The 57,671-nt window shown below is 65.6% G+C and carries 56 protein-coding genes (2 of these 56 running past the window's edge); 39 read left to right on the forward strand and 17 right to left on the reverse strand.

Annotation, left to right across the window (positions count from 1 at the left end):
• From O1W71_RS14605 to O1W71_RS14655, 11 genes are all read right to left on the reverse strand, one after another.
• Positions 1-699: the 5' portion of a hypothetical protein gene (locus tag O1W71_RS14605; RefSeq protein ID WP_269268558.1), read on the reverse strand. 675 nt of this gene lie to the left of the window's left edge; 699 of the gene's 1,374 nt are visible here — the first part of the coding sequence; it begins with the start codon at positions 697-699; the stop codon falls past the left edge of the window.
• Between the two features lie 484 nt (positions 700-1,183).
• Complete coding sequence (locus O1W71_RS14610) at positions 1,184-1,444, reverse strand: hypothetical protein (protein WP_269268559.1); 261 nt, start codon at positions 1,442-1,444, stop codon at positions 1,184-1,186.
• An 87-nt stretch (positions 1,445-1,531) separates the two neighbouring features.
• Positions 1,532-3,649: an FtsK/SpoIIIE domain-containing protein gene (locus tag O1W71_RS14615; protein ID WP_269268560.1), complete on the reverse strand. Its 2,118-nt coding sequence runs from the start codon at positions 3,647-3,649 to the stop codon at positions 1,532-1,534.
• A complete protein-coding gene (locus O1W71_RS14620) occupies positions 3,649-3,936 on the reverse strand; it encodes a hypothetical protein (RefSeq protein WP_234058043.1) in 288 nt (95 codons plus the stop codon). Before O1W71_RS14620 ends, O1W71_RS14615 begins: the two co-directional genes overlap by 1 nt.
• Before the next feature lie 82 nt (positions 3,937-4,018).
• Positions 4,019-5,299, reverse strand: coding sequence for a M23 family metallopeptidase (locus O1W71_RS14625; protein WP_269268561.1), 1,281 nt, complete (start codon positions 5,297-5,299; stop codon positions 4,019-4,021).
• A complete protein-coding gene (locus O1W71_RS14630; RefSeq protein WP_269268562.1) occupies positions 5,296-7,278 on the reverse strand; it encodes a hypothetical protein in 1,983 nt (660 codons plus the stop codon). The genes O1W71_RS14625 and O1W71_RS14630 overlap by 4 nt, the downstream gene beginning before the upstream one ends.
• Positions 7,275-9,785 carry an ATP-binding protein gene (locus O1W71_RS14635; protein WP_269268563.1) on the reverse strand — a complete coding sequence of 837 codons (2,511 nt, stop codon included), beginning with the start codon at positions 9,783-9,785 and terminating at the stop codon, positions 7,275-7,277. The genes O1W71_RS14630 and O1W71_RS14635 overlap by 4 nt, the downstream gene beginning before the upstream one ends.
• 9 nt (positions 9,786-9,794) lie before the next feature.
• On the reverse strand, positions 9,795-10,313 hold the full coding sequence (locus O1W71_RS14640; protein ID WP_269268564.1) for a hypothetical protein: 519 nt from the start codon (positions 10,311-10,313) through the stop codon (positions 9,795-9,797).
• Positions 10,314-10,381: 68 nt separating this feature from the next.
• Positions 10,382-10,693: a hypothetical protein gene (locus tag O1W71_RS14645; protein WP_269268565.1), complete on the reverse strand. Its 312-nt coding sequence runs from the start codon at positions 10,691-10,693 to the stop codon at positions 10,382-10,384.
• Positions 10,694-10,720: 27 nt separating this feature from the next.
• Positions 10,721-11,722 carry a conjugal transfer protein gene (locus tag O1W71_RS14650; protein WP_269268566.1) on the reverse strand — a complete coding sequence of 334 codons (1,002 nt, stop codon included), beginning with the start codon at positions 11,720-11,722 and terminating at the stop codon, positions 10,721-10,723.
• Positions 11,719-11,964, reverse strand: a complete 246-nt coding sequence (locus tag O1W71_RS14655) for a hypothetical protein (RefSeq protein ID WP_269268567.1) — start codon at positions 11,962-11,964, stop codon at positions 11,719-11,721. The genes O1W71_RS14650 and O1W71_RS14655 overlap by 4 nt, the downstream gene beginning before the upstream one ends.
• 263 nt (positions 11,965-12,227) lie before the next feature.
• Between O1W71_RS14655 and O1W71_RS14660 the strand changes: the two genes are divergently transcribed.
• The 22 genes from O1W71_RS14660 (at position 12,228) to nrdH (ending at position 29,222) form a co-directional block, all read left to right on the forward strand.
• Positions 12,228-12,953, forward strand: a complete 726-nt coding sequence (locus tag O1W71_RS14660; protein ID WP_269268568.1) for a hypothetical protein — start codon at positions 12,228-12,230, stop codon at positions 12,951-12,953.
• Between the two features lie 70 nt (positions 12,954-13,023).
• Positions 13,024-13,149 (forward strand): hypothetical protein, encoded by a 126-nt coding sequence (locus O1W71_RS14665; protein ID WP_269268569.1) that lies wholly within the window; start codon positions 13,024-13,026, stop codon positions 13,147-13,149.
• A 47-nt stretch (positions 13,150-13,196) separates the two neighbouring features.
• Entirely contained in the window at positions 13,197-13,514 is a 318-nt protein-coding gene (locus O1W71_RS14670) for a winged helix-turn-helix domain-containing protein (protein WP_269268570.1), read from the forward strand.
• Positions 13,515-13,749: 235 nt separating this feature from the next.
• On the forward strand, positions 13,750-14,451 hold the full coding sequence (locus tag O1W71_RS14675; protein ID WP_269268571.1) for an SAF domain-containing protein: 702 nt from the start codon (positions 13,750-13,752) through the stop codon (positions 14,449-14,451).
• A gap of 3 nt (positions 14,452-14,454) precedes the next feature.
• A complete protein-coding gene (locus O1W71_RS14680) occupies positions 14,455-15,297 on the forward strand; it encodes a hypothetical protein (protein ID WP_269268572.1) in 843 nt (280 codons plus the stop codon).
• A 1-nt stretch (position 15,298) separates the two neighbouring features.
• Entirely contained in the window at positions 15,299-16,924 is a 1,626-nt protein-coding gene (locus tag O1W71_RS14685; RefSeq protein WP_269268574.1) for an ATPase, T2SS/T4P/T4SS family, read from the forward strand.
• The gene (locus O1W71_RS14690) at positions 16,924-17,799 is read left to right on the forward strand and encodes a type II secretion system F family protein (protein WP_269268575.1); all 876 of its coding nucleotides are present in this window, start codon (positions 16,924-16,926) and stop codon (positions 17,797-17,799) included. Before O1W71_RS14685 ends, O1W71_RS14690 begins: the two co-directional genes overlap by 1 nt.
• Entirely contained in the window at positions 17,796-18,680 is an 885-nt protein-coding gene (locus tag O1W71_RS14695; protein WP_269268576.1) for a hypothetical protein, read from the forward strand. Before O1W71_RS14690 ends, O1W71_RS14695 begins: the two co-directional genes overlap by 4 nt.
• A 27-nt stretch (positions 18,681-18,707) precedes the next feature.
• Positions 18,708-18,929 (forward strand): hypothetical protein, encoded by a 222-nt coding sequence (locus O1W71_RS14700; RefSeq protein WP_242085723.1) that lies wholly within the window; start codon positions 18,708-18,710, stop codon positions 18,927-18,929.
• Positions 18,930-18,987: 58 nt separating this feature from the next.
• Positions 18,988-19,335, forward strand: coding sequence for a hypothetical protein (locus O1W71_RS14705; RefSeq protein WP_269268577.1), 348 nt, complete (start codon positions 18,988-18,990; stop codon positions 19,333-19,335).
• On the forward strand, positions 19,332-19,772 hold the full coding sequence (locus tag O1W71_RS14710; RefSeq protein WP_269268578.1) for a hypothetical protein: 441 nt from the start codon (positions 19,332-19,334) through the stop codon (positions 19,770-19,772). The genes O1W71_RS14705 and O1W71_RS14710 overlap by 4 nt, the downstream gene beginning before the upstream one ends.
• 4 nt (positions 19,773-19,776) lie before the next feature.
• Complete coding sequence (locus O1W71_RS14715; protein ID WP_269268579.1) at positions 19,777-20,145, forward strand: DUF3060 domain-containing protein; 369 nt, start codon at positions 19,777-19,779, stop codon at positions 20,143-20,145.
• 9 nt (positions 20,146-20,154) lie between these two features.
• On the forward strand, positions 20,155-20,817 hold the full coding sequence (locus O1W71_RS14720) for a hypothetical protein (protein WP_269268580.1): 663 nt from the start codon (positions 20,155-20,157) through the stop codon (positions 20,815-20,817).
• Positions 20,811-21,851: a hypothetical protein gene (locus O1W71_RS14725; protein WP_269268581.1), complete on the forward strand. Its 1,041-nt coding sequence runs from the start codon at positions 20,811-20,813 to the stop codon at positions 21,849-21,851. The genes O1W71_RS14720 and O1W71_RS14725 overlap by 7 nt, the downstream gene beginning before the upstream one ends.
• 28 nt (positions 21,852-21,879) lie before the next feature.
• Positions 21,880-24,960 carry a LysM peptidoglycan-binding domain-containing protein gene (locus O1W71_RS14730; protein WP_269268583.1) on the forward strand — a complete coding sequence of 1,027 codons (3,081 nt, stop codon included), beginning with the start codon at positions 21,880-21,882 and terminating at the stop codon, positions 24,958-24,960.
• The gene (locus tag O1W71_RS14735) at positions 24,957-25,523 is read left to right on the forward strand and encodes a prepilin peptidase (protein WP_269268585.1); all 567 of its coding nucleotides are present in this window, start codon (positions 24,957-24,959) and stop codon (positions 25,521-25,523) included. Before O1W71_RS14730 ends, O1W71_RS14735 begins: the two co-directional genes overlap by 4 nt.
• Before the next feature lie 142 nt (positions 25,524-25,665).
• Positions 25,666-25,923 carry a hypothetical protein gene (locus O1W71_RS14740; protein ID WP_269268587.1) on the forward strand — a complete coding sequence of 86 codons (258 nt, stop codon included), beginning with the start codon at positions 25,666-25,668 and terminating at the stop codon, positions 25,921-25,923.
• Positions 25,907-27,016 carry a zeta toxin family protein gene (locus O1W71_RS14745; RefSeq protein WP_269268588.1) on the forward strand — a complete coding sequence of 370 codons (1,110 nt, stop codon included), beginning with the start codon at positions 25,907-25,909 and terminating at the stop codon, positions 27,014-27,016. Before O1W71_RS14740 ends, O1W71_RS14745 begins: the two co-directional genes overlap by 17 nt.
• A gap of 145 nt (positions 27,017-27,161) precedes the next feature.
• Positions 27,162-28,100, forward strand: a complete 939-nt coding sequence (locus tag O1W71_RS14750) for a helix-turn-helix domain-containing protein (RefSeq protein WP_269268589.1) — start codon at positions 27,162-27,164, stop codon at positions 28,098-28,100.
• Positions 28,100-28,381, forward strand: a complete 282-nt coding sequence (locus O1W71_RS14755) for a hypothetical protein (RefSeq protein WP_269268590.1) — start codon at positions 28,100-28,102, stop codon at positions 28,379-28,381. The genes O1W71_RS14750 and O1W71_RS14755 overlap by 1 nt, the downstream gene beginning before the upstream one ends.
• Positions 28,382-28,386: 5 nt before the next feature.
• Positions 28,387-28,707 carry a hypothetical protein gene (locus O1W71_RS14760; RefSeq protein WP_269268591.1) on the forward strand — a complete coding sequence of 107 codons (321 nt, stop codon included), beginning with the start codon at positions 28,387-28,389 and terminating at the stop codon, positions 28,705-28,707.
• A 281-nt stretch (positions 28,708-28,988) separates the two neighbouring features.
• On the forward strand, positions 28,989-29,222 hold the full coding sequence (gene nrdH, locus O1W71_RS14765; protein WP_269268592.1) for a glutaredoxin-like protein NrdH: 234 nt from the start codon (positions 28,989-28,991) through the stop codon (positions 29,220-29,222).
• A 37-nt stretch (positions 29,223-29,259) separates the two neighbouring features.
• Here nrdH and O1W71_RS14770 read toward each other — a convergent pair whose 3' ends face one another.
• From O1W71_RS14770 to O1W71_RS14780, 3 genes are read right to left on the reverse strand one after another with little or no spacing between them, the layout of a single operon-like run.
• Entirely contained in the window at positions 29,260-29,496 is a 237-nt protein-coding gene (locus O1W71_RS14770; RefSeq protein WP_269268593.1) for a hypothetical protein, read from the reverse strand.
• Positions 29,497-29,506: 10 nt separating this feature from the next.
• Positions 29,507-29,728 (reverse strand): hypothetical protein, encoded by a 222-nt coding sequence (locus tag O1W71_RS14775; RefSeq protein WP_269268594.1) that lies wholly within the window; start codon positions 29,726-29,728, stop codon positions 29,507-29,509.
• Entirely contained in the window at positions 29,725-30,225 is a 501-nt protein-coding gene (locus O1W71_RS14780) for a hypothetical protein (protein WP_269268595.1), read from the reverse strand. Before O1W71_RS14780 ends, O1W71_RS14775 begins: the two co-directional genes overlap by 4 nt.
• Before the next feature lie 119 nt (positions 30,226-30,344).
• On the opposite strand from O1W71_RS14780, the gene O1W71_RS14785 reads away from it, so the two are divergent.
• Entirely contained in the window at positions 30,345-31,370 is a 1,026-nt protein-coding gene (locus O1W71_RS14785; protein ID WP_269268596.1) for a PDDEXK nuclease domain-containing protein, read from the forward strand.
• A 16-nt stretch (positions 31,371-31,386) separates the two neighbouring features.
• On the opposite strand, the gene O1W71_RS14790 is transcribed toward O1W71_RS14785, so the two are convergent.
• Complete coding sequence (locus O1W71_RS14790) at positions 31,387-33,051, reverse strand: Eco57I restriction-modification methylase domain-containing protein (protein ID WP_269268597.1); 1,665 nt, start codon at positions 33,049-33,051, stop codon at positions 31,387-31,389.
• Between the two features lie 96 nt (positions 33,052-33,147).
• Between O1W71_RS14790 and O1W71_RS14795 the strand changes: the two genes are divergently transcribed.
• The 5 genes from O1W71_RS14795 to istB all read left to right on the forward strand — a co-directional run bounded on the left by O1W71_RS14795 (position 33,148) and on the right by istB (position 40,828).
• Positions 33,148-34,563: a tyrosine-type recombinase/integrase gene (locus O1W71_RS14795; protein WP_269268599.1), complete on the forward strand. Its 1,416-nt coding sequence runs from the start codon at positions 33,148-33,150 to the stop codon at positions 34,561-34,563.
• On the forward strand, positions 34,560-36,374 hold the full coding sequence (locus tag O1W71_RS14800) for a hypothetical protein (RefSeq protein WP_269268600.1): 1,815 nt from the start codon (positions 34,560-34,562) through the stop codon (positions 36,372-36,374). The genes O1W71_RS14795 and O1W71_RS14800 overlap by 4 nt, the downstream gene beginning before the upstream one ends.
• Entirely contained in the window at positions 36,371-38,233 is a 1,863-nt protein-coding gene (locus O1W71_RS14805) for a hypothetical protein (protein WP_269268601.1), read from the forward strand. Before O1W71_RS14800 ends, O1W71_RS14805 begins: the two co-directional genes overlap by 4 nt.
• Positions 38,234-38,375: 142 nt before the next feature.
• Positions 38,376-40,028 (forward strand): IS21 family transposase, encoded by a 1,653-nt coding sequence (istA, locus tag O1W71_RS14810; RefSeq protein ID WP_269268602.1) that lies wholly within the window; start codon positions 38,376-38,378, stop codon positions 40,026-40,028.
• Positions 40,025-40,828: an IS21-like element helper ATPase IstB gene (gene istB, locus O1W71_RS14815; RefSeq protein WP_269268603.1), complete on the forward strand. Its 804-nt coding sequence runs from the start codon at positions 40,025-40,027 to the stop codon at positions 40,826-40,828. The genes istA and istB overlap by 4 nt, the downstream gene beginning before the upstream one ends.
• A 23-nt stretch (positions 40,829-40,851) precedes the next feature.
• On the opposite strand, the gene chrA is transcribed toward istB, so the two are convergent.
• Positions 40,852-42,060, reverse strand: a complete 1,209-nt coding sequence (gene chrA / locus O1W71_RS14820; protein ID WP_269268604.1) for a chromate efflux transporter — start codon at positions 42,058-42,060, stop codon at positions 40,852-40,854.
• A gap of 201 nt (positions 42,061-42,261) precedes the next feature.
• Between chrA and O1W71_RS14825 the strand changes: the two genes are divergently transcribed.
• Positions 42,262-42,456: a hypothetical protein gene (locus tag O1W71_RS14825; RefSeq protein WP_269268605.1), complete on the forward strand. Its 195-nt coding sequence runs from the start codon at positions 42,262-42,264 to the stop codon at positions 42,454-42,456.
• Complete coding sequence (locus tag O1W71_RS14830; RefSeq protein ID WP_269268606.1) at positions 42,449-42,865, forward strand: hypothetical protein; 417 nt, start codon at positions 42,449-42,451, stop codon at positions 42,863-42,865. Before O1W71_RS14825 ends, O1W71_RS14830 begins: the two co-directional genes overlap by 8 nt.
• 21 nt (positions 42,866-42,886) lie before the next feature.
• Here the strand turns inward: O1W71_RS14830 and O1W71_RS14835 are convergent, their stop codons facing one another.
• Entirely contained in the window at positions 42,887-43,528 is a 642-nt protein-coding gene (locus tag O1W71_RS14835) for an NYN domain-containing protein (RefSeq protein ID WP_036295197.1), read from the reverse strand.
• A 213-nt stretch (positions 43,529-43,741) separates the two neighbouring features.
• Here O1W71_RS14835 and O1W71_RS14840 point away from each other — a divergent pair, with 213 nt between their 5' ends.
• The 9 genes from O1W71_RS14840 to O1W71_RS14880 form a co-directional block, all read left to right on the forward strand.
• Positions 43,742-44,023: a helix-turn-helix domain-containing protein gene (locus O1W71_RS14840; protein WP_269268607.1), complete on the forward strand. Its 282-nt coding sequence runs from the start codon at positions 43,742-43,744 to the stop codon at positions 44,021-44,023.
• A 72-nt stretch (positions 44,024-44,095) separates the two neighbouring features.
• Positions 44,096-44,476 (forward strand): hypothetical protein, encoded by a 381-nt coding sequence (locus O1W71_RS14845; protein ID WP_269268608.1) that lies wholly within the window; start codon positions 44,096-44,098, stop codon positions 44,474-44,476.
• A gap of 47 nt (positions 44,477-44,523) precedes the next feature.
• Positions 44,524-44,931, forward strand: coding sequence for a hypothetical protein (locus O1W71_RS14850; RefSeq protein WP_269268609.1), 408 nt, complete (start codon positions 44,524-44,526; stop codon positions 44,929-44,931).
• Positions 44,924-45,733, forward strand: a complete 810-nt coding sequence (locus tag O1W71_RS14855; RefSeq protein WP_269268610.1) for a hypothetical protein — start codon at positions 44,924-44,926, stop codon at positions 45,731-45,733. Before O1W71_RS14850 ends, O1W71_RS14855 begins: the two co-directional genes overlap by 8 nt.
• A 48-nt stretch (positions 45,734-45,781) precedes the next feature.
• Positions 45,782-45,964, forward strand: a complete 183-nt coding sequence (locus O1W71_RS14860) for a helix-turn-helix domain-containing protein (protein ID WP_269268611.1) — start codon at positions 45,782-45,784, stop codon at positions 45,962-45,964.
• A gap of 160 nt (positions 45,965-46,124) precedes the next feature.
• A complete protein-coding gene (locus tag O1W71_RS14865) occupies positions 46,125-49,634 on the forward strand; it encodes a helicase-related protein (protein WP_269268612.1) in 3,510 nt (1,169 codons plus the stop codon).
• A gap of 44 nt (positions 49,635-49,678) precedes the next feature.
• A complete protein-coding gene (locus O1W71_RS14870; RefSeq protein WP_269268613.1) occupies positions 49,679-52,456 on the forward strand; it encodes a DUF1156 domain-containing protein in 2,778 nt (925 codons plus the stop codon).
• A 5-nt stretch (positions 52,457-52,461) separates the two neighbouring features.
• On the forward strand, positions 52,462-55,851 hold the full coding sequence (locus tag O1W71_RS14875; RefSeq protein WP_269268614.1) for a DUF499 domain-containing protein: 3,390 nt from the start codon (positions 52,462-52,464) through the stop codon (positions 55,849-55,851).
• A gap of 68 nt (positions 55,852-55,919) precedes the next feature.
• On the forward strand, positions 55,920-57,671 hold the 5' portion of the coding sequence (locus tag O1W71_RS14880; protein WP_269268615.1) for an AAA family ATPase. It continues 267 nt past the right edge of the window; the window shows 1,752 of its 2,019 coding nt (coding positions 1-1,752); the start codon lies at positions 55,920-55,922; its stop codon lies off the right edge, out of view.

The raw sequence follows: 57,671 nt of genomic DNA on the forward strand, positions 1-57,671 counted from the left end.
GATGTGGCGGGCGCCGTAGAGAGCACCCGGCGTGGTGGCGGGCCCGGGGGTGTGCAGGCCGTAGTTGCGAGCGATTCTCCAAGCGAACTCCTGCAGCGCGATCGGGCGAGGCGACCTCGGGGGCTGGGGGCGAGATCGACTCTTTCGTCTCAGCTTCGGCCGCGGAGCGGCCGTCTCGCGCGCTGGGGCGCGCGTTGGTGACCATCTCTGATCGTGAGATTCCTCAAGAACTGAACCGCTGCGCGGTAGGTGGAAACTCTCCACAGGCCGGCTGGGTTCGGGGATGGTCATGGCGCGCACGGATGCTGCGGCCTCCTGGTATCCACCGTGCGCGCGCTTGGCCTGCCGACGCTCGGCGGGGGAGAGGTGCCGACCCATGACGACCGTCACGGCGAGGCCGAGCTTCTCCAGTAGCCGCCTGGCGGTGCCGACGGTGCGATCGGACATGCCCAGCTGCCGGGCGACGGACGCATGGGAGGTGGTGACGCCGCGGCCGGTGAGCCGGTCTGCGCACTGCGCTTCCATCTGCGCGACACGCAGCACCGTGTCGGCCGAGATCTTCACCTTCCCGCGCAGCTGTTCACCGCGCGTCGACGCGAGCATGCGACGGACCAGAGCAAGCCATGACGTCGGCGACTGCCAGGCCACAATCCGGCTGTAGGCACCGTCAGCGACGGGCAGAGACCAGGAACGGGACAAGGGAGGCTCCGGCGAAGCTGCCCCAGCCCCTGTGGCCGGCGTAGGCGAGGCAAGGGGGCGCCTCCACCTGTGCACACCAGCGCCACACGGCGACGGCGGGGCAGCCGTGCTAGAGCGATTGCGTGCGGGCCTGCTCAGGCAGGTGCAGATCCCCTCGGGTGCACTAGAAGAAGCCGTCTGAGGGGTCAGCCCAGCGAACGACGGGCTCTCAGGCGAAATCTGCTTGCATTTTTCTTGCAAACTGCTTGCAGATTTCGGCTGTGAATGCTGTGCATATATATGTGCTTGAGCTACGATGGGGTCACCTCCTCCAGCGCGGTTGAGGGCACAACAAAAGTCCGGGTTGCCTCCCGGCGAATACGACAAGAGCTGCGACCGGCAAGTCGCGAATCTTGAAGGACTAGTTCGAACTGGACGTCGGCAAACTGATCAGTTCGGAACCACAGAGACCTGGACCCCTCGCTTCGGCGGGGGGTCCACCTTTTTAAGCCGTGTCGATAGGCAACTCCCCGTCGCGTGAGAGCGGGGGCACCCATGGGGGGATGCCCTGGTCTGTGAGCTCGAGATGCTCCACCACCGATTCGAAGAAGAGAGCGGCGGAGAGACCAGAACGGGCGGCGATCGCCTCGAAACGATCCTTGCTGGCTTCTTCTACGGTGTAGGTGAGGGCGACCGGCTTGATCATCGTGCCGCGCTCTCGACGTCGAACCGCACGCCGCGGTCGGTCGGAAGAAACGTCGGTCATGCGTACAGTAAAGCCCAGTACTGGGATTAACTCCATAGGGCGACACCCGCGTGTCGCAATTCTCCTTGCCAGCGGTAGCCACGTAGGTCACGTCGTTTCCGGTGCACGGACGGTGATGGTGCCGTCGGTGGGGAGGGAGAGGGTCCCGGGTTCGCCGGTCTCGTAGTCGCGGTAGGTGAAGGCGATGTATCCCTCGTCGAGCTCGTCGTACTCGGCGGATTCGACGAGGCCCCAGCTGTTGGTGTCGGGGTCGATGAGGGCGAGGAGGCCTTGGCGGGCGAGGGTGCCTTCGTCGTCGAGTACTTCTTCCACGACGAGCTCGTCGGGTTGGGTGTAGCCCTGGAAGAGTTCCTCAGTGTCGTCGAGCTCAGGTTCGGCTTCTTCTCGTTGGATGCGCTCGAGCTCGGCAATGCGCTTCGCGACTGTGTCGTCGTCGAGGCCGGTGAAGACTCCGGCAGCCTTCCGCTGGATCTCGGCCGCGCGGCCGGCTTCGACGATCCGGGCCGCCATGTAGTCGTTGTAGTCCGGGACGCCCTCAACCCCGGTCCCGTCCAGGTCGGCCTGGTCTTCGGGATCGACGACGGCCATCAGCTGGTGGATGGTCTGCTTCGGCGTGATCTGCTCGACCAGTTTCAGGTCGTCAGGGAACACCCAGTTCTCGGGGTGCTCGGCTTCGGTCTGGTAAGGGTCGGGAGTCCAGTACGCCTGGATCTCGACGGGAGTGCCGTGGTCGTCGTACGCGATGCCTCGGCCCTTGGCGTTGACGGGTACGGTGACGCCGATGGAGTACGAGTTCCACATCATCTGAGCACCGTCGGGGGAGAGGCGTCCGAACGAGGCACGGAACCCGAAGTTGTCGCGCATGTCACCGGTCAGGAACTCCGCGTCAGGGCGCTGCAGGCCCAGGAGGGCGTGCATGCGCACCTTTCGGGCGAGGGACATGAAATCGCTGATCTCCTCGAGCACGGGAGGCTGTGTGCCGGGGCCCTTGGGCTTCACGGTGCGATACCAGCGGGTGACGGCGTTCTTGAACGTCTTGAACTCGTCGATGGGGAACAGCACGGGGGTGAAGTCCTCGAGGCGGACGCGCCCGCTCTCGTAGTCCTCGAAGCGCTGCTGCATGGTGCGGAACACCTCGTGGGCGACCCGAGCCTGGTGGTCGATGCGGCCGGCGATGAGGCGCACGTTGGGCCAGGAACGTAGGCCGAGCAGCTCGATGCGCTTGCCGTCGATGCCCCAGATCTCCCACCCCTGTGCGGCGAGGTACTGGATGATGCCGAGCATTGCGACGGTCTTGCCGGCGCCGGTCTTCCCGGTGATCAGGCCGTGTGGGTCGCGCTTGGGCCGCCAGTAGATGGTGTTTCCGTCTTCGTCGACGGCAAACGGCACTTTGAGGTCGTCGTATGTCGCGAGCGGGTCGACCGTGGCCGGTGCGATGTTGGGGTTGAAGATGACCCCGGACAGGTCCGGGCGCACTTCGAAGCGGACGGTGTCGTGTTGCAGGTCCCAGAAGGCCCTCCATCGGCCGTCGAGCACCGCGGAGATCTGCGACTCGATGCGCGCACGCAAGGCGCTCGAGGACAGGCGGGGGGTGACTTCGTAGCGGACGGTGATCTCGCGCAGCTTTTCGTCGACGAACTTGGGGTTCGCTTTCGCGTCGCCGCCGAACGTCTTCGCGATCACCGTGTTCACACGCTCGATCTGGGCGTCCTTGCTGGTGTCCTCGACCACGGGGTTCACGCTCAGCTGGAACCACCCTTTGCGGGGCTTGTGCTTGCCGAGCTTGTACCGGGTGTCGAACGCCCGCTCCACGACCCGTTTGGTCTCCCCGAGGATCTCGGGGAACGACTCGTCGGAGACAGGGTTGTAACGCACCAGGACGCGCGTAGGACGCCCGAACCATCCTCCCCGCCATCGAGAGGCCACTAGGTGCTCTCTGGCGGGCGCAGGCCACCCCAGAGCGCCGTAGATCCGCAGCAGGCACAGATCGACCGCCTCCTGTCGCCGAGTGGACCTTACATGCGTGGTGATGACGGCCGCGGCGATCAGTACTGCGGCTGTGCCTGCGAGCACGAGAAGGCCTGTGGGCACCTCGAGGATCACGCCAACACCGACGAGCACGAGCCCGGCGGCCAGCAGCGACCCGACTGCCAGGATGGGCGGGTTGGTGCGGGGGAGTGAGGTGATCGCGGTCCGGGAGGACATCAGCGGCCCCCGGACTTCTCTTCGCGGGCGGCGTGGTGTCTCTTGATAGCCCACGCGCCGAGGGTGAGCAGCCCCACCAGGAGCCCGGCCAGGATCACGACTCGGGCGAGATCCAGACCGATGCCGTCGGCGATCGGGATCAGCACGTTCTCGTCGACGAGCAGGTGAGCCTGCAGGAGCGCACCGCGCACGTCGGGGAGAAAGGAAGCGAGGATCCCCGGACCCAGCAGGAACAACAGGATGGGGAGGGTGAGGATCAGCATCGTGCGGTCATCGTCGGTGTTCATGTGGTGCTCCCTGCTGCGCGTATGCGCGTTCACTCCATAAGGGGTCTGGTCTGGGTCGAGGAGTCGACAAACCCGTTGGCGCTCATAGCCGTTTGCACCAGTCGTCCGGGCACACTTCGATTCCCCACAGGCGCATGAACTGCTCGGGGTCGACGAAGTTCTGATGCTCGGGTCGGGTCGCCGGAGCCATCCGTGTCTCGTTCTGGGAGAGGGTGAGCTGCGCGACCTGCGGGTTGGTGTTGTCGGCGACGTTGATGCGCAGGTCGAGGTGACACCCTCCGCTGGGAGGGACGTTCCCGACCTTTCCGATCTGCTGTCCCGCTACCACCTGGTCGCCGACGTCGACGAGCCGATCCGACTTGTACATGTGGAGGTAGGACACGACGAACCCATCGGCGTGCTTGATCGAGAGCCACAGGGCGCTGCTGAGCGTGACCGTGCCGGGAAGGATGGCGTAGACGGGTGCGCCACAGTTGCCCGGCCAGTTCTGCAGGTCGATCGCGGCATGCCAGGTCGAGGCCCCCTCGACGTCGATGTCGCGGGGCCCGTACCCGCTGGTCATCTGGTACGGCTGGTCGAGGGGGAGGGCCATTTCGCCGCTGATCGTCCCCGTGCCGCATCCGGAGGCGATCCCGCCGCCGAGGGCGCTGATCAGCTGCTCCGCCCCGGCTTCCCACTTGTCGTACGCGTCGGGGTAGGCGCTGACCTGGACGGTTTGCGCGGCAACCCCCGGTGCCATGCTCTCCCACCCGTCGATGTCGAGCAGGCCGCGCGGTGAGCCACCGTTCGGGCCGTCGGCGCCGCCGAAGAACGCGCGGATCGAGTAGTCGAGGTTCATCCGTTCCTCGACGGATCCCCATCCGGCGCGCTGCTGGAAGGGATTGAGGCTGTCATGGTCGCTGCCCACAGCGTCGTGGTCGTAGGTGAGCGACTCGGGGACGCTGCTGTTGGCGTACATCCGCAGCACCGACTCCTGCAGAGCCGTCATCAACGCGACCTTCACGCCCTTGTCGGAGATCCCCAGTTGACGGCCGACGGTGATGATCGCCGTGGCGATCGCCAACTGCTTGCTGCTCAGCGTCACGGTGCCGCTACCGCGAGGGATCTCCAGGGAGTCCGGGGCGGTCGTAGAGGATGATGCCGAGGCCGCCGTGCCCGTCCTCGCTGGCGCGGGTGCGGGGGAGTTCGTCGCGGAGATAGTCGGCCGGGTGGAGGCGATCTCCGCGGGAACGCACCCGCTCGCCCCGCTGCCGGCGGCCGCGGCTGAGGAGGACAGCGCGCCCATCGCGACGACGACGAACCCGCCGAGCCCCAGAACGAGGGCTACGACGAGCGTGGCGGCGATGAGAGCGAGCTTCTTCATCGTGATGCGAGCTCCTTCGGCCGGAATGCCTCGAGCTCACGACGCCGTGCTTCCGCACGCGGGGACACCGCAGCAGGCCGCGGAGGCAACGACGATACGTCGTGCACCGGAGCTGCGGGGCGTCGACGGGCGGTTGCGACGCCGTTGTTATCGACCTCGATCCGACTCGGCGACTCCTGGACCTTCACCACCTTCAGCTCGCCGAGATCTGCGCCACCCTTCGTAGCGCGGTCGGCTCCAGCTCGTGCTGCCTTCCCGGCAACACCCTTGGCCACCTCTACCCCTGCTGCCGTGGCGGCGCCGGCGACACCGCCGCTGGCGGCACCCTTGGCGACGTTGACGGTGACTCGTCCCGCCGAGATCGCCTTCTTGGCGGCAGAGCCCCCGTGAGGACGTCCGCCCGGGCTACCGGTAGGGACTGATCCCGACCCGGTCGAGGCGCCGCTGCCACTGGTGAGTGCGGGGCGTGACGGTGCTGTGCGCTGCGGGTCGGGGACCTGTCGCAGCACCATCGGGTCGGGTTCGGGGAGGGCGGCAGCCGGCTTTTCCGCGGGCAGCTTCTTCCCGTCCTTGTGGAACAAGTCGTATGCGTTCTTGGCCATGCTGGTGACCGCGCCCATCTTCAAGAGGGCGTTGGCGTCCTTGGGTCCGCTCTTCATTCCCAGACCAAGGCGGCTCAGCGGTCCGGCGGCCATCCGGCCGGCCTTGAGCGTCGCGCGTCGTGCCCGCCAGATCAGCACCACCATGATGATCAGCAGGATCGACAGCAGGAACATGCGGAAGTTGTGCGGGATCCCGCCACTTGCCGTCATGATCCAGGTAGTCAGCTTGAGGTAGAGCGAGAGCAAGCAGGTCATCACGATCAGGCTGATGAGCCCCATGATCGAGTCGCTGATTGATCGCCACAGCGGCTCGCGGTTGACCGGGAGGATCGCGAGGTAGACGAGGAACATCGACTTCACCGCGGCGACCAGGAAGAAGAACACCGACACCATCAGCAGGGCGGTGATTGCCAGAGCGAACAGCAGCAGCGTGGCCACGCCGCCGGCATTGACGAACGCGAACATGATGTTCAGCCCGCCAGGGTTGTCCGATACGGACTTCGCGAAGTCGGGCAGGCAGCTATCGAAGTTGGCGTACGCGCCGGAGAAGATTCCGGTGATCGGATCGGATGCGCTCATGGCCTGCGTGTAGGGCTCCTGGCAGTTGTCGGGGAGCACCATGCCGTAGGAGATCACCTGGTGAGGGATGCGGATGAACACGTCCACGAGCTGTGAGGTCACAGCTGCCGACATCGTGTCGACGTCGGCGGAGGTCTGCGTGTCGTCGACGACGATCGCGCCGGCCAGCGATCCACCCCACTCCTGCGCCTTGTCGAGCATCCCTCCGGTGGCCGTCAGCGTTGCGACCGGGTTGGCGAGGATGCCCACCGCGAGCACGGACATCACCAGCGCGATGACGATCTCCCAGATGCCCGCGGATGTCTTACCGAACAGGATCGCTGCGCCTCCCACGAGTGCCGCGATGGTCAGCGCGAACGGGATCCAACCAATGCCGGACAGCTCGCCCTGCATCCAAGTGGCGAGCGCGTTGAATGGCGTCGCCAGCCAGGAGACCCACTCGAAGGACAGCATGAAGCTGAACAGCCAGATGATCGCCGTGGTGATGTAGTACTGGATCATCCAGACCAGCTGCACGATGAAGTTGGCTATCACCTTCCCCGGCGACCAGATATCGCCGGCGTTGACGTTGATCGTCGCGAACCGTTCGATGGGCACGCCGTGGCTGTCGGTGAACTCCGTGCCCTCCGGGAGAAGCCAGGAGGCGTGCGCTGCCTGAGCTGCGACGACGTTGAAGTAGACCAGCAGCAGCACCGTGAGGAGGATCCGGGCTTTCCACGGGTGTAGATGCGCCCACACGCGCGCTCGGAGAGCCCACGACGAGAGCGTGTGGAACGAGGAGGCGTAGAAGGAGATCACCGGGACTCCACTGGGGTCGAGGGCGTGGACATGACCGCCTGGCGCCGCTCTGGTCTGGCCGGAAGGGTCTTGCGGAACTTGCCGTAGCGGCCGCGGATGTCACGCATGATTCCTTCGCCGCGACGTTCCGGTGCGACCTGACGGTCCGCCCCCATCGGGCTGAGGTTCTGGGTCACCTCGCGGACGGTGTCGACAGTTACCGGGAGGCCGAGCCATTCCAGGGCGCGTCGTGCGAGCTTCTCGTCGGTTTGGCGCATCACGAACCTGATCTTGATCAGGCCGCGGGTCACCTCGTCGCCGAAGTCGGCAGGATCATGAGAGCCCACGGCGGCGGCCGCGCCGTGCTTGCGGCCGTCGCGGAAGAACGTCTGCAGCTCGGCCTCACCGTCACGGCTCGCGGTGATGTGATGGGCCTCGTCGAACACCGCCAGGGCGAGACGGTAGATGTCCATGAAGCACGCCTCACGGGTCAGCTGGGTGAGCACCGCGTACATCGCGCGCCCGAACTTCTTCTCCAGCGGCAGCTGCTTGAACAGGTGCTCCTTCTCCACCTCCGCGCGATCCGGCAAGGGCAGCCCGCGGGTGGTGAAGACGATGGCGTCTGCACTCAGATCCAGCGCAGGGATGGTCTCGTCGAACAGGACCTTGCCGAAGTCTTTGGTCGCTACGACGCGGATCAGGTGGAGCAGCTCGGTGGCGATCGTGTTGTCGGTGAGCTCGGCGAGGTGAGTCATCAGCGAGCCAAGGCTGGTGATCCCGTTCTTGGCCATGTACTCGGCCTCCAACAGCCGGGACAGCTCGACTCCGCGAGGTTCGACGGGATCGACGTTCAGCATCAGCGCGAACAGGGACTGCACCATGCGCGCGCCCTTATCCGGGCCGAGGACACGAATCGGGTCCAAGGACCACTCTGGTTCGAGGATGTCGACGACTCGCGCCTGCGCGCCCGTCAGGGACTGGGCGAAAGTCGCATACTCGCGCGCGTTCGTGCGGTCGATGGCGACAATGCGGCCGCCGCGGTCCAGAACGTCGCCGGCGATCGTCTTCAGCAGGACGCTCTTTCCGCCGCCGAGCTCCGAAACGACGCCGAAGGATCCCGACGAGTCGGCGCGGATGTTGCCATGCAGATCGATCAGGATCGGCGTGTGGCGGCCGGTGGTGATGTTGTCCCCGAGGCGGATGCCACGGTCGTCACCGAGGAAGCAGCTCACGATGGGAAGACCGGAGGCGAACTCTCTGCCGGTGGTGATCTGTGCAAGATCCCGCACGATCCTCGAGGTGGGGGTCCCCGGCTGCATTGCCCACCACAGCTCCTCCTGACCGCCGAGCGGCGCCTCCAGGAGGAAGTCGCTGGCCTTGTAGTCCGCCGCAACGTAACGCGCCCGTGCCTGGGCGATGTCTGCCGTCTCCCCGCCGACGGCGAAGATGACCGTGGCCTCGACCTCGACCTCCTTGTCGGAGGCGTTCAAAGAGGCGTGGTAGGCGGCCAGCGTCTCCCCGATCTCGACGAGATCCGAGCCGCTGCCGGTGATCGCATTGGTGCCTGACTGCTGCTGCACCTGGTCGATGAGCTGCTCTTCGGCGCGCTTGTTGCGGCGCTTGACCGCCTCGGCCGGGGTCACCGTCAGACGAATCGCCCAATCGACGTCGACCTCGTACTGTTCGACTCGGCTGATCCACTCCACGCCGGGCATCAACCAGCCACCCTTGGGGCCGGCGACGACAGCCTGCATCACCTGGTAGCTGGGCTCCTCCGAGTAGGGGCTCTGCACCTTGAGGTAGCGCCGGTTGAACGGGAGGAACCTCTTGAGCTCGCTGGGGGAGAGGTCGGATTGGCCTCCCTCGTCCAGCCATGGCCGCGGCATCGCAGTTGGCAGCTGGGTGGCCGGGACCTCGTCGATCCCTGCTGCTTCATCGGGTGCGGCGCCGTCGGCGACCAGGCCGCGGTGCTGCGAGCGCAGCGCGATCCAAACCTGCTCGGCGACGGTGGCTGGGCGGGCGTGGAAGCCGGCAGGGATGCGGTGCTCGAGCTGTGTCGCAGCGGCCATCGCCGCAGTGACCTCAGCTTTGGTGGGGACGCTGCGGGGCAACGCCAACTGCTCGCGGAACTGGTCGAACCCGGCGCGCCATGCCGCGCGGGAGCGGGTGCGCCAGTTGCCTGCCGCGAGAGGGATCGACAGCCAGTAGACGCGCTCTCCGAGGGAGATCTCCTCGAGGGAGTCCAGTGTCAGGGCGCACTCCTCAGCCCATGCGGGAGCATCGCGGATGTCGACGCCGGCGAGCATCTTGTCAACGATGTCCACGGGATCCGTGGCGGCGCAGTACCCCAGAAGGAGAGCCTCGCCACGTAGCGACTGGAACAGGGCCTGATGCTGCGAGAGAACCAGCTGCAGCATCTCATCGGTGCCGAGGCCATGCGGGAGCCCTTGGAGTCGCCAAGTCGCCCAGATCGTCCCGGTGCGAGTCCAGGTGAGGTTGCCGGCGAATGCGGCGGCGGGGATCTGCATCACAGTCTCCTAGTTGCTGGTCGAGTGGATCTGAGCGAGCAGCCGCTCCACCCCGGTCTCGGGGCGGTGCGACGCGGCCGCCGCTGCGGCAGTGGGCGCCATGTCGCGGCGTTGACGGCGGGGCTGCGGGGCGGGCGCCGGGGTCGCCTTCCTCGCCGGTTCTGCGGCGAGCGGGGAGGGAACAGGTCGCCGCGCCGGCCGGGGGGAGAGCACCTGGGTGGCGCCACCTGCGGCGTGCGGTTGCGCGAGCCGGATGGTCTGCCCCTGGTACTTCCCCCCGAACGGCTTGAACATCGCCGCCGCTCCATCGAGGAACGCGAACAGCAGATTGCGTCGCGTCATCGGTATTCGCCCCACCAGCCAGGTGGCGGCGAAAGCGACCCCTGCGGTCACGAGGAGGTCAAGAAGGATCTCGCCAGTGCTCCACAGCAGCCCGCGGGTGACCAGCATCACCAGCAGCACCGCCCCGCCCACCCCGACCTGGGTGAGGGTGTACGGGCCGCCGGGAATGCGGCTGCCGTCGTTCATCCGGCCGATCATCTTGGGGAATCGGCGGGACCGCGTGTAGAAGCGGGCGATCTCCTCCTGCGGCACGGTCACACCGCCGGGGCGGTCAGCTCCGGAATCCCCCAGACGCCGGCAGCGTCAGCGGTGAGCTGCACCGCGGGCGATGCCGGGGCCGAGTTGACCTCGGTGTTGAGCCGGTCGGAGAAGAGCTGGATGCCGCCGTTGACGAGCATCACGACCACCGCGGCCGCCAGGCCGGTGACGATGATCTTGCCCCACTTGAGGTTGGTCATGATGGCGACACCGATCACGACGATGATGGCGAGGAAGATGACCGCGGCCTGCGCGACCGTCGTCCACGTGCCGAAGAGGCCGATGAGCCAGTCGGAGAGAGATTCCATGAGTGCTGTTCCTTTCGGGGTGCCCGCTCAGTGCGAGGGGGTCGGGGTGGGTGTGGCGGGTTTGGAGGTCGCTCCCTTCGAGCGCTCCTGTGGTGCGAGATCGACCGAGGTCGTCTCCCAGCGCCCATCCCTCGCGGTGAGGGTGAGGGCGTAGGTCGTGGTCAGCCGCTGACCGGTCGCGCTGGACACGTCCGCGGTGGCGAAGACGTGCACCACGTCACCGTTGGCGGGACTGTCCGATGGAGTGCGATCGCTGCGCACGTCGGTGACCTTGAGCTCCTGATACGGCGCCGGGTCGATCGCGGTGATGGTGGAGCCCGGCGAGATCACCCGGGTGATGTCACCGGAACCGGCGAGATACGCGCCCAGGAACGACTCCACTGTCGTGCGTGCAGAGGTGTTCGGCGACACCGTCTTCGTGTACGACAGCTGCACGGTCGATGCGTCATGAGCAGGCGCCGCCACCGGAGTGGGCAGAGCAAGGACCGTCATGCCGGCATCGCTGACTCGAACCGCGACCGAGAAGTACCTGCGCGGCCAGAACGTCGTGCCCTGGTCGGAGGTCATGTCGTACTCTTCGACGTTCGCGGCGACCACGACGGAGACGGTCCCCGCGTCCTCGATCGGGTCAATCGACACGACACTGAGATCTCGGTACGCCCACGCCTGCTCGCTGAGCAACGATGTCGCCGAGTCGTCGATGTAGTCCAACAGGGCACCCGGCTGCTGTCGGGTAGCCCCCAGCCACGCACCGACGAATGACGTCGCGTACGCGCCCGCCTCCTGTTGCTGCACCGTCAGCCCGGTCTGAGCGGCGACCACGGCCGCCGCAGGCTTGGAAGGAGGCAGCAGCAGCTGCATCCCCAGCGCCAGCACCCCACACGCGAGCCCCAAGTAGAGCAGCCCCGTCACGGCCTTCTGTGACAGCGAGCGCCCGTGCGACCAGCTGCTTCCCTGTGCAGCCGGCTGCGCGACCGGCGCGGCGGCGTCCGGGCCGGCGGACGCCGCCGCAGTCTTGCGGAACTTCATGATGCCTCCTCGGCGACGCCGCCATTGAGGCGGAGGAACTTGGATGCCGCGTCCTGGTAGCGGTCGGAGTTCAAAAACGCCAGTGCCCGCTGACGGGTGGTGGGGGAGAACAGCTCCTCATGCAGGTCCAGGGCGATGTCCTGCCCCTCGTCGAACACGCCCAGCACGGTCGCGTTGTCCTGGAGCTGCGCCAACAGATCGGCGCCGATGACCGCGTCGTCCTGGCCCTCACGTGAGCTCATCTCGCTCTCCTCGTTCCTGTGGTCTGCGAGAGGCGGTTCAGCCCCCTCACCTACAAGGGGTGGGCGCAGAGAGGCGAAGTGGACAAACTCGCCAGATTTCTTTCACGGCTCCCCGATACACGCCCTCGTGCCGCGCAATTCCGGGGAAATACGTGCTCACCGAGTTGTGGAAGATCCCGTCGGCACCAACTCCGATACACGCTCGGGTACACATCGCGTGAGGACCGTCGGGTGGGAACACAACCCTCAACCCGGGAGTCCCCATGTCGCTCACCAGCACGCGGCCGGCGCCGCTGATGACCCGCTTGAACACTGAATGGACCACGCTGATCGCTGAGAAGGAGCACCAGTTCGGTTCCCTCGGAACTGCCACCTCGGCAGCCATCCTCAAGAGGATCCGCGCCAGCAAGAACGCCGCTCAGGACGCAGTCCTCTACGAACTCGTCACCCTCGCGCACGGTGGTGACCGCACAGCCGAGCGGGTCCTCCTCCAGGCGTTGATCCCCGCCGCGCAGCGCATGGCACACCGGGTGCGCTCCCTCGACGACTTCGACCGTCACGATCGCGTCGGGTACGCGATCGGCGCCGCGTGGGAATCCATCCAGCGCTACAAGCTCCACCTGCGCGGCCGCGTCATGGCGAACCTCACCATGAACATGCTCGGCATCCTCGCCCCCGAGAAGAGCGCCAACGATCGAATCATCGCCGACCGCACCACACCCGTCGCAACCGACGTACTCGAGGCAGAGGCAGGAGCCTGGGTGACGCCGGAGCCGACCCCCGAAGAGCGCCTCGCCGAGCTGTTCACCTGGGCGCTGGACAACAACCTCGTCACCACCGAGGAAGTCGCCCTGCTGTCACGCACGGCCCTCAGCGATGAGAAGCACGCCGCGATCGCCGAAGACCTCGGCCTCAGCATCGCTTGCCTCCGCAAGCGCGCCGACCGTATCCGCGCCCGCATCGCAGGCGCCGTCCGGGACGGACTGTGAGATGAGTTCGGAGTACCGTCGCCACGCATGGGATCGAGCGCACGACTTCGCCGCCCAGCACCCACTCTGTGTGACACCTGAGCAGTTCGCTGACGAGTACGAGGCGCTGATCGAAGACCTCAGCTGCGAGATCCGATACCCCGACCTGCCAGACCCGACCCCCGCAGAGTTCGCCGACTCATCCATGTACTGGTGACACCCACCTCCTGGGGGGCGGCGATCAGGCCTGGCACAATGGCGTGCATGCCCGAGCATGCCCCCGAGCTCGTCGACGACCTGGTCAAGACGATTGGACTATCACCATCCCGCGCCGGCATCATCCGGATCACGTACCAACATGGCCACGTCACCGCCGGGCAGCTCATGGAGCAGCTCGGCATCGCCCGCAGCACTTTGACTCATCACATCCAGCCTCTTGTGGAAGCCGGCGTCCTGATCGCCGAGACCGATCCCTCCCGCGCGGGGACCGCGTCCGGGTACAACCGGATCCTCTGGAGGGTCGACCACGACGTCCTGCAGCAGCTGCTCAGAGGCGTGTCGCTGACGCTCACCGGAGAGTGACCGCACCTCTTCCCCGACATGATCAGCCTGTCCCCCGAATGGGGGACAGGCTGATCTGATCAACCAGATTGTTAATCACATCACCCACCTCTAAGCCTTCGATGATCATCGCAAGCTGTTATTGTGTCCCCCACAGACTCAGGGGCGGGAGGCTCGAGCAATCGGGCCGATGAATCTGTCGACTCAGCTGGAAAGCTCCCACCCCTTGTAGGTAGACACCTGCGAAAGGACGACGGTGAGCACAGCAACCAGCACCGCCCCGGCCGAGCCCAAATCGGACAAGACCCGCGCCCGCGGACAAGACGCCAGCAGCCAGGCCGCGATCACCCCCGTGCGCACCCGCCGGTCGGGTATCTGGCTCGCCGCAGCGATCGTGCTCATCCTGATCGGCGCGATCGGCGGCGCATTCCTCTATACGACCGCCAGCAACACACAGCAGGTCTTCGTCTCCGCGCACACCATCGAGCGGGGAGACACCATCGAGCGCGACGACCTGACGACGATCGCCCTCGCCGCCGGGCAGACCACCGCCGCCATCCCCGTCGCTCGCGCGGACGAGGTTCTCGGCAAGATCGCCGCCAACGACATCGCCGCCGGCGGCATGATCACCGACAGCGACCTCACCACCAGCCTCCCCGTCCCCTCCGGCCAGGCGCTCGTCGGCCTCGAGCTCAAGAGCAGCCAACTGCCCGCGCAGACTCTCGTCGCCGGAGACGAGGTGGTCATCGTTCCGGTGGCCACACAAGCAGCCACCGGCGGAATCACCACTGTCGACCCCTCCACCACCGTCCAAGGCACCGTGTCACAGGTGCGGGCCTCCACCAGCACCACCGGCACCGTCATCGTCGACGTCTATGTCGAGGCCCGGTCCGCCGCCAACGTCGCCAGCCAGGCAGCCGCCGGTGCCGTCGCCATCTACCTCGCACCCGGAGACTGACCCGTGGCCGTCATCACGCTCACAAGCGTCAGCGGATCCCCAGGGGTCAGCACCGCCGCCCTCGCCCTCGGTGTCCACTGGCCACGCCCCGTCGTTGTCATCGAAGCCGACACGAACGCCGTCACCAGCGCCATGCCCGGATTCTTCCGATCCAACCTGCTCCCTGAGCTCGGCGGCATCGACAAGCTGCAACTCGCCTACAGCCGCGGCGTCCTCACCCCTGAGGACCTCCTCGACCCCGAACGGTTCCTCGCGATCGCCGTGCACGAACTGCCCCCGATCAAGGCTGCCCCCATCCCCACCATCCCCGCCGGCCACAAGCTCTGGATCGTCCCCGGGTTCTTCCACCTCGGGATCGCCGACGGGGTCAGCGGACTCTGGGTCCGGCTCCCCGAACTGCTCCGCTCCCTCTCCGAAGCCGGCATCGACGTCATCATCGACCTCGGCCGCCTCGGACGAGACGACGTTCGCCTTCCCCTGATCGATACCTCAGACCGCGTCCTGATCTGCGCGAACTCCACGATGGTCGACCTGAACCGTCTATACCGCCGCCTCGAAGGAACAGACCTGACCCAACGCGTCGGCGTGAGCGTCGGGAACGCAGAGAAGTTCCTCCTCCTCCTCAACGAAGCGCCAGCCGAGCAGATCCCGGCATCCGACTTCGCCTCCAACACTCTTCCCGTCCTCGCGACACTCCCGTTCGACCCTCAAGGGGCCGCGACCTTCTCGGTGGGGCGCCCGGACCCCAAGCCCAACCGCAACGCGTACAGGCAGAAGATCCGCAGCGTCATCGCAGGGCTGGGCACCATCATCGGATACAGCGACCTCGATCGGAGCGCCAGCTGACATGAGCGACGAATCCGTCCCCGAGGTGCAGATCAGCACCCGCCCCTTCCTGGGCGACATGCTGACCGCACCCTCACCGCAGACCAACCTGCGCGGCAACGCTGCGGCAGAGAACCCGCACCTGTTCGCCGCGGCCACCGGCCGCACCCACTTGCACCGCGTCACCGAAGATGAACGCCCTCTGCCACCTGAACCCACCGCCGAAGTGCTTCCCGACAACTACCAGATGCCCACACCGCCTGCGCCGACGACCCGGCGCGCGGCGAGCGTCGCGCCGGCCACCGTCGTGGAGCCCTTCCTCGAGGACGTCGACTGGACCGTTGTCGACACCCTCACCAAGCAACTCACGCTGAACGAAGACGGAGCCGGCCGCACCCGCGCCGAGTTCGACGTCGCGACCGCCCCCGCCGGTCCGGACACCCCGTTCGAAGAGCAGTCGCTGGGAGAGATGACCCGGATGGTCGATCGCCACGCGGAATGGCGGGTGGTCAACCTCGGGAGCGACAACGAGTGGAGCCCCCGCAAACGCGCCCAACACGTCCAGGCCGTCTTCGACAACGTCTTCCGATACGGGCGGCTGCAGCAGTACCTGCGCGAACCCGACGTGGAGGACGTCAGCGTCGTCGGCCACGACAACGTCATGGTTACCAAGACCACGGGCCGCCGCGAACAGCGCCCCGCCCTGGCAGAACACGGCGCCGACCTCGAGCAGATGGTGTCCGACATCGCATCCTGGCGTGGACGCAACTTCTCCCGTCCCGGCGGGCACCTCGACCTAGACATCGGAGGAGCCCGGCTCTCCGCCACCGGCGTCCCCAACACCAGTGTCCCCAACCTCACCATCCGCAAGCACAACCTCGTCGACGTGGATCTCGACGACCTGGTCGGCAAGAACACGCTCACCGCGAAGATGAGAACCTTCCTCACACTCGCCGCCCGAGCCAACTGCTCCGCGCTCATCGCCGGATACCCCGGAACCGGAAAGACCACCTTCCTCCGCGCATGGATGGCGACCGTCCCCTGGGAAGAGAAGATCGTCACCATCGAAACCGAACGCGAGCTCTACCTGAACAAGGGGCCCCGCCACTCGCAGGTGCAGGACCTCCAGTACAGCCCCGCAATGTTCGCCGGCAGCGACGTGACCGCCTCCTACAGCCTCGCCGACGCGTTCTACGAATCCCTGCGCTCCTCCGCCCAGCGCATCCTGTTCGGCGAGATGCGCGGTCCCGAATCCGGGTGGGCGATGAAGGCCATGCAGGCCGGACGCGGATCCGTGTCCACCATCCACGCCCGCAGCGCCGACGACGCCATCCACCGCTTCGCCGACATGCTCATGAGCGAGTACGGACTCGCGACCGACACCGTCCCGCTCCGCCAGATCCTGCGCAGCATCGACATCATCATCTACCTCGACTTCATCGAGAACCCCGACGGCACCCGCACCCGCATCGTGTCCGAAGTCGCCGAGGTCGTACCCAACGACCGAGGCGAACCCATGGCGTCGAAGCTTTTCCAGTGGGACTGGGACCACGACACCTACGTCGAACCCGAGAAGCCCAGCAACCTCAAGCTGCTGCCCATGCTCGCCCGCGCCAGCCGCGTCAACGGAATCCCCTGGGAGTTCTGATGATCCTTCCCGCAGCAATCGCCGGAGCCATCCTGCTCGCCGGCATCGTGATGGTCGTCGCCTACTTCCGCCCCGCACCGGAGAAAGCACCCAAGCGCGCCAAGACGCAGGCCACCCTCGCCCAGCGGTGGCGTCGCGTCAGCCGTCCAACCCGGACGCGGCTGCTCATCGGCGCCGCCGTCGGCCTCGTGGCTGCCCTGTTCACCGGGATCCCGCTACTCCTGGTCGTCATCCCCGCCGCGATCGTCGGTCTCCCGCTGCTCCTCGGCAAGCAGGACACCCGCGAACAGCAGCTCATCCTGTCGCTGGAAGCCTGGGCCCGTTCGCTGGCCTCCACCGCCGAAACCGGCAAGTACACCCTCCGCGAGGTCATCGGCATCACCCGAGGCGCAACCCCGCCGCTGCTCCGCTCCGCCGTCGACCGTCTGCACGCCCGCATGTCCACCTCATGGTCGGCAGCCGAAGCCTTCAAAGCCTTCGCTGACGAGCTCGACAGCGCCTACGTCGACGAGGTCACGATCTACCTGATCCAAGCCGCCCAGTTCAACAGCGGCGGCCTCGCCCGCGCGCTCTCCGGCGTCGCCGACACGCTCGCCGTCCAAGCCAAGCAGCGCATGGAGATCTTCAACGAGCGTGAGAAGCCGCGACGGACCATGCAGATCATGACCGGCATCGTCGGTATCGTCCTCGCCGGCCTGGTCGTGTTCTCCCAGACCCCCACCATCGCCTTCTACCGCACCCCGGTCGGGCAGATCGCGCTCCTGGTGATCATCGGCATCTTCGTCCTCATCCTCGTCTGGGCGAAGTCGCAGACCAGAGTCCGCCCCGAGCCGCGGATCGTTCTCAGCTCCACCGCCGCGGAGGTCGAACGATGAACCCGCTACTCCTCGCCACCATCCCCGGCCTGATCGCCGGAGCCGGCCTGGCACTGCTTCTCCTGAACTACGCCCCCCGCACCATCCGCGCCGGGGACGCGCTCACCCGACTCGGGGAAGTGTCCATCCCCAACGCGACACCCGCCAAAGCTCTCGCCGGCTGGGACAAGGCCGGCGCCTGGGTTTCACGGCGCGCCCCCGGCATCCCCTTCTTCACCGCGCCGACCGCAGAGCTCGACCTCCTCGAGATCCCCGTCGCGCAGTTCTACGCCGACAAGCTGAAGATGGCGGCGATCGGGTTCTGCATCCCGCTCGGCTTCGCAGCCCTCCTTCAAATCGCCGGCCTCAGCTTTCCGCTGCCGCTGCTGTTCTGCCCCATCCTCGCGTTCGTGTTCTGGATCATCCCCGACTCGAGCGTGCGCACCAAAGCAAAAGAAGCCCGCCGCGAGTTCACCCGGTTCGTGACCGTCTACTTGCAGCTGGTCGCCGTCGCTCTCCTCGGCAACACCACCGCCGACGCTGCGCTGATGTCCGCAGCATCCGTCTCCGACTCCTGGGTCTTCCGCCGCATCCGCCGCGAGTACCAAGCCGCCGAGCTCACTCGCACCAGCAAATGGGATGCCCTCGAGCGGCTCGGAGTCAGCGTCGGAGTACCCGCCCTGATCGACATGGCCAGAACGATGCGTCTCTCCGAAGCACGCGTCGGCCTCCGAGAGCAGCTGCTCCCCGCCTGCGACATGCTCCGTGCGCAAGTCGCAGCCAGCGACAAAGATGCTGCCGAGAGGGTCACCAGCAAGATGGACATCCCCGTCTTCTGCACCCTCATCCCGATCATGGCCCTCATGATCGTTCCCTCCGTCCTCCAACTGACCACCCTCTGAGCACCACCCACACCGAAAGGAACACCAATGAGCACCATCAGCGACAAGGTCACAAAGGCGGTCATCGTCACCCAGGCCCGGGTCCGTGACGGCATCGACCGCCTCACCGACGAGCCCGAATCGGGACTCGACGACGCAGCCTGGAAAGCGATCTGGATCACCGTCGGCGGCGCAGCGGCGATCGCGATCGCGACCATGCTGTTCACCTGGGGTCAGGGCTACATCCAGGACCGCCTCAACGGGTTCTGATCGCACGATGCGCAACTGGCTCCGACGCACCAGCAGGACGCTGGCCAAAGAAGACGGGATGGCCTCCACGCCCGTCCTCGCCTTCTTCAGCGTCCTGCTGGTGCTGCTGGGCCTCCAGCTGGGCACCTGGTATCTCGGCAACGACGCGGCCAACGTCGCCACACAAGCGGCCTACACCGTCGCTCGCGCCTACGAATCCGACTCCGCCGCCGGCATCGCCAGCGCTAACCAACTGCTCGACGGAACCGGCTTCCTCACCGGGACGAACGTCACCATCAACCGCACCGTAGACACAGTGACCGTCACCGTCACCGGCCAGCCCGTCTCCCTCATACCAGGGCTCACCCTCCCGGCCATCGAGCGCACCCTCACCGGGCCGATCGAACGATGGGTGCCGGCACCATGAAGACGATCCGCCGCATTATCCACGATGAGTCCGGAGATCTCGACGACCTCCCTGGCTGGACCATCCTCGCCCTAGCTGCAGTGACACTCATCGGACTGATCGTCTGGGTTGGCCGCGGCGGCGCCGCAGCCAACACCGTTCAAGCCGCCGCCTACGCCGCCGCCCGAGACGCATCCATCTCCCGGACCGTGGAAGAAGCCGTACCTCACGCGCAAGCCGCTGCCACCTCAGCCCTTGGCGGCAACGTCACCTGCATCAACCTCGACGTCGAGATTGGCGGCAACGGCCTCACCACCGGCATCGGCCAAACAGGCACCGTCACCGCCACCGTGACCTGCACGATCGCGACCTCCGACATCTCCTTCCCAGGAGTACCCGGCTCGGTCACGATCACCAAGACTGCCAGCAGCCCCGTCGACCCCTACCGAGAGAGGTGATCCAATGAAGTTCGTCCCCATGTGGCTCGGCTTCTTCGTCGCGCTCATCTTCATCGCCGGAATCGTCGTCGACGGGCAAGGCAAGACTCAGACCTTCCAACAAGCACTCACCGTCGCCCAATCAGCAGCCCGAGCAGGAACCAACGCAGCGACCGGCACCTCCGTCAATGGCGACGCCTTCGACCTTTCCATCCCCGCAGCCGTTTCGGCCGCAGAGAACTACATCACCGCAGCCGGCGCCACCGGCACCGTCACCGTCAACGGCAACGAGGTCTTCGTCACCGTCGACATGGCATACACCCCACGTATCCTCTGGATGATCGGACCCCTCCCGGTCCAGGCCACCGGATCCGCCGCACTCATCGACGACTAGGAACCACGCATGAAGACCACCAAGACGACCGCCACGATCACCCTCCTGGTCGCGGCCGCCATCGCGATGGCTGCCTGCACCCCGACCACGCCGACCGACCCCACAGGTAGCGCCACAGCCTCACCGACCACCTCGGAGTCCCCGAGCCCGACCGCAACTGCAGGTGCGGCTCCTGTTCAGGATCCGGTCCCAGCACCGACGACTCAGCAAGAAGCCATCACCTCGGCGACGAAGGCAATTGAGAACTACCTAGTTGCCTCGTTCGCTGTGGACGAGAATCCCGACTTGGGCGTGGAGTACCTAAGAGGATTCCTCGTTCAGGGTGGTGCGGAGCAGAAGGTCATCAGTGACACGGTGGCCCACAACCTCGAGAACGGCTGGCACAAGACCGGAAGCCCCACCACCTGGACGACTAACGACGCCATGTCCTATGCCTCGCAGACGACCAACGCAGCGACGGGGGAAAAGTTCGAGTTTGGAGCTGCAATCATCTACGGCTGCGGAGATAACTCGGGCTGGGACATCGAGGTCCCAGCAGGCCAGACCCCTCCTGCGATCCAGAAGGGTTCTTTCCCGCGCCAGTGGACCATGGTCTACGAGCAGAACGAGCACATCTGGCTGGTCCAGGAGTCGGTGTCTCTGACGGGCAAGGACGGTGCGCCGACATGCTAATCGGGCGGCAACAGCTCAGATACTTCGCATCGGCCGTCGCGCTCGCCCTTCTGGTCTGCGCGGCTCTGTTGATTCATCCGCTGTCGGCCTCGGCGAACTCTTGCTGGATCGACGAAGAGGGCCACCAGCAGTGTGATATCGAGATCGAGCAACCGGGCAACCCGGGCTCTGGTGATGGAACGACCGGTCCAGTTGGCTTCACGCCTGGACCGTCGACATGTGTGTGGAACGGTGGGACTTTCGGTGGCGACCGGTTCGGAAACGGAGGGACCCTCTACGAGGCACAGGAGGTCCCTTGCTCGACCGGCTCCAACTGGTGGTCCAACTCGCAACAGTGTTATTGGACCCTCGACGACCCGCAGCGGCCCGCGCCGAACGGTAAGAGCCCGAACGTGGGCGCGTACTACTACTGCGCTCCCTATGTCCCTCCAGGCGAGACCTCCAACGCGTTCCTCGTTTCTGCGTGGCAGGACGCTCCGCCTCCCGGGATCAGCAGATACACGCCTGCCCAAGCGGCGGGAATGCTGGTGCGAACTTTCACGCTGGAGCCGATCACGATCGGCATGGCACCTGAGAGCAAGGTCCACTCCGATGATCCGATCGGCACCGCCGCGTATCGGCGCACGTGGGTCGGGATCCCTGTGTGGCTGTGGGTTGATGGCACTTCGGAGAGCACCTGGGGGCCGCTGTCTCGTACCGCGACGTACGGGGGAGTGACCGTGACCGCGACGGCTGGTGTTCGCTCGCTGACGTGGTCGTCGGGTGACGGCCAGACCATCAACTGCGGCGTAGGTACGCCCTTCAACGCTGCAGCCATGGCCGATCAGCTGGCTGTCGATTCACCGACCTGCGGATTCCGTTACCAGCGGACCTCCGGCTCTGGCACCTTCACCGTGTCCGCGTCGACCTCCTGGGTCGTCGAATGGACCGGCGGAGGGGAGAGCGGGAACATCGCGATGCCCATGACCACCTCGACAGCCCAGGTGCGCGTGGGCGAGCTCCAGTCTGTCAACACCGCCAACTACGGTGACTGAACAGCCTGGCTGACCGAAAGGCGACGACGTGACGAAACTGTTGCGAGGTCTTGGCGCCCTGATCGTGATCGGCGCGATCCTCGTCGGCGTGCCCGTCCTCCTCATCCTGATCGCGGGGAACCCGCTGCCCACCTCGGCGCAGTGGCAGGCGATCTTCTCCCTCACGCCCGACTACGGATACGTGATCCTGACGACGAAAGTGCTGCCGCTGCTGTGCTGGCTCGCGTGGTTGGCATTCGCGGGCCCGCTGCTCTTGGAGATCGGCGCCGGAGTTTCGGGGCGTCAGACCCGGAAGAGAGTCGGTGCGTTCCGAGGGCAACAGCGCCTGGCCGCATCCCTCGTCGCAGCGGTCGCGGTGATGCTTACCGGGTTCGGGGCGTTGGGTGGTGCGGCTACGCCCGCGGTCGCCGCGGAGCCGATCCACGCGTCGGCCACGACCTGGTCGCAGGCTGAACCTGCCCTCCTCGAGCAGGCCGTGCAGGTATCGGCGCCGGCCGCGCCCGCCGTCGCGTCGACGCAGGACGCCGCGCCGGTCATCACGAACGTCACCATCGACCACAACGTCGTTCGCGGAGACACCCTCTGGGATCTGGCGGAGAAGTACTACGGAGATGGGCAGCGTTTCCCGGAGATCTTCGAAGCGAATCGCGGGGTCACTCAGGCGGACGGGCGCGCACTGAGCGACCCGAACCTGATCATCACCGGGTGGACGCTGGCCGTCCCGAACGTCCAGGTGGAGGAGGCCCCACCGGCACCGACACCCGACCCGCCGGCTCCGGCAACTCCGGACGACTCTGTCACTGGATCCACCGGGGCCGGGGGCGCCGGCGTCGATGGTTCCGGCGGCGCCGGATCCGGAGGTGCAGGAGGATCGAGTGGGGCTGTTGGCGGTACGACAGAAGATCAGGGCGTCCAGCAGGAGACGCACTCGGCCGATCTGCCCGCCGCGCAGGACGAGTCGACCACCGGCGATGCCCGGCAGGATGACGGCGCCGATGCAGATTACTCGGTTCCTCTCGCGACGGTCGGGGGAGCAGTGGGGCTGCTCGTCGCGGGCCTACTCGCCGCGCTTGGGGCGAGGCGACTACGGCAGCGACGTAAGCGTCTCGCGGGTGAACGAATCGCGATGCCCAGCCAAGCTGCGGCAGACCTTGAACTTGAGCTGCGTCTGGTCGAGAACCCCATCGGCGTCGAAGACATCGACAATGCGCTACGAGGACTGCAGGCCTGGGCCGAGGACACTGGCGCAGCGCTCCCCGAACTCCTCGCCGTTCGCCTGGCCGACGATGAGATCGCCATCTACCTGACCGAGCCCGCAGATTTGCCGGAGCCTTTCGAGGCGGCGCACCCCGACCGCACGGCTTGGGTCGTGCGCCCTGGGCGGGCGCAGCCGCCGATGCGGCCGACCGTGTCGCCATACCCCGCACTCACCACGATCGGTACGGATGACGCCGGCGGCGTTCTCCTCCTCGATCTCGAGCAGATCGGTTCGCTGAACGTCGTCGGTGACGAAGAGACCGCTCGAGGTGTTCTCACCGCGATCGCCGTCGAGCTCGCCGTGAACCCCTGGTCTGATCAGATCCAGGTGACCCTCGTCGGGATGCCTCACGGGCTCGCCCGCGATCTCGGACGGTTCCGCGTGCAGCACGTCGACGACGTTCCGGCTCTGATCCGCAACCTTCGGGCCGACATGGAGGATCGTCGCTCTGCGCTGAACTCGTACGACGTCGACGACGTCCACCAGGCGCGGGTCAAGGCCACAGACCTGGAGTCGTGGGCGCCGCACATCGTCATCCTCGGCAATGAGCCGCCTGAGGCACAACGGAGTGAGCTCGCCGAGCTCGTCGCGCATATGCCACGGCTGGGCATCGCCACGGTCGCGAGCGGCGAATCGATCGAGGCGGGTTCCACGGTCGTCATCACCGACCGCACCACCGCCGAATACCGCTCTGGGGGACAACTCCCACCGCTCCCATTCCATCCCCAGCTGCTCGCTGGCGAGGAGCTCGAGCTGATCCAGAACCTCTTCGACACCACAGCTCAGGAATCGCACGTCGCCGATCTGGCAGCGGAGAACGTCATCGACGAGCGAGCTCTCCTCGACGACGACAGCGACGCCACCGCCGAGACCGCACCCGAGATTCCGGCAGACGAAGCAGAGGCCGAAGCCACGGAGGCGCCCGACGTCGAGATGCCGGCAGCTGAGGAAGCCCTCCCAGAGCTCGTCGAAGACGAGGAGGCGAGCACACCTCAGCCCGCCGAGCCCGCTGCCTCGGTCGAGATCTCCGACGCGGACATCGAGCCGACGACCGTAGCCGCCGAGACAGAGGTCGCGCCGCCCCTCGTGGTCAGCGCACCCGACTGGCCTGCGCCTTACGTACGCATGCTCGGGCCCGTTGACGTCCTGAATGTTCCGGAGAAGCTCCCCGGCCGCGGTGCGGAGATGATGGCCTACCTGCTACTGCACGGCGGGCAGGTGCCCGGGGCGCAGCTGCACAAGGCATTCTGGCCGGACAAGGTCGATCCGGATGCCAACAACGCTCGCCAGCTCGCGAAGCACCTTCGAAACGTCATGGGCGCAGACCCCGACGGGCACAAGCTCCTCCCCGAGGGGCGCAAGGAAGTCGGCTTCCTCATCCACCCCGCCATTCGAAGCGATTGGGACGACTTCCGCTCCCTGATCGGCGCCGACCTAAAGACCACGCCCAACGAGGACCTGATCGCAGCGATCCGGCTGGTCCGCGGCCAGCCCTTAACTCCGCCTACGAATCGGCGGGGATGGTGGGTCTGGCGCGCACCGGCCGAGGAGGCGATGATCGCTGCAATCCTGGATGCTGCCGACGAACTCGCGCACCGTGCGCTCCGGCGAGGAGAGTTCGACCAGGCTCGCTTCGCCGCACGCATCGCCCAGTCGGCCGACCCACTCAATGAGGCCGGCTGGCGCCTCGAGCTGGAGGCCGCCATGCGCGCCGGCAGCGCCGCCGAGTTCTCCCGCGTCATCGACGAGCTCTACGCCCGTCCCGGGGGAGGAGATCCCGACTATGAGCTCGATGAGGCCACCCAGCAGCTGATCGACTCCGCGCCCGCCAAGCTCGTCGAATCCCGATGACCGTGACCGAAGAGGCGACGGTTGCGCACTCGCGCAGCCCGTTCCGCGAGTATGTCGGAGCCGCCATCGGCGGCACACTTCTCGCTGTTCTCGCCCTCGTCGGCGTCACGGGATACCCATGGATCGCCCTGGCCAGCTTCACCGCTGCCGGCGTTGTGATCGCGCTCGTCGACATCCGTACGAGGCGGTTGCCTAACCGGTACACAGGCCCGTACGCCCTTGCAGGCGCCCTGCAGGCGGCCGCGGTCAGCATCGTGGCCGCGGACCCGTGGATCCTCATCGTTTCTATCGCCGCAGCCGCAACGGTGTTCCTCGCCTATGCGTTGATGGGCATGGCGGGGTGGTTCGGGTTCGGAGACGCGAAGTTCGCAGGCGCGGTCGCGCTGTTCGCCAGTGTCTTCGCGGGGTGGTTCGCCATCTACCTGGTCCCGCTTGCCGTGCTGCTCAGCGCTGGCGAACGGCTCGCGCGCATCGCCGCCGGACGAGGGCGCACCGCACACGCGCATGGCCCTGCGATCGCTGCCGCGGCGCTGGTCGTCACCGCGGCGGGGATTCTGACCTGACTTTGTCGACCGGCCACTGTCCCTTCCACCCCTTGTAGGTGGAAGGGATTGCGATGACCCACACGGCGAACCTTTACGAATATAACCGGCCCTGGCGTATGCTGGGGGTATGGAGATGACGGTTGAGAGGGAGGTGATCAGGATGACCACCACTCCGCTCGAGCTCACGCGGCAGTACAGCGACGGCGAGATCTCGCGCGCCGACCTCATTGCCGCGCTGCGGGCTTTCCCCTTCGTCGCGCGCGAGCGCATCGCCCCACCCTTCGACGACCCTGCAGTGACCACGCGGGGATCGTTCGAGGAGATCGGTACGGCGCTTGCCTGCGACTTCATCGACGACGACCTCTACGAGGAGATCGCCGATGCCGTGACGGAGGCCAACGGTGGACGCATCCCCTGATCGCCAGGTCGATTTCGACGCCCGAAAGAAGCTGCTCGAGCAGCTGGGTGCGCCGGGCGGACCGCTTGCCGCGGACACCTCAAGATCCACCGTCCACAACGCCGGCTGGTTCCGGGACGGCATCCGGCCCTCAGCAGAGCGGCGAGCAGCTCACCGTGAGATTCGTACCGCGTTCCGCGCCCAGAGGCCCAACGTCAAGCGAGACCGACGTGCGATCGTCTTGGCCGGTCCTCCCGGTGCAGGGAAGTCCTCGGCGCGAGCGAAGTTGATCGCCGATCTCGGGTCATCCGAACAGGACTGGCGGGATCTGAACGCCGACGACTTCAAGGATCATCTGCTCCTGCGCGCCCAGCGAGACGGGACGCTCGACCACGAGCTCGCCCCGCCGGGAACCGAGGTGCTCTCGCCTCGAGAACGCGCCTCCCTCGTGCACGAAGAATCTTCGCTGCTCATGAAGCAGGAGCGAGACCGGGCCGTCCTCCGAGGCGAGAACGTGATCCTCGACGGCACCCTCGCGAACGAGAGAAAAGCACTCGAAACGCTGCGGATGCTGCAGGAGAACGGGTACGCGGTCGACCTCGTCGTCGTCGATGGGCCGAAGGCCGTGACGCAAGCCCGTGCCGAATACCGGTGGCGGACCGAATACCTAGCCAGCCTGAAACCAGATGCCACCGAGGTGGAACGGCTCGGCGGCCGTGCCGTGCCGCCAGGATTCAGCGACGGCCTCTACGAACAGGACGACCAGTCCATCTGCGCCGGCATCGCGAAAAGAGTCGCTGACGCCAACGCGAACGTCGTCAGCTTCCAGCGGTACACCGTTCAGCAGCCCGAGGCGGCCCCCGAGCTCGTCGAGAAATACGCCGGCAAGCGTGAAGATGGGCGCTGGTCGCGCAAATGGACCCTCCGCAGAACGCCGGCGGCCACCGCACCGACGTCTCACCGTGCTACGCCGGTTGCTCTCTCCTTGAGTTCAACTGACGAGCAGCCCGGATCTGCGCAGAGCGGATCAGGCGAGGTCTGGGTCGCGCCGCATCAGCGCAACGGCCGCGATGTCGACGGGTTCTACCGGCGCCGCCCTCAGCCCCGCAACTGAGCTCGTCGCGCCCCTCGTGCCGGCAACTTGTCGACTTTCCCCCCGCACGCCCACCCCTTGTAGGTAGGAGGGATCGTCCCTCTGGTTGCATCGGCATCATGGAGGGCTTACATTCATAAATGTAAGCAACTTTGAGGGGTGAAGGATGGATAGGACGAAGCTCTGCCCGCCCGATCACAAGCACGGCATCACGCCGACCTGCTACCGGGTGCACAAGTGCGGATGCGCGGAATGCCGCGCCGCGAACACGACTCGCTGCTATGAGCGGAAGAAGCTCATCGCCTATGGCAGGTACGACTGCGGCATGTCGTCGACGGCGCCCGTCAAGGTCCACATCGGGGTTCTTCTCCGACACGGCATGACGGTGAAGGCGATCGCCGCAGCTGCCGGCGTGAGCGCCGACACCGTCCGCGCGATCTGGTTCGGTAGCAAGAACAAGGGCAGCCGAGGCCGCGGCGCATCTCCTTCACGCATCCATCGCTCTACTGCTGAGAAGCTCCTCGCCGTCGTCCCAGACCTGACCTCTCTTCCTCCGGCTGCGAAGGTTTCGTCGAGAGGTATGCGCCGCCGCGTCGAGGCCCTTGGGACGCTCGGGTGGGCGCAGACCCGGCTGGCGAGGATGCTCGACATCAGCCAATCAAGGATGGCGAGGATCCTCACCAGCAAGACCGATATCCCTGCCGAACTCCACAACGCCGCAGCGTCGTTGTACGAGCGGCTGTGGCGCGTACACCCCCCTCACGAAAGCCGGTACGACAGGGCCGTCTACACCGGCGCGCTCGAGTACGCGCGAGCCCATCGATGGCTTCCGCCTATGGCCTGGGACGACATCGACACCGACGACGAACCTGCCGTCGTTGACGAGGAGCCCGTCGTCGACGAGGTCGCGATCGACCTCGCCCTGCGCGGTGAACGCGTACGGCTCACCCGCGAAGAGCGACACGTCGCGATTCATTTGGCGCGCGAACGCGGATACAGCCTCGAGGAAACGGCTCAGCTGCTCGACATCACCTCGAGAACCGTGCTGCGTGTGCTCCATGTGACCGAGCTCTCCACAGCACCTGAAATGCAGCTGGCAGCCTGATGAGCAAGATCCTCGACATGCTCGAGCGCGTGCAGCACGGCACGCCGGCGGGATTCCTCGACGGGTGCAAGAGCCGTGGGGGATGCCCCAACCACGGCTCGCGCACTCTCGCGACGTGCGCGGAAGCAGCCCGGGCGCGCCAACGCCACTATGTACTCTCCAAGCTCGACCCGAGCGTCGAGATCACTCGCCCCATGATCCGACTCGCTCGCCGCGCCGATCTGGAAGGCGTCCTCGCGATCGTTGCCGCGGACCGCCAGATGGAAGGGCAAGCCCGATGAGCAGGATGCTGCGCAGAGCTCGGACCGCGTACACCGTGTATCTCAAGCGGCCGGAAGACGCTCTCGTCGAACCGCCACCCCTCCTCGTAGGCGCCGACCACGTCGTCAGCTCGGGGATGCCGCGGCGGTTGCTGCCGAAGCTGCTCGGGTTCGCCGATCCCGCCAGCGGCATCATCGGAACCTGGGCGCGAGAGATCGCGGCGGATCCCACCGCTGCAGTCGGGACGCGCCCGGTGCTGCTCGTCGACGGACGCGTATGGCGGCATCCTGGGATCGTCGACGTCGTCACCGTGCGTGCCCCCGCGCCACAGTGGAGCACCCAGTGAGCTCCGCCAACCCGCCCGCCTTCGAGCACTTCTACGTTCCCGGCGGATCTGGTCGTTGGGGTTGTGGATGCGGCGCGCGGGGCCGCGCCGCCAAGGGGGCCGGCGGAGAATCTGCTGGCTACGACTCCCACATTCACCGTGTCCTCAAGGCCGCACGCTCCGTCGCTGACTCCCCGGAACGGGCAACCTGATGCGGTTGGAGTCGCCGTCAAGGCGCTCACGAATCCTACGTGTCTGAGACCTCCTGCACACTACGATCCGAAGAGAGGAGGAAGTCCCCTATGGCTGTCACCGTCTATAGCAAGCCTTCATGCGTCCAATGCTCGGCCTCGTACAGAGCGCTGGACTCGAAAGGCATCGACTACCAGGTCGTCGACATGAGCCAGGACGCCGATGCGCTCGAGCGCGTCAAGGCCCTCGGCTATCTGCAGGCGCCGGTCGTCATCACCGACGAGGACCATTGGTCCGGGTTCCGGCCAGACAAGATCGACGAGCTCGCCGCTCGACTCGTCTGACCACCGCAGCAGTGAGGGCGTCCGCGTGCGGGCGCCCTCACTGCTGCTCCTGAGCCTTCTCAGCCACCCACGACTGCAACAGCGCGGCACGCAGGTGCTGATTCGACCCGAGCATCCGTGACACATCCTCGCTGCCGGCTGAACGAGTTACCTCGCCGTCAATGGTGCGCACGTGAACTGCGCCGGACGCCCACCGCGTGAGCTCGCTCTCGTCGACATCGACGGTGGCGGTGAATCGCACACCCTGTGTCCAGCTGATCGTCTGCCTGGCCATCTCACCTCACCTACTCCCGACGGAAGAAGTCGATGAGCGAGACCGTCAGCGCGTAGGACAACAACAGCAGCAGCCCCACGAGCAGCACCCGATCGAGAATCGGCATCACGAGAAAACCGAGCCATCCCGCAAGGCCTGCTGCGCCCGCGAACACGAGCACCATCAGTTGGCGCCGCAAGCGACGCTGGAGCGCCGCAGGAAGGGGACCGCTCGGCCGCGACGGGGTGCTCATGCGTCAGCCCTCGACTGCAGCGCCGGGAACCCGTCGTCTCGAGTCCATCCGGGAACGCAGACGGCGATGCCGCGGAAGTCGCCGTGACTCTCTCGAGGCCACCGCTGCAGCGGGCCCCGCCGCAAGCTCTCGCCAAGGCGAGCCACGATCTGTCGCGCCTGCGACTGCTCCCACCCTGGGTGCGCGGCGCAGTTGCGAACCAAGTAGCGGCGCGCCGCCTCCACCTGAACAGCCGTCGCGGGCGACAGGGCATACCTCAGTGCGACCTCCATCACCGGCCGCCAGCGATACGCAGCCTCCGGCGGGTTCGACCCCTCGGAGAGACTGACGGCATCGAGGTTCGCCTCTGCCAGCTCACGGCCGACGCCATCGGCGATGTGCGTGACGCACTGCTCCCCGGTCGGCAGAGGCTTCGCTGGATCGGGGCTCAACCCCAAGACCATCAGCGCTGAGACGAGCAGATCGATTGTGTCACTGCGGACAACCTGTGAGCTCATGATCACTCCATTTAGTCTGTATCCCTGACAGTTACTAACTGTAGCTCAGTGTAAGAGACCCGACAAGCTCATCCACTCCTTGCCGGCCGTCGTTGGAACGTTCTGGGAGGATCGGGCCCATGAGCGACCTCATCCCGGACGACTACACCGCCACGCTTGAGGAGCTGAAACGGCAGGTGCACGAGGCGCGTCTGCGTGTGCAGCGGAAGGCGAACACCGAACTGCTGCAGCTGTGGTGGCAGATCGGCCGAACCATCATCGACAGGCAAGCCGAGCAGGGATGGGGATCGAAGGTCCTGGATCGCCTTGCAGCAGATCTGCGCGCGGAGTTCCCGTCGATGAAGGGGTTCTCCCGCCGGAACCTGCTCTACATGCGGGCCTTCGCTGGTGCCTGGCCGGACGCCACTGAGATTGTGCAACGACCCATTGCACAATTGCCGTGGGGACACGTGATCGAGCTGCTCGACAAGCTCGACGACCAGGAGACGCGCAACTGGTACGCCGCGAAGGACGCACACCACCAGTGGAGCCGGCCGATGCTCGCTCACCAGATCACGACCCGCCTGCACGAGCGGGAGGCCGCTGCGCCAAGCAACTTCGCCGGCGCGCTCGAGCGGCTGGACTCCGACCAGGCGCAGGAGCTCACGAAGGACCCCTACGCGCTCGAGTTCCTCGCCGTCGACGGCGATGCGTCCGAGCGTGAGCTCGAGCAGCGCATGGTCGACCGGATCCTTGACACCATGCGCGAGCTCGGCCCTGGTTTCGCGTTCGTCGGCCGCCAGGTGCACTTCGACATTGACGGCGACGACTTCTACGTCGACTTATTGTTCTTCCACGTCGAGCAGCTGCGCTATGTCGTCATCGAGCTCAAGACCACCAAGTTCGATCCGCGCGACGCCGGGCAGCTCGGCTTCTACGTCGCCGTCGACGACGACCGGCTTCGGATCCGCGACAAGCACCAGCCGACCGTCGGCATCCTGCTCGTCGCTGGCAAGAACGACACTGTCGTTCGCTACGCACTCGCTTCAACAACCCAGCCGGTCGCGGTCAGCCGCTACGAACTCGGCGAAGAGGCACAACGAGCTCTCCCGGATGAGGAAGCGATCACACGGGCTTTCGCCGATGAGCTTGCTCGCGACCAGTAGCTGATGGTGCGCGTGACTAGGAGACCTCGAAGGGTAGCGTGCGTAGGGTCGTTGCAGACATGCCCGTGCTCTTGAACATGCGGGCGTGCGCGTACTGGATTTCTGGCAGCAGATCCATACGCCCGATCGAGGTCAAAATGATCTCGTCGGCCTCGTCGGTGAGGTGGCGTAGCTCGGGGACCGCGTAGCCGCCGACGTACTTGCCGGAGTTGAGATCCCATGACTGGACATCGGGCAACGCAGTCTCGATCCGCTTCCCCAAGTCAATCAGCGCGTCGCGAGTTGTCTGGTCGCAGCTGCGCAACGAGAACGGGATCGCCGACATGGTCCCCTTGGTGACGTTGAAGCAGTCGCCGGTGAAGGTCCACCACAGAAAGGCCAGTCGTGAAGCGGCGACGGCGCTCACTGCCAGCTGGTCGTTGCGGTGCTGGGTGAACAACTTTCCCTCGTTCAGCGGCACGGATGCATGGGTGGACTTCTCGTACGTCACCGGCGACACCGTGTAGGTGCTGAGGAAGTAGGTCGCGGTCTTCTTGAATCCCACCGAGAAGTCGCTTACGCGAACCAAGGATGCCTGCAGTGATCCCTTCGCCAGCAACGTGTCCATGAGTTCGAACATGGCATCGCCACTCGACCGCATCCAGTTGGGCGTCTTCGTGCTGTTCGGCCGCCGTGCGTATCGGAGCGTCGCCATCAGGTGAGGTCGGAACGGCTCGATCCAACTATGGGTGATCGTGGTGTGAATCTCTGACGCTTTCCCTTGCCCGGCGGCGGTGATAATCGTGCTGCGTACCTTGACCTGGAACAGCGCTGCCGGCCGCTCCTGAAACGTGCTCACCCAGATCGCGCCGAATCGTTCGGCGTAGTACTTCCGAAGCGACTCGTCACGGTCGCCGAACTGGCTGCGGATTGGGACGATGAGGCTTAGACGCCCATCGGGGCGGGTGATCTGTGCGGATCGCTCACAGCACGATGCGTATATGTCGTCTACGTCATCTGTCTTGAAGCCGGTGATGCGGTAGCTGAGCTCGCGACGGTTCACGTATGGAGGGTTCCCAATCACGACGTCGAACCCGCCCTGCTCGAAGACCTCGGGGAACTCGACGAACCAGTGGAAGGGGTGGTGCGTCTCGACCCATGCCGTCAGAGGCTGGGGCACCATCGTTGCCGAGTGGTAGAGGTCATCGACGTCTCGGCGCACCTCGTCGAGCAGCGCGACAAGTTCGCGGCGCAGGCCGACGGACGATTCGTTGGTCTCCTGGCGCTCCCGGAACGCGGCGTAGCGCTCGGAGATCCGCGCAGCGGACTTCTTGACATCGGTGATCCGGTCACTGGTGAACAGGGTGCCGCTGTCCTCTTCGAGGGAATCCACGGTGAGGGCTCCGACGAGAGTGTTTCCCGGCTTGATGTTGAAATCGAGGTCGGGGAGCGGTTCGAGATCCTTGCGATCGTCGATGGATGCCACGAGTTTCAGGAAGAGCCGGAGCCGGGCGACCTCGACCGCTTCGCGCATGATGTCGACGCCGTAGAGGTTGCTGAGGGTGGCGTGCTTGAGGACGAAGTACTCGGTGTTGGCGTGCTTGGAGACGTTCTCGAGCAGTGCCTCGCCCTCGGGAAACGCTGTCGATCGGACGTGACGGTCCAGAGCATCGAGCGTGGCGTCGTACAGCGGCTGCAGCACCCGCAAACCGGCGAACAGGAAGGCTCCTGAGCCACATGTCGTTATGTGTACGTTCGGTCAGTGTCTCAACGACCCACCCGACTGCACCCCCGGAGCATGATGCATCTGCGTTTCATCGACCACCAACTCGCCCCCTCCGCCGACTTCGACGCGCGCGCCATAGACATCTGCTCGCGCACCCGTTCGCTCCCCGCGGGGATGCCGATCCTTCTTGACGATCGGTGGCGGCCGGTTGAGCCGTGGTTGACGTACTTCCGGATCGTCGCAGCGTCGACAGACCCGGCGACGCTTCGCGCGTACGCATACGACGCCAGGCGGTTTGCGTCGTTCCTCGCCACGCGACAGACCGACGTCATCCATGCGTCGAGCGACGACATCGTCGCGTTCCGCGAATGGCGGCTGAGCGGTTCCGAGCGCCCGGTGTCGCCGGCGACGTGGCGACGCGACGTGGTCGTGATCCGCGGGATCTATCAGCTGCTCACTCAGACCGGGCAGATCCAGCGCGAACCGTGGATCACCATCGGAAGGTCGTCGCCGCTCCGGATGCGTTGGAGGAGCGAGCCCGACATTCGGCCGCTGACGCAGGCGCAGTGGCGCACGTTCCTCGACGTCGGTCTCGGCGGACGAACCGCCGCGGGCGATCTGGACGAGAGTTGGCGGGGCACAACGAGCCTGCGTTCAAAGGCGGGCGCGCAGCTGGCCGTGACGACGGGGATGCGCCTCGGTGAGTTCTCCACACTGCTCGACGCTGAAGTCCCGCCGCCGACGGGCACCGGCATCTCCGTCTTGCTCGAGGCGTGCGCGAAGTACCAGAAGCGTCGACGCGTCCACGTCCCCCTCACGACGCTTCGGGCGGTCGATCTCTACCGGCAGACGGAGCGCCGAGCAGTCGTCCGCGCGTCAGCTGCCTCCCTCTGGCGACGCCGCTCCGAGCTCTTCATCGTCGACGAGATCGACGTGTCGGCAGGCGTCCTGCGAGGCCGGGTGAATGGGCGGCGATCGAGATGGCGGCTGCACCAGCTGCCTCCGCACCTGCGACGAATTGCCGTCATCGAGCGGGACCACGGGCTGGAGGCGCTGGGGCTGTTCGTCGGTCGAGGCGGTTTGCCGATCAGCCGCAGGCAATGGCACGCGACGTTCGAGGCTGCAAGCGGCCGTGCTCTGAGGCTCGCTCAGGACGAGATGGGCGGTCGCCGTGCACGGATCACCCCGCACGATCTGCGCCACACTTTCGCTGTCGTGCTCCTGAAATCGCTGACCGATGTGGCGCTGGCCCGCGAGGCGGAGCGACGGGCAGGCAACGTGGGACCAGCCACGATCTCCGAACACATCGCCATCAACCCGCGACTTACAGTGCAGCGGCTGCTGGGGCACTCGAACCCGGCGACGACAATGGTCTACCTGCGCTACATCGAGGACACCGATGCGCTCATCCAGGACGTATTCGAGAGCTGGAGCGACGAGGGCATGACATACGCCGACGCAGTCCTCGCTGATCGGAACGTCGCGTGACGAACATCGACCTCACCCCGCGGCAGATGCAGTTCGTTCTTCCGACCGCGAACGTCGATGGAACACTCGCCCCGCTCGACTTCGCACACGCCGTCCTTGCGGCTGAGCTCGCGGATGCGCTGATCGACATGCGTCGAGCCATGGGTCACACCGACGGCACCGCGTATCAGTACCGCCGGGCGCTGATGAGCCTCCTGCGCGGTCTACCTGACGCTTGCCCGCGAACTGTGAGTCTCGCAACACCGGGACTCGCCCTCATCGACGCGTTGCACGCGTGGGAATCCGCGTTGGCCGGCAACTACCCGCCGGAGAGCGCGATCCCGTACAAGTACGGCAGACAGATCCGCGCTCTCGTCCGCGTCCACGCAGCGAACGGTCGTGACGTCAGCGACGCCACGCTCCGTTGGGCGCAAGCGCACGTGCTGCACCAGGGCGGCGACTCCACACCGCTCGATGAGTTCTCGAACGCGGAGCGACTCGCGATTCGCAACGCCTGCCGCGCCCGAATCCGCGAATTGGAAGCTCGTCTGGCAGTCGGACGTCGGCTGCTCGCCAACGCAACCGATCCCCGAAGCACAGGATGGGAACGAAGCGCCGATGTCCTGTGGGGCATTCGCCATCTCGGACGACGTCCCGGAGCATCGATCGAGGCTGATGTCCTCCGCGCGTGCGCATCGGGTGTGCTCAGCGACCTCCACGACGACTTCGCGCTCGAACAGTCACCGATCAGCGCCAATGCCGGCCAGATCACGCGACAGCTGCTGACTCACATCTATCCGTCCAGCGAGGACCTCGTTGCGTTCCGCACGCTCCTCCAGCTGGAAAGCGGCGCGGCGCCGGAAGAGTGGTCGGGCGTTCGACTCACAGACATCGAGCACACGACTGACTCGGTCCGCGTACGGCTCCACAAGGCGCGAGCCCACCGAACTCGAACCGTGCGATGCGCGATCACCGGGTCTCGCGACGGCACCGGGTGGAGAGCAGGGGATCTCATACTTCGCCTGATCGCTGTCACCGAGGCAGCTCGGGAGGAGGCAAAGGAGGTGGGCGGCTCCGACGCGGACGCCTTGTTCATCACCGTGCAGCGCACCGCGTCCCGGCATCTCGTCGCGCGCCAGGAGTCATTCTCGCGCCGCCCCTTCACGTCGCTTCTGATGTCGATCTCGCCCGAGATATCAAAGCCATACGATTCCCGCCGGCTACGCAAGACAGTGAAGAGTGTTCGTGCAGCAGTGCTCCGCAGCGCTGACGCCGCGGCGGGAGACGACCACAGCATCGCTGTCTACCAACGCCACTACGCGCAGTCGACAACCGTGCATGTTCTGGCCGGCAACGCCGTCAACGCGGCGCAGAGTCAGGTGTTCGATCGAGTACGAGGGCCGGTCTTCGTTCGTGCTGCGGCCAGCACCGTCGACGACGCAGCAGGCGACCTGGGTGCTGCCGCAGCCGCCGAGTTGGCCTCGAGCGCCACCGACCAGGGAATCAACGTGACTCAGTGCACGTCACCGTACGAATCGCCCTTCACGCCCGCGGGGCGGCTCTGCGAGCATCGGCCATCGATGTGCTTCGCGTGCCCGAACGCGATCGTGTTCGCAGATCACCTGCCGCGAGTCCTCGCGTACAGAGAGATTCTCCGCGGTCACGAGAACGAGATGCCCCCGGCCCAGTTCGCGGCGGTACACGGCCAGCAGTTGGTCAACGTCGAACGCATCCTCCACGAGTTCTCCCCGACGGAGATCGAGAACGCGCGGACGGCGTGCGAGACCGCCTCTGTCCATGTGCCGCTCACCCAGAGAGGAGTCCACCTGTGAGCGTCGATCGCGAGTACTCTGCCGAGCCGGTGTCGCTGTTCGCGAGCGACTACTGGGCGAGCGACACGGCGGTCATCTCAGATCGACACCTCGAACATGACTTCCCCATCCCCTCCTTCGGAGATGAGGATCGCTGGGACCTCAGCGCCCTGGGGTGGAACCCTGCTGCGGGCCGCCATTCCGCGGTGCTGTTGTTCGACTCGTTCATCGGTGAGTGGAACCTTCGTGCTCGCGAACTCGCAATGGCACTTCTCAACCCTGTGCATCCCGTGCTGCGCGGGCAGATGATCTATCTGCGAGCAACGCCCGCCCATGTGAAGACGATCCGTTCCAAGCTTGAGGGCATGAAGCGGTTCGCCGCGTGGTACGCCGACAACCTCCCTGACACTCCACTCCGTGATCTCCATCAGTCGCACCTCGACGGCTTCCTCACTGAGGTCAAGACGATGGGGATCCCCTCCAGAACGCGACAAGCAGTCGATGCTGTTCGCGAACTGCACACCTACGCGGCAGTCCTCTCTGGCGGAGGCATCCCATTCCGTCCATGGGGAGATCTCCACACGATCGCGCTCAGCGGGCAGAAGTCCAGCGCCGAGCTGAGCACGCCGGTGATTCCACCGCAGGTGTGGTGGCCGCTCCTGCGGGCGTGTTGGCAGTACATCAACGTGTTCTCGCACGACATCTTTGCGGCCGCCGCGGAATGGTCGGCGCTCGACCGCCCCAAAGCCGAGCGCGTGAAGGTACGACACCCCGAGGACACGCTCGCGCGATGGATCGTAACGCCCGGAAATCGGGTGCCCCTGCATCGGATGACGTACGGCAGATTCCGCGAGGGCGAGATCCACTGGACACTTCTTTCCTTGCTCGTCTCCGATGGGCACAGCAAACAGATGTTCTCCGAGTTGGACCGTCCTGACGTCCTCCGCCGACGTCAGGACATCGTCGACGCGATCGGCTCCGGCACGCTCGCGACCGCGCGCGGTGGGCTCGCCACGCAAGCGACGGCGATCGAACGCGCCGATGGATCCGTCGGTCCGTGGATCGACGGATTCGACCCGGCGACGATCCGAGTCCAACTGAAGCTCCTCCGCAACGCGTGCTACGTCTTCTGCGCGGCTCTCACGATGATGCGCGACTCGGAACTGCTGAGCATCAAGAAGGGAGCGCTCACCACCTCGTACGGGGCGCCCGCCGTCACCTCCCAGCTCCGGAAGGGTCGGCGTGGGACCCAGCGACGCAACTGGTGGATCATCGAACCCGTTGCGCAAGCAATCGCCGTCGCGGAACGACTTGCTCTCGGCGACGACGTCTTCAGCTCTGTTCGACGTGAACATCGAGCGCACGACGGAGCAGGTCGGTTCGATCGTCACAGCGAGCTGAAGCAGTTCATCTCTCAACTCAATGGTCAATCCGCGGATGCCGGTCTCGAATCGATCCCCGCGTTCCATCTTGCGCCGCACATGTTCCGGCGGACGATGGCCGTGATCACCGCGCAACAGCCAGACGGCGAGATCGCCCTCGGCATCCAGCTCAAGCACGCAGCGCGACGCGCCGTCGCGAACGGCACGACCTCCGGGTACGCGAGCGAGACGCCGGAGTGGGCCGCGGAGTTCGAGCATGAGCTTCAGGAAGCTGTCGCGTCACGGTTGGTCGGCGCCTGGTCTTCTCACCAAGACCACGAGATGAGGCTCGCAGGCGCAGGCGCACAGCGCTTCCGAGACGGGCTCGAGAAGGTCGTGGCCGTCGCAAGCAACGAGGTCAAGGTCGGCGACGAGCGCACACTGCGCGCGCTCCTGCGCGATCGCTTCAGCACGCTCCGATGGGGAACCGTCAACCACTGCCTCGGCATCCCTGAGTGACTCTGTCACTCTGATTTGGCCCAGGGGCGTCGGTCTTATCTGGCCCATGTTGCGACGCGCCGGGGTGTTCATGTCGGTTTGATTTGGCCCAACCCCGTCAGCGTGGTCCTCAGTCGTATTCGTTGCGAGTGAGGAGGGCCAGTTGGGGTCGCGGGTGGAGTTGTATTCGGAGATCCGGCGCGCTGCGCGGGTCGAGGGCCTGTCGGTTAATGCGTTGGCGAAACGGTTCCGGGTGCACAGGCGCACGGTCCGGCAGGCGTTGGCGTCCCCGGTTCCGCCGGAGCGGAAGACGCCTCAGCGGCGGGCTCCGAAGCTCGAGCTGTTCAAGCCGGTGATCGATGACTGGTTGCGGGAGAACCTCACCGCGCCGAAGAAGCAGTGGATGACCGCGACCCGGATGCACGCGCGTTTGCTTGACGAGCATGGGGCGGATGTCTCGTATGCCGCGGTGCGCGACTATGTCGCCAAGCGCCGGCGGGAGATCCTGGTCGAGGCGGGTCGGGTTCCGGTGGTATTCATCCCGCAGCTGCACGCGCCCGGGGCGGAGGCCGAGGTCGATTTCGGTGAGGTCTGGGTGATCCTCGCCGGGGTGAAGACGAAGTGCCACATGTTCACGTTCCGGCTCTCCCACTCTGGGAAGGCGATCCACCGGGTCTACTCGACACAGTCGCAGGAAGCGTTCCTGGAAGGGCATATCGACGCGTTCGAGGAGATCGGCGGAGTCCCGGCCCTGCACATCAAATACGACAACCTGACCTCCGCGGTCACCGCGGTGCTCCATGGCCGGGATCGGGCGCGGATCGAGAATGACCGGTGGGTGCTGTTCCGTTCGCATTACGGGTTCGATGCGTTTTACTGCCAGCCCGGCATCGACGGCGCGCACGAGAAAGGCGGCGTCGAGGGCGAGGTCGGCCGGTTCCGCCGCACCTGGCTGTCCCCGATGCCCGAGGTCGACACTCTCGCCGAACTGAACGCCATGATCCGCCGCTGGGATGTTCGTGATGAGGATCGCCGCATAAACCAGCGACGCACGAAGGTCGGCGACGACTTCCAGGTTGAGCAGCCGCTGCTGCGGCCGTTGCCGACCGAGCGTTTCGATCCGGGGCTGGTGCTGCACCCGCGCGTCGACAGGTCGGGTCTGGTCACAGTTCGGATGGCGAAGTACTCCGTCCCCGCTCGGCTGATCGGACGCCAGGTCCGCGTCTCGCTGCGCGCCTCGGAGGTCGTCATCTTCGATGGCCGCGAGGAGGCCTGCCGTCATGAGCGGGTCGTCGCCCGCGGCGGGGAATCGATCGTGTTGGATCACTACCTCGAGGTCCTCCGTCACAAGCCCGGCGCGCTACCCGGGTCCACCGCTCTCGCTGCGGCCAGGCAGGCCGGGGTCTTCACCGCGGCGCATGAGGCGTTCTGGCAGGAGACGCGGAAGGTCAACGGCGACGCCGCAGGCACCAGGGAGCTCATTGAGGTGCTGCTCCTGCATCGAAGCATGCGCACTTCGGACGTGATCGCGGGGATCAGGGCAGCGCTCAGCGTCGGCGCGGTCACCGCTGACGTCGTCGCGGTCGAAGCACGTCTGCACGCAGGAGGGGCCACGTTGCACCGACATCCCGTTGCTCACGAGAACACCGGTGAGCAACGCGTTATCAGTCTCACCCAGCGCCGCCTCCGCGACCCCGCCGCGGTGATCGCAGGACTCCCACCCGACCGGCGTCCGTTGCCGACCGTCACGCAATACGACCAGCTCCTGCGACGCCGCGCCCAGACCACCGAAAGAGAAGGAACGACAGATACATGAGCACCAGAACCACCGTGACCACGACGCTGCGCCGCCAGCGCGGGATGACCGAGGAAGCCGCTGCGGCCGCCGTCGACCAAGCCTGCAGGAGGCTCCGGTTGCCCACGATTCGCGCGGTCATGGATGAAGCGATCCGCGTCGCCGAACACGAGCAGCTCTCCTACCAAGGATTCCTCGCCGAACTGCTCCTCGCCGAATGCGACGACCGCGACCGCCGCTCCACCGTCCGCAGAGTCGCGTCCGCCGGCTTCCCTCGGCAGAAATGGCTCGGGGACTTCGACTATGACGCGAACCCGAACATCAACGCCGCCACGATCCACACCCTCGCCACCGGCGACTGGGTCCGCCGCGGCGACCCGCTCTGCCTCATCGGGGACTCCGGCACCGGCAAGAGCCACCTCCTCATCGGGCTCGGCACCGCGGCCGCGGAGAAGGGCTACCGAGTCAAATACACCCTCGCCACGAAGCTCGTGAACGAACTCGTCGAAGCCGCCGACGAGAAACAGCTCGCGCGGACCATCGCCCGTTACGGCCGCGTCGACTTGCTCTGCATCGACGAGCTCGGCTACATGGAACTCGACCGCCGCGGAGCCGAACTCCTCTTCCAAGTCCTCACCGAACGCGAGGAGAAGAACAGCGTCGCGATCGCATCGAACCAGTCCTTCTCCGGCTGGACTGACACCTTCACCGACCCCAGGCTCTGCGCCGCGATCATCGACCGACTCACCTTCAACGGCACCATCATCGAAACCGGCACCCAGTCTTACCGACTCGCCCACACCCGCTCAGCTACGGCCTGACAGCGGTCGGGAACGTGACGGTCTTACAGCAGTCCGATGAGCACGCCCCCGGCGGCACCGATGATCACGACCGCCCACGGCGGCAGCTTCCAGGAGATCAGGAGCACGAAGCAGATCACTGCGAGGACGAACGGGCCAGGCCCGGTGATGGCGGTGGTGAAAACGGGTGAGTAGAGCGCGGCGGCGAGAATGCCGACCACGGCGGCGTTCGCGCCCCGCATGACCGCCTGCGCCCACGCACGGCGACGGAACGTGTTCCAGAACGGCAACACCCCGACCAGCAACAAGAACCCAGGCAGGAACACCGCGACCAGGGCGATCAGCGCGCCCCAAGTCCCGCCAGGGCCCATGTCGGAGATCGCGCCGAGGTATCCAGCGAAGGTAAACAACGGCCCGGGGACAGCTTGGGCGACACCGTATCCGGCGAGGAACTGCGCATCGGTGACCCAGCCGGGGTCCACCACCCCTGCCTGCAGCAACGGCAGCACGACATGCCCACCGCCGAACACCAGCGCCCCAGCCCGATAGAACGCGTCGAACAACGCCACCCCGCCGGCCCCGGTCGAGGCGACGAGGATCGGGCCGCCGATCAACAGCGCGACGAACGCCACCAGGCTGGCGATGCCCGCGGCTCGTCGGACCGGGAAGTGAAGCATGTCGGGCCGGGCCTCCACGGCGGCACGGCAGAAGATCAGTCCACCGGTGGCGCCGATCAGGATCGCGGCGATCTGCCCGACCGACCCGACCAGGACCATGGTGGTGATCAGGGCGATCACGGCGATCCCGGCGCGAGGCTTGTCGGGGGTGAGGGTTCTCGCCATGCCCCAGACCGCTTGGGCGACGATCGCGACCGCGACGATCTTCAAACCGGTCAGCAGCCCGTCGCCAACCGGACCAGCGAACCAGGCCGCCCCATACGCGAAACCGACCATCAACACCGCAGAGGGCAAGGTGAAGCCCACGAACGCGGCGGCAGCACCCCCAGCACCGGCGCGCAACAGCCCGACACCGAACCCCACCTGGCTGGACGCGGGCCCGGGCAGGAACTGCGACAGCGCGACCAGGTCGGCGTACTCGCGATCGTCCATCCACTTCCGGCGTTCCACGAACTCGGTGCGGAAATAGCCCAAGTGCGCGACCGGCCCACCGAACGATGTCGCTCCCAGTCGCAGGAAAACCAGGAACACCTCCCACACCGAGCTCCGAGCGGTGACCGTCGACGCCTGCGTCATCAATACATCCTGTTCCCGGGGTGAAGAACTCAAAGCCCTCTCTCACGCCGAGCGAAAGCCGCGACCTCAGGATACTGACCAGGAGACAACGCCCTGGGCCAGATCAGAGCGACACCCCTGGGCCAATTCAAGTTGACATAGTCACCTGAGCAGGCGGCGTGCTTGACGGGGCTGCCCGCCGAAGCAGCCGCAGGAGGCGTCATGCCTAATCGCTGCCAACCCACCGCCTGCGGCAATTCCGTCGTCACCGAGGAGCACGCGCCGATCTGGATCGCGGAGGAACGCGACCTCGTCGCGAAGCTGCGCGACCGCAAGATGGCACCACACAATCGCGAACAACTCGAGACAGAGCTTGAGGACGTTCGCCGCATCACGAGGAAGTTCACGGATGCCTGAGATCACTGCCGCGACCGAACGCAAACTGCGCGACGCGATGGAGCGCCTGCTCACCGGCGCGGCGATCTGCACCGACGGACGCCTCATCAAGGAGAACCTCTATCGCGAAGCGGGCGTCAGCCGCGCCACCATGAACCGCGCGACTGAGGTCATGGATGAGTGGGCACGTCGCGTCGACGGGTCCCAGCCGCGAGATCGCGAGATCGAGTCGTTGCGAAGCTCGCTGGCGGATCGTGCAGCCCAGATCAAAGAGCTCCGCGAGCGAGTGAGCAGCCTCGAAGCACAGCTGACGATCGCCGCAACCGCCGTCGCCGAGCTGCACGTCGAGAACCAGTTGCTGCGTGGCGACGACCCGAGCCGCAACATCACTCCGATGAAGCGACCGAATGCGGACCCACGCCGCAGGTGACGGGGGGCTACCTCGTTCGCATCATCGCCACTTCGGAGGTCGTGTGTACGTGGTCGCGCCGACGGTGAAGCTCTCGGGCAGAAGAGCCTGGCGGATCTTGTCGCGACCGATCTGCGACGACGCGGGCATCAGCTGCTTGAGTTCGCTCGAGAACCGCTTGGGTGGGAAGGCGGCGCCGATGAACATGTGCGGGCGGAACTGTTTGGCCGCCCTGACCGCGGGCGCAAGATCGCTGTCGGCGCTGATGATCAGTGCCGAGTCCATCGCGTTCGCAGCGGCGTCGCCCACAAGAGCAACGGCGATGTTGACGTCGGTCTCCTTCTCCTCGTGCACCGTACGCGTTGCGCGACAGTTGAAGCACGTCACGGTCTTCGCTTGATATCGGCCCTGCGTGACGCTGAAGACGTTGGTGTGACGCGCGGCGACGGCTGCCTGATGGTAGGCCTGACGACTGGCCGCGCCCGCATCGCCCAGCACAGGTGCGGTGAAGTACTTCACCGCGACGATGTGGCTGCGTGGACGCAGGCTCTGCGCGAGTGCGACGAAGTCGATCCAGAGCGTGGAGCGTCCGAACTTGTCGTGCATGCCGTGATAGAAGTTGAAGCCGTCGATGTAGACGATGAGGCGCTCGTGCGGTGGTCCAGGAACGGGTGAGGCTGACAACAGACGACTCCATATCGGTGCACGAGGTGATCACCTTCCTACCAGCGATCGTGTGTATAGTGTGGATACACCCCGCCCGGTTGTTCATCCCAACCGTGGCCCGACGCCCTCCCTCGTGGAGGGCGTCTTTGTGTCCGAGCCGGGTCATCGAGCCATCGAGATTGCCATACAGATTAGGCCTTACTGCAGAGGCCTAATCGTGACGCTTGAGGGGTGCCTTCTCCCGCGACCTCGCCTGATGCGTGGGACCACTACGCTCGCGAGCTCGGCCAGAACATCCAGCGGGAGCGAGCGCGTGTCGGGTACAGCCAGGACCGTGTGGCGTACGAGTCCAACCTGAGCCGCTACACGTACCAGAAGCTCGAGAAGGGCGAGTCGAAGCCCGGAACTCCCGCGAATCCGACCGTCAAGACTCTGCTGGCGGTAGCTCAGGTGCTCGACGTTCAGCTCACGGACCTCTTGCCCAGCGCGACGCCCGACCTCACGATCCGCTGAAGCCCTTCTGCGTTGCGGGTGACAGTCCGCGACTACCAAGAGAGGCCTAATCTGTATGGCATTCTGCACTGTATGGGCGCTGCGGAACTCAACCAGGAGTCGTTCGTCATGGCGGTGGAAGATCCCTACCTCACCGCCCTGATCGGAACGATCGAGGAGCCCGCCGGATCCAGCACCGCAGCCCAAGCCGGCAGGTTGACGATCGCATGGTGGGACACACATGGCACTGGGCCGTCGTGCACCGAACTCTTGAACGCGATGTTCACGAGCATCGCGTGGGACGACGTCATCGAAGACTCGGGACGGACACTCCTCGAACGCCGTGAACAGACCGAGCTCATCCAACGCTGGCTGATCAGCTACTGGACCCGACTGGGCGCGATCGCCTTCATCCCCGGACACGACGACGTCGTACGGCCGGGACGAATCTATCCCGAGCCGGAGACTGACTGATCCATCACCGCCTGATAGGTTGGCCGGTTCTACGTCGAGGAGGAAGCATGCGCGAGATCTCAATCGCAGGCCGTACGGTCACGGTCTCGCTCGTCGCGACCACGCACGGCGAGGATGGCGATATCCAGCGCTACCTCGTCGAGGTGTCGGGCTCGGATGCCGCGACCCACCTCTCGATTCTCCGCATGACCAGCGCAGTCGATGCACGCGCAATGGCGTCGGCGATCGAGACCGAGCTCCTGCTCGACTATCCGGGCAGTCGTGACGACGGAGTCCTCCGCGATCCGAGCGTTCGCGCCTGGCGCGACGAGCATCGGACCGCAATCGAGGCCGCTCTCGGTCAGCTGCGTGACGAGATCGCTGGGATGCCGCCGGAGTCGGTCAGCGACCTCGAACGAACGCTGCTTCGCGCCTTCGAAATGGACCCCGACGCCCCGGATCCTCACGATGCGTGAGTACCCGTGGTTCGACTTCAATCAAGTCGACTTCGTGACCTCTGACACCCACTTCAGCCATGCCCGCATCAGCGAGCTCGCCGACCGTCCCTTCTCAACCGTCGCGGAGATGGATGCCGCGCTGATTGGCCGGTGGAACGACGTTGTCGCTCCTGACTCCGTCGTGCTGCACCTGGGAGATCTCGCGCTCGGAGCGATCGCTGAATCCCTTCCGCTCACCGCACACCTGCACGGACGCCGACTTCTCGTCCCCGGCAACCACGACCGCGTCTCGCCCGCGACGCAGTCGAAGAGAGCCATCGAGCGATTCCTGCCCATGTACGAAGCGGCGGGCTGGGAGATCCTCCCGGAGGTCATCGAGGGAACCCGCCACGGGTACAGGATCATCGCCTCGCACTATCCCTACGCGGGCGACAGCCAGCCCACCGATCGTCACACATCACATCGCCCCCGCGGGGATGACGGCATCCCACTTCTCCACGGACACACCCACGCGCGCGACCACGGCCCGAATGGCCATCAGTTCCACGTGGGCGTCGACGCACACGACTTCGCGCCGATCCCGTTCAGCGTGATCGACGCCTGGATCCGCAGCATGCCTGGAATCGAGACACGGCTGCAGACCGCAGTCCGCGAGGCACGGGAAGTCATCGCCGACCTGGACGACACTCCGCCATCGAGCATGGACTTGATGTTCTTCATGCAGGCCTTCGACGAACTTCACATGCACCTCGAAGAACTGCTGGCCGCCGTCGACGACGTCGAGCAAGTCAAAGGCGACGACGGTCAGGGTTCCCGATAGGATCGGCCATACCCGGAAAAATCCGGCTCAATCCGCATGGGGGCGTGAATGTCAGAGCCGTGGCTCTCTGCCGACGACATCGCTGAGCACTTGGGCGTGACCAAAGACACGGTCTACGCCTGGATCTCCGACAAGGGCATGCCGGCGCACAAGGTCGGGCGCCTATGGAAGTTCCAGGCGAGCGAGGTCGACGACTGGGTACGCAAGGGGGATGCCGGATCGCCGGACTGACCCAGCCAGCCGCAATGTCGGCGGCTCGACGTATCCTGATCGACTTGCCATTTTCCAGGGGAGGAACCACGTGGACGCACCTGCGGTGACACTCGCCTCGTTGCGCGCTGGGCAACGCCTGCGCGGCGTCCTGCCCGGGCAGCCGGTGACTCTCGTTGGCGTGACACCGCTGGACGATGCGCTCGTCGAGATCTTCTTCCGCGACGACTCCGGCCGCACCGGCGAACGCACGATCACCGACACGGATGCCGGCAAGCTCGAACTGGTCACCGAACTCGGCAACGCCCCCGCGTTCGACGGCGACCCGGATGAGTTCCGGCTCGCGGCCGAAGCGCTCCGAATCAAGTACGCCGCCCTCTATGACCCAATGGCGGCGGTAAACAGCTCGGACGTCGACCCGCTGCCGCATCAGATCCGCGCCGTGTACGAGGAACTCCTCCCGCGAATCCCGCTGCGGTTCCTGCTTGCCGACGATCCCGGCGCTGGCAAGACGATCATGGCCGGCCTCTACCTCAAGGAGCTCATCCTCCGCGCCGACTGCGAACGGGCACTGATCGTTGCCCCCGGCGGTCTTGTCGAGCAGTGGCGGGAAGAGCTGTCGCAGAAGTTCGATCTCTCGTTCGAGATCTTCAACCGCCAGATGGTCGACGACGCGCAAGGCCGCAACGTGTTCGCCGAGCACCCGTTCCTCATCGCACGAATGGACCAGCTCTCCCGCAGCGACGACCTGATCGAGCAGCTCTCCGACGTCACCTGGGACGCCGTCGTGGTCGACGAGGCGCATCGCATGTCCGCGCACTACTCATCGTGGGCCGGTCAGGTAGACGAGACGAAGCGGTTCCGGCTCGGTCGGCTGCTCGCCGAGACCGCGCACAACTTCCTCCTCATGACCGCGACTCCGCACGCCGGCAAAGAGGAAGACTTCCAGCTGTTCATGTCGCTGCTGGACCGCGACCGGTTCGAGGGCCAGTTCCGCGCCGGCGTACACCGCACTGACACCCGCGGACTGATGCGGCGCATGGTAAAGGAAGAGCTCCTCACCTTCGAGGGCAAGCCTCTGTTCCCCGAGCGGCGCGCCTACACGGTCGAGTACGAGCTCAGCGACCCGGAACGCGAGCTGTACGAGCTGGTCACCGGCTACGTCCGCACCGAGATGGGTCGCGCGGAACGCCTCGCGCAGGCAGGAGACAAGAAGCGCGGCAACAACGTGGGATTCGCGCTCACCGTTCTGCAGCGGCGCCTCGCCTCGAGCCCCGAAGCCATCCTCCGATCACTCGAGCGACGCCAAGTGCGACTCGAAACACGTCTGCGGGAATGGCAGCGCGCGACCGACGAGGCCCGCTACAGCACCTCCATGACAGCAACGATCGAGGAGTGGTCGACCGGCCGTGTCGCACTCGACTTCGAGGACACCTCCTCTTCGGCGCCAAGCTTCAACCCCGACGAGTTCGATGATCTCGATGAAGAGGTCGCGGAAGAAGAACGCGCCCAGTTCGAAGCCCGTGTCGACGAGGTCGTCGATCTCGCCACCGCCGCCGAGTCGATCGGCGAACTCCGCGCGGAGATCGTGATCCTCGAAGACCTCATCCGCGTCGCACGCCGCGTAAGGCTCCTCGACGACGACAAGAAGTGGGTGCAGCTGCGCACCATCCTCGACGACCAGCTCCTCGTCCACGGCGACTCGGGCGAGCCGCGCAAGATCATCATCTTCACCGAACACAAGGACACCCTCGACTACCTGCGGCAGAAGATCACCACGCAACTGGGCCGGCCCGAGTCGGTCATCACTATCCACGGTGGCACCCGCCGCGAAGACCGAAAAGCGGCGCGCGAGCAGTTCACGTACGACCGCAACACCGTGGTTCTCCTGGCGACGGATGCCGCGGGTGAGGGCCTCAACCTGCAGCGTGCGCACCTCATGGTCAACTACGACCTGCCGTGGAACCCGAACCGCATCGAGCAGCGCTTCGGACGCATCCACCGCATCGGCCAGCGCGAGGTGTGCCACCTGTGGAACATGGTCGCGAAAGACACCCGCGAAGGCGACGTATTCGCTCGGTTGCTGTCGAAGATCGACCAGATGTCGATCGCGTACAACGGCAACCTCTTCAACGTGCTCGGCGACGCGGATGCCTTCCAGGAGAAGTCGCTCCGCGAACTGCTGATCGAGGCGATTCGGTACGGCGACGAGCCCGAACGCAAGGCCGAGCTCGACCGCGTCATCGACGCGAGCGTCGCCCACGGGCTAGACACCATGGTCGCCGAACGTGCGCTGCATCCCGAGATGTACTCCTCACTCAACCTCGAAGAGATCCGCGGGCGGATGGAGAAGGCGCGCGAGCGACGCCTGCAGCCCGGCTACATCGCCGCATTCTTCATCCCGGCCTTCGAACGCCTCGGCGGTCGCATCCGCCGGCGCGAGAAGGGCCGATACGAGATCACGCGGGTACCGCAGCGCGTCATCGACATGGCCCGCAGGCTCAACAGGTGGGCGCCCGTGCCGGAACGGTACGAACGAGTTACGTTCGAGACCGCACTCGTTCGCCCTGAGAATCAGACTCAGGCGGCACTCCTCGCCCCCGGCCACCCGCTGCTGCAAGCGGTCATAGACCTCACCATCGAAGACCTGGGGCCGGTACTCAAGCGCGGAACGGTGTTCGTCGACCGACGCGAACAGCAATCCGAGCACACTGCGCTGCTGTACGCGGTCGAGCAGCGCATCCAGAACGCCACCCCCGACGCCGACACCGTGTCGCACCACTTCGACTACCCCGTCCTCGACACCGCAGGCGATGTGACGTTGGCAGCCGCGCCTCCCTACCTCGACTACGACGCACCAGACGCCGCCGAGGCCGATGCAATCGCGGCGGTCCTTGACACCGAATGGTCGAGCAGCGATCACGAACGGTCCATCCGCGCGTGGGCATACCGCGACGGACTCGCCCCCCGTATGGAGGAGCTCAGTGCGCGGATCGCGGTGGACGTCGACCGCACCCGTGTGCAGGTCAAGGAGCGACTGCTCGCCGAGATCAACCATTGGGATCGCGAGCACAACCGCCTAGAAGCTCTCGAACGCGCCGGCACCATTGGCCGCATCCGCGCAGAGGCCGCGCTCCAACGAGCGCGACAGCTCGACGAACGACTCGAGAAGCGGCTCCGCGCGCTCGACGAGAGCACGCAACTCGTCGCGTTGCCCGCGGTCGTCCGTGGATCAGCGCTCGTCGTGCCGAGCCAGCGGCTTTCGACTGACGACGAGGATGCTGCGCCCCAGCTCTTCGCGCGCGCGACCGAACTCGTCGAACGCCGAGCGGTCGAGTCCGTCCTTGCCGCTGAACGTGCACTCGGCCGCACGCCACGCGAGATGGCCCGCAACAACCCCGGCTACGACATCCAGTCCTTCGATCCAGACGGGCGCATTCATTACATCGAGGTGAAGGGGCGGATCGAGGGGTCCGACACGTTCACCATCACGACGAACGAGGTCACCTTCGCGCAGACGCAGGGCGATCGTCACCGGCTCGCGCTTGTCCTCGTCTCGCCGGACGGCGAGGAGCGGGATCGTCTCCGCTACGTCCTCGACGCGTTCACCCACATCGAGCCTTCCGCGACAACCCGTTCATACAACGAGGAGTGGCGCGACTACTGGGACCGGGGAGGACCGCCCCGATGACGAACCCGAGCGAGACGACGACCCGACCCACGAGAGATGCATCAGTGAACGCGACACCCAAGAAGAAGCTCATCGAGACGTCTCTGCCGCTCGAAGCGATCAACGCCGAGGCGTCGCGAGAGAAGTCCATCCGGCATGGACACCCTTCTACCCTGCACCTGTACTGGGCGCGCCGGCCACTGGCGGCAGCACGCGCTGTTCTGTTTGCACAGCTTGTGGATGACCCGGCATCGCGGCCTGAGGAGTTCCCTACCGTTGAGGAGCAGGATGCCGAGCGCGCTCGTCTTCACCGGCTTCTCGAGCAGCTGGTTGTCTGGGAGAACAGCAATGACGAGGCGCTACTCAGTCAGGCACGCGCCGAGATCCGAAAAAGCAACAACGGTGAGCTTCCAGCCGTCCTCGACCCATTTGCCGGCGGCGGAGCGATTCCACTGGAAGCTCAGCGTCTCGGACTCGAGGCGCATGCGAGCGACCTCAACCCGCTCGCGGTCCTGATCAATAAAGCACTGATCGAGATCGCGCCGCGGTTCACCGACCTCGCGCCGATCTACCCGGGCCGAGCGGACACCCGTAACGGTTGGAACGGGGCCGAAGGACTCGCCGAGGATGTCCGCGCCTATGGCGAGTGGATGCGTGCTGAAGCTGAGCGACGGATAGGAGGGCTCTATCCACAGGTCACGAGCGCGAGCGGTAGCCAGTACAAGGCAATCGCGTGGGTGTGGGCGCGCACCGTCAAGAGCCCCAACCCTGCAAACCCCATCGACGTACCGCTCGTTCGCTCCTGGTGGCTGAGCAAGAAAAAGGGAAGCGAGGCCTGGATCCAGGCCTCGGTCATCGACGGAGCAGTTCACTACGAAGTGCGCCACGACGCGGAAGGCCCAAGTGCGGATGAGGACGGCACCGTGGGCCGTCAAGGTGCAGTGTCGATCGCGGACGGGACACCCATCGACTTCAAGTACATCAGAGCGGAGGCCAAGGCTGGTCGCATGGGGACTCACCTCATTGCGGTCGTATGCGAGGGCGCGCGCGGACGGCTCTACATGTCTCCCAGCGATGGCCAGATCGACGCGGCGCGCGTCGAGCGGCCTATTGACGCACCTATCGCCGAACTACCGGCTGTAGCGCCGAGCTTTCGCGTCCAGGCCTATGGCTTCAAGCTCTGGTCGGATCTCTACACGAATCGTCAATTGGTAGCACTCACCACCTTGTGCGATCTAGTCGAAGAGACTCGCGAAAAGGCACTGGGTGACGCAGTCGCTGCAGGGCGTTCCCGAGGAACGCGGCTCGAGGACGGTGGCGACGGTGCTGAAGCGATCGCCGACGCCATCGCAACATACCTCGCCCTGGCAGTTAGCCGGACAGCAGATCTGACTAACAGCCTGGTGACGTGGTCGAACAGCAGAGATCAGGCACGCAATCTGTTCGCACGTCAGGCAGTTCCGATGGCATGGGACTACGTCGAAGTCAACCCGTTCGCCGGTGCCGCTGGTGACGTCGGGGTCTCTGTGGACACTGCCGCGAGAGCGATCGAGCGACTACCTACCGGCTCTCGGGGTCAAGCAATCCAGGCGAACGCGATGGCTCGGGACTATTCCTCACTCGCGATTTCTACCGACCCGCCGTACTACGACAACATCGGGTACTCCGATCTGTCGGACTTCTTCTACATCTGGCTACGTCGATCGCTGGGGTCGATTCAGTCAGAGACCGTCGCGACGATGCTCACTCCCAAAAACGAAGAGCTCGTTGCGAACCCCTATCGCCATGGCGGCCGCCATGGCGCCGAGGAATTCTTCGTCGCGGGTTTCAACTCGGTGTTCCGCCATATCCGCGAGACGGCAAACCTATCGATCCCGCTGACTGTGTACTACGCGTATAAACAGCAGGACACCCGAGACGCTGGCACCTCTTCGACAGGGTGGCACACCCTGCTTGGTGGCCTGATCGACGCTGGGTGGGAGATCACAGCCACCTGGCCAATGCGAAGCGAGCGCGGCGGCCGGATGATCAGCGTTGGCACCAACGCTCTCGCGTCATCGATCGTGCTCGCCTGCAGGCCACGAAAGGAGGGGGCACCGACAACCACGCGTCGCGCGTTTGTCGCTGCGCTACGCGCCGAGTTGCCAGAAGCGTTGCGCACCCTCATCCAAGGCTCAATCGCAGCCGTCGATCTCGATCAGGCCGCCATCGGACCTGGCATTGCCGTGTTCTCACGCTACTCGCGGGTTCGGGAGGCAGACGGGACGGACATGACAGTCCGGGACGCCCTCGAGCTAATCAACTCGACACTCGATGAGGTCGTCGACGAGCTGTCGGACTCTGACCCAGACTCTCGGTTTGCTGCGAAGTGGTACCGACAGTTCGGGTGGGGAGCGGAAGGGTCCGGCACTGCGATCGCGATGGCTCAGTCCGCCGGAACTTCGTTGGGAGCTCTTGAAAGGGGCGGAATCTTCGAAGCTAAGGGAGGGAAGGCCAGGCTCTTCTCGCCAACAGCACTCGAAGGCGACTGGGACGTATCGTCTGACGAGCGCGTCAGCGTCTGGGAAGCAACTGTTCGGCTCGCAGCCGTGATGTCGAAAGAGGGCGTCGACAAGGTCGCCCAACTCTTGCCCGCAGTGCAGACGCGCGTCAACCTCGACGCTGTGAAGCAGTTGGGTCTGTGGCTGTTCCGTGAGGCGGAGAAGAAGCGCGACACCAAAGACGCCATCCTCTTCAATGGGTTGGTGAGTGCGTGGAGTGACGTAAACGAGCAGGCGAGGAAGCACGCTGGATCACCGCGGGCCGTTCAGCAGGCGTTCGACTTCGATGAGGATGGGGACTGAGTTCGATGGCGATGAATAACCGTGATCGCGTGGGCAAGGCCTTCGACCTGTTGTCGGAGGGACTGCTGGATTCCGTCGACGAGGTGATGACCGCCGCCTACGGCACGTCGGATTGGCCCGCCGCGTGGGCACAAGAAGACGCGCAACGCCGCGGTGGGCCCGCGCGAACGCTGACGAAGCACGATGTCCAGGTGCAGCTTCGCGCGATCACCGAGCAGGGCTACCGCTTCAAGGACGTGCTGTCGCGTGCGCAGCAGGGGTTTGGGTCCGAACTGCGCGAGACGCGAAATCTGTGGGCGCACAACGAGCCCTTCAGTTCTGATGACGCGGCGCGCGCGCTCGACACGATAGAGCGGCTGCTCCATGCCGTCGGTGCGGTCGACTCCGCGGAGGACGTCCGAAAGCTCCGCATCGACCTGCAGCGCACGGTCTTCGAGGACCAGACACGTAAGCAGGTCAAGCGCACGACGGTGACCCTCGACCCGGGTTCGGGTCTGCGACCCTGGCGCGAAGTGATCCGCCCGCACGATGATGTGGCACGCGGCGAGTTCACGGCATCCGAGTTCGCTGCCGACCTGCATCTCGTGCGAACAGGTCAGGCGACCAGCCCCGAGTATGGCGACCCGGTCGAGTTCTTCACCCGCACGTACCTCACGGAGGGTTTGCGTGACCTGCTGTCGCGCGCGCTCCGACGCGTGGGCGACGGAGACGGAAACGCGAGCCCCGTCGTCAACCTGCAGACCAACTTCGGTGGCGGCAAGACCCACTCGATGCTCGCTCTCTACCACCTCTTCAGCGGCACGCCCGCGAAGGACTACCCGCAGGAGCTGCAGGAGCTCATCGCAGAGACCGGAGACGCCGACCTTGCGGCGCTGGGCGTGAAGCGCGTCGCGCTCGTCGGCACGTACTTGAAGGCGGGATCACCGCTTATCAAGGAGGACGGGACTGAGGTCCGCACGCTCTGGGGCGAGCTCGCTTGGCAGCTCGGTGGCCGCGAAGCGTACGACCTCATTGCTGAGGACGACCGCGCCGGGACGAACCCGGGCGAAGCATTGCGCACGCTGATCGCGAAGTACTCGCCGGCGCTGATCCTGATCGATGAGTGGGTCGCGTACGCGCGGCAGCTGGTCACAGACAAGGAGCTTCCGTCTGGTTCGTTCGAGACGCAGTTCACATTCGCACAGTCTCTGACCGAAGTCGTTCGGTCGGTGCCTGGAGCGATGCTCGTTGTCTCGATCCCGGCATCCGACACCGGCGATGCGGGCAGCGGAAGCGACATCGAGATCGGCGGTGCAAACGGTCAGCTCGCGCTGGAACGGCTGCAGAACGTGATCCGTCGTGTCGCGGACCAGTGGAGGCCGTCGAGCAAAGACGAGTCCTTCGAGATCGTTCGCCGCCGGCTGTTTCAAGCGCCGAACGCTGAGGGCCTGACCACGATCTCCGCCGTAGCGCGCAGCTTCGTCACCCTGTATCGGAGCAACACTGCTCTGTTTCCGCGCGATGCCGCGGCCCCGAGTGACGACTACGAGCAGCGCATCCGCGCGTCGTACCCGCTACACCCCGAGCTGCTGGACCGTCTGTACGAGGACTGGTCCACGCTGGAGCGGTTCCAGCGCACCCGCGGCGTGCTCAAGCTCGTGTCATCGATCGTGCACGAGTTGTGGGCCTCCAACGACACTTCTCCGCTGATCCTCCCCGGCAACGTGCCGCTGGAGGCGACGACGGTCAACACCGACCTCACCCAGTACCTCGAGGACCAGTGGAAGCCGATCATCGACTCGGACATCGACGGCCCGGGGTCAATGGCGCAACAGATCGACCTCGACCGCCCCAATCTGGGGCAGCGGTTCGTGACGCAGCGGATCGCGCGAACGATCTTCATGGGCGCCGCGCCGCGAATCAAGGCGTCGCGGAAGGGCTTGGACAAGCAGTACGTCTGGCTCGGAACCGCGGCTCCCGGTGACACGCTCGGCAACTTCGGCAGTGCGATCGAGCTGCTCGCGCAGAGGTCGACGTACTTCTACGAGGAGCAGGGCCACTACTGGTTCGACACGCAGCCGTCGGTGACGAAGACCGCGAACGACTATGCCGAGCGACTCCGCGAGGACGTCGAAACTGTGTGGAACGAGATCACCGAACGACTCCGCAGCGAAGAACGGGCGCGCGGCGTGTTCGATCGAGTGCACGTCGCGCCGGCATCCAACGCCGACATCCCCGACCTCGAAGACGCGCGCCTGGTGATCGTCCACCCGCGCCACTCGCGGCGGAAGTCCGACGGTGCCAACTCCTCAGCCCACCAGTGGGTGCGCGAGGCGATCGAGACCAAGGGCGCCAGCCAGCGCGTGCACCGCAACACTCTCGTGTTCCTGGTGGCCGATAAGAGCGAGCTGGAGAGCCTGGAGGCCGCTGCTCGCAGCTACCTCGCGTGGAAACGCGTGCAGGCGACCAGCGAGAGCCTCAACCTGTCGGTGCAGCAGCGCAAGCAGACCGACGACTGGGTCACGCGCCTGGATCGGACCGTCTCGGACCGCATCCGCGACACCTTCGTGTGGGCGGTCTACCCCGAACAATTCGACGCCACCAAGCCGTTCGAGCTGATCGCGGACAAGGTGCCCGACTCGAGCGGCCGCTCCCTCGCCGAGCGCGTCGCCGCAAAGCTGTCCCGCGACGATCAGCTCGTCACCGAGCTTGGAGCGCCGATCCTCGGAGCGACCCTCCACCAGGAGCTCGGGCAGCTGTGGCGCGACAAGGGCGAGATCAGCGTCGGCGAACTGTGGGGCTACTTCACTCGTTACGTCTATCTGCCCCGACTCGTTCGCCGCGAGACCCTCGACTCCGCGATCGAGCGCTCGCTGAACTCCGTGCTCGTCGACGGCGAGAAGTTCGCGATCGCGACGGCGAAGGACGCCGAGTCCGGTCGCTACCGCGGACTGATCGTTCCGCCGGCGCACACCGCCGCGCTCCAGGTGACAGACAGCACGCTCCTCGTGGACTGGAACAAGGCAGATGAGCAGGTGTCCGCCGATCGTGCCGCTGCCGCTCGAGAAGCCGCCCGGCGCGCAGCAGAGGAGGGCGCCGCAGAGATCGGCCCAGTGGACATCGTCCTGATCGATGACGACGGAGACGGGGAGGGATCGAGCGAAGAGAGCTTCGCGCCGCGACCCCCGAGCCGCTACTTCGGCTCCGTGAAGGTCGATCCCGACCGGTACTCGCGCGACATCGGAAACGTGACTCGCGAGATCATCGACCGCCTCGCCGGCGCCGGCGCCAAGCTCGAGATCACCATCGACATCCAGGCCAGCAAGGGAGACGGCTTCGACGAGGGCGAGGTGCGCACGATCTCCGAGAACGCGCGCGTTCTCAAGTTCGACCCGAGCTCCGGTTTCGAGAGTTGACCGCGCAAGCCGCAAATGGCGCATGAGCTGTGCGTCGAACCAATATCAGAACGGAAGGAGCCTCGGGGATGAGGATCGAATCAGCAGTTGTAACCAACTATCGCTGCATCGTCGATAGCGGAGAGTTCGGCGTTGAAGCGGACAAGACAATCCTGGTCGGGATCAACGAGGCAGGTAAGACAGCGCTGCTGAAAGCGATCCAGCTCGTCAGCCCGACCCCAGACACCCCCGACATCGACTGGCTATTTGATGCACCAGCACCGATGGTTGACGAAATCCGACGTGGGAATCTGGAGCGCGCGGAGATGGCAGTCGCGAAGGTCGTTCTGACGCCCGATTCAACCGACCTCGAGGGACTTGCTCTCGCGAACAGCACCGAAGTCCGGTTTGAGATGACGGTATGGCTCAGCGGCAAGCGCACATACCGCGTCACGGGGCTGCCGCCTTCGCCCTCGCTCGGGGACGTTGACAAGAGCATCGTTCGGCTCACGAGTGCGATGTCGAAGCAATCGAGCGAGGACGCGAAAGCGGCCGCGCAGACACTGACTGCCTGGCGGGCAGATCGGAGCCAAAGCGATCGGATCAGTGGAGAGATCGCAGATGAACTCCGCAGCCACCTCGATGCGCTCCTGCCGCTGTTCGCGGACGGTTCTGCCGCCGAGGGCTACTGGGATGCGCTGGACTCGGTCGTCAAAGAGGCGACGGGACGGGACGATGTTGGCAAGCACCTTCTGTCCAAGTTGCCACCGTTCGTCTACTTCTCCTCGTACTTCTCTGTGCGTCCACGCATACACCTGAATCGCCTTGCGGAGCGTGAGGAATCCGGCGAGATTGACCTCGACTACGACTTCGGCAACCTCCAGCTACTGAAGTTCCTCGGATTCACAGCTCGCGAGCTGTCGGACATGGACTCGGACGCTCCTGAGAAGGGCGTCAATTATGACAGCGATGTTCAGGAGCAGGAGCGATACAAGGCCGCACTTGCCGCGCATGAACGTAAGCTCACCGAACGCAAGCGTGCGCTGCAGACGGCTGGTGCTCGCCTTACAGCTGATATTCGTCGCGTGTGGAACGACGACTCGCTGACGCTCCGACTCGACGTCGACGGGCAATACCTTCAAACGCTCGTCGAGGATGAGCTCGGCATTCCCGTCGAACTCGACCAGCGCAGCGAAGGCTTCCGTTGGCTCGTATCGTTCTTCGTCGTCTTCCATGCGCAGGCAAAGGACGATCTCCGGAACGCAGTCCTGCTCCTCGATGAGCCGGGCCTCAGCCTTCACGCGCTCAAACAGCAAGAGTTCCGCAAGACCGTGTCCGCCTTGGCGGAGGGGAACCAGATCATCTATACGACGCACTCCCCCTTTATGGTGGGGGCGGACGAGCTGGACCTCGTCCGGGTGGTCGAGATGGTAGACCGCAAGGTCGGGACTAAAGTTCATACTCGCCTTGCGGTCGACGATCCAAAGTCCATCTACCCGCTTCAGGCTGCACTCGGCTACGACCTCGCGCAGAGCATCTTCACACACCAGCGAAACCTGGTCGTGGAAGGCATCACCGACCTTCTCATCATCGAGGCGCTGAACTCCGCGTTCTCCTCGGACGGCGGACCGGCACTGGACAGCGACATCGCAATTGTTCCGGCCGGAAGCGCAAGCAAGGTCGTCTACTACAGCACGATTCTCACCAGCCAGAGCCTCAAGGTGGCAGCTCTCCTGGACTCGGATTCGGCTGGCGATCAGGCTGCTGAGCAGGAAGCGCTCTGGCAGCTACTGAGCGCGAAGAGGATCCTGAGAACCGGAGACCACATCTCCGGCGTGCAG

The sequence above is a fragment of the Microbacterium sp. H37-C3 genome (genome assembly GCF_027157935.1).
In the GTDB taxonomy this organism is placed as follows: domain Bacteria; phylum Actinomycetota; class Actinomycetes; order Actinomycetales; family Microbacteriaceae; genus Microbacterium; species Microbacterium plantarum.

What these genes read in the sequence shown, in the direction of transcription:
- O1W71_RS14610 (WP_269268559.1), bottom strand. Translation starts at nt 1,444, where the DNA reads ATGACCGACGTTTCTTCCGACCGACCGCGGCGTGCGGTTCGACGTCGA.
- O1W71_RS14615 (WP_269268560.1), bottom strand. Translation starts at nt 3,649, where the DNA reads ATGTCCTCCCGGACCGCGATCACCTCACTCCCCCGCACCAACCCGCCC.
- O1W71_RS14620 (WP_234058043.1), bottom strand. Translation starts at nt 3,936, where the DNA reads ATGAACACCGACGATGACCGCACGATGCTGATCCTCACCCTCCCCATC.
- O1W71_RS14625 (WP_269268561.1), bottom strand. Translation starts at nt 5,299, where the DNA reads ATGAAGAAGCTCGCTCTCATCGCCGCCACGCTCGTCGTAGCCCTCGTT.
- O1W71_RS14635 (WP_269268563.1), bottom strand. Translation starts at nt 9,785, where the DNA reads ATGCAGATCCCCGCCGCCGCATTCGCCGGCAACCTCACCTGGACTCGC.
- O1W71_RS14640 (WP_269268564.1), bottom strand. Translation starts at nt 10,313, where the DNA reads ATGAACGACGGCAGCCGCATTCCCGGCGGCCCGTACACCCTCACCCAG.
- O1W71_RS14645 (WP_269268565.1), bottom strand. Translation starts at nt 10,693, where the DNA reads ATGGAATCTCTCTCCGACTGGCTCATCGGCCTCTTCGGCACGTGGACG.
- O1W71_RS14650 (WP_269268566.1), bottom strand. Translation starts at nt 11,722, where the DNA reads ATGAAGTTCCGCAAGACTGCGGCGGCGTCCGCCGGCCCGGACGCCGCC.
- O1W71_RS14655 (WP_269268567.1), bottom strand. Translation starts at nt 11,964, where the DNA reads ATGAGCTCACGTGAGGGCCAGGACGACGCGGTCATCGGCGCCGATCTG.
- O1W71_RS14660 (WP_269268568.1), top strand. Translation starts at nt 12,228, where the DNA reads ATGTCGCTCACCAGCACGCGGCCGGCGCCGCTGATGACCCGCTTGAAC.
- O1W71_RS14670 (WP_269268570.1), top strand. Translation starts at nt 13,197, where the DNA reads ATGCCCGAGCATGCCCCCGAGCTCGTCGACGACCTGGTCAAGACGATT.
- O1W71_RS14685 (WP_269268574.1), top strand. Translation starts at nt 15,299, where the DNA reads ATGAGCGACGAATCCGTCCCCGAGGTGCAGATCAGCACCCGCCCCTTC.
- O1W71_RS14690 (WP_269268575.1), top strand. Translation starts at nt 16,924, where the DNA reads ATGATCCTTCCCGCAGCAATCGCCGGAGCCATCCTGCTCGCCGGCATC.
- O1W71_RS14695 (WP_269268576.1), top strand. Translation starts at nt 17,796, where the DNA reads ATGAACCCGCTACTCCTCGCCACCATCCCCGGCCTGATCGCCGGAGCC.
- O1W71_RS14700 (WP_242085723.1), top strand. Translation starts at nt 18,708, where the DNA reads ATGAGCACCATCAGCGACAAGGTCACAAAGGCGGTCATCGTCACCCAG.
- O1W71_RS14705 (WP_269268577.1), top strand. Translation starts at nt 18,988, where the DNA reads ATGGCCTCCACGCCCGTCCTCGCCTTCTTCAGCGTCCTGCTGGTGCTG.
- O1W71_RS14710 (WP_269268578.1), top strand. Translation starts at nt 19,332, where the DNA reads ATGAAGACGATCCGCCGCATTATCCACGATGAGTCCGGAGATCTCGAC.
- O1W71_RS14715 (WP_269268579.1), top strand. Translation starts at nt 19,777, where the DNA reads ATGAAGTTCGTCCCCATGTGGCTCGGCTTCTTCGTCGCGCTCATCTTC.
- O1W71_RS14720 (WP_269268580.1), top strand. Translation starts at nt 20,155, where the DNA reads ATGAAGACCACCAAGACGACCGCCACGATCACCCTCCTGGTCGCGGCC.
- O1W71_RS14725 (WP_269268581.1), top strand. Translation starts at nt 20,811, where the DNA reads ATGCTAATCGGGCGGCAACAGCTCAGATACTTCGCATCGGCCGTCGCG.
- O1W71_RS14735 (WP_269268585.1), top strand. Translation starts at nt 24,957, where the DNA reads ATGACCGTGACCGAAGAGGCGACGGTTGCGCACTCGCGCAGCCCGTTC.
- O1W71_RS14740 (WP_269268587.1), top strand. Translation starts at nt 25,666, where the DNA reads ATGACCACCACTCCGCTCGAGCTCACGCGGCAGTACAGCGACGGCGAG.
- O1W71_RS14750 (WP_269268589.1), top strand. Translation starts at nt 27,162, where the DNA reads ATGGATAGGACGAAGCTCTGCCCGCCCGATCACAAGCACGGCATCACG.
- O1W71_RS14755 (WP_269268590.1), top strand. Translation starts at nt 28,100, where the DNA reads ATGAGCAAGATCCTCGACATGCTCGAGCGCGTGCAGCACGGCACGCCG.
- O1W71_RS14760 (WP_269268591.1), top strand. Translation starts at nt 28,387, where the DNA reads ATGCTGCGCAGAGCTCGGACCGCGTACACCGTGTATCTCAAGCGGCCG.
- nrdH (WP_269268592.1), top strand. Translation starts at nt 28,989, where the DNA reads ATGGCTGTCACCGTCTATAGCAAGCCTTCATGCGTCCAATGCTCGGCC.
- O1W71_RS14770 (WP_269268593.1), bottom strand. Translation starts at nt 29,496, where the DNA reads ATGGCCAGGCAGACGATCAGCTGGACACAGGGTGTGCGATTCACCGCC.
- O1W71_RS14775 (WP_269268594.1), bottom strand. Translation starts at nt 29,728, where the DNA reads ATGAGCACCCCGTCGCGGCCGAGCGGTCCCCTTCCTGCGGCGCTCCAG.
- O1W71_RS14780 (WP_269268595.1), bottom strand. Translation starts at nt 30,225, where the DNA reads ATGAGCTCACAGGTTGTCCGCAGTGACACAATCGATCTGCTCGTCTCA.
- O1W71_RS14785 (WP_269268596.1), top strand. Translation starts at nt 30,345, where the DNA reads ATGAGCGACCTCATCCCGGACGACTACACCGCCACGCTTGAGGAGCTG.
- O1W71_RS14795 (WP_269268599.1), top strand. Translation starts at nt 33,148, where the DNA reads ATGATGCATCTGCGTTTCATCGACCACCAACTCGCCCCCTCCGCCGAC.
- istB (WP_269268603.1), top strand. Translation starts at nt 40,025, where the DNA reads ATGAGCACCAGAACCACCGTGACCACGACGCTGCGCCGCCAGCGCGGG.
- chrA (WP_269268604.1), bottom strand. Translation starts at nt 42,060, where the DNA reads ATGACGCAGGCGTCGACGGTCACCGCTCGGAGCTCGGTGTGGGAGGTG.
- O1W71_RS14825 (WP_269268605.1), top strand. Translation starts at nt 42,262, where the DNA reads ATGCCTAATCGCTGCCAACCCACCGCCTGCGGCAATTCCGTCGTCACC.
- O1W71_RS14830 (WP_269268606.1), top strand. Translation starts at nt 42,449, where the DNA reads ATGCCTGAGATCACTGCCGCGACCGAACGCAAACTGCGCGACGCGATG.
- O1W71_RS14845 (WP_269268608.1), top strand. Translation starts at nt 44,096, where the DNA reads ATGGGCGCTGCGGAACTCAACCAGGAGTCGTTCGTCATGGCGGTGGAA.
- O1W71_RS14850 (WP_269268609.1), top strand. Translation starts at nt 44,524, where the DNA reads ATGCGCGAGATCTCAATCGCAGGCCGTACGGTCACGGTCTCGCTCGTC.
- O1W71_RS14855 (WP_269268610.1), top strand. Translation starts at nt 44,924, where the DNA reads ATGCGTGAGTACCCGTGGTTCGACTTCAATCAAGTCGACTTCGTGACC.
- O1W71_RS14860 (WP_269268611.1), top strand. Translation starts at nt 45,782, where the DNA reads ATGTCAGAGCCGTGGCTCTCTGCCGACGACATCGCTGAGCACTTGGGC.
- O1W71_RS14875 (WP_269268614.1), top strand. Translation starts at nt 52,462, where the DNA reads ATGGCGATGAATAACCGTGATCGCGTGGGCAAGGCCTTCGACCTGTTG.